49 protein-coding genes and 1 tRNA gene (1 of these 50 running past the window's edge) are annotated in these 57,671 nt (G+C 64.5%); 25 read left to right on the forward strand and 25 right to left on the reverse strand.

The features are described from left to right. Positions 1-3,048 (forward strand): DNA translocase FtsK (locus QM685_RS29455; protein WP_415122083.1); only part of this gene is annotated, 3,048 nt, incomplete at its 5' end. Between the two features lie 148 nt (positions 3,049-3,196). On the opposite strand, the gene QM685_RS29460 is transcribed toward QM685_RS29455, so the two are convergent. Next, positions 3,197-4,369, reverse strand: a complete 1,173-nt coding sequence (locus QM685_RS29460; RefSeq protein ID WP_415122085.1) for a lactonase family protein — start codon at positions 4,367-4,369, stop codon at positions 3,197-3,199. A 450-nt stretch (positions 4,370-4,819) separates the two neighbouring features. On the opposite strand from QM685_RS29460, the gene QM685_RS29465 reads away from it, so the two are divergent. Beyond that, positions 4,820-4,972 carry a DUF3096 domain-containing protein gene (locus QM685_RS29465; protein ID WP_013088853.1) on the forward strand — a complete coding sequence of 51 codons (153 nt, stop codon included), beginning with the start codon at positions 4,820-4,822 and terminating at the stop codon, positions 4,970-4,972. 203 nt (positions 4,973-5,175) lie between these two features. Here the strand turns inward: QM685_RS29465 and QM685_RS29470 are convergent, their stop codons facing one another. Then, positions 5,176-5,421, reverse strand: coding sequence for a hypothetical protein (locus QM685_RS29470; protein WP_415122299.1), 246 nt, complete (start codon positions 5,419-5,421; stop codon positions 5,176-5,178). A gap of 244 nt (positions 5,422-5,665) precedes the next feature. On the opposite strand from QM685_RS29470, the gene QM685_RS29475 reads away from it, so the two are divergent. Both QM685_RS29475 and QM685_RS29480 read left to right on the forward strand, forming a co-directional pair. Next, positions 5,666-7,567 (forward strand): glycoside hydrolase family 15 protein, encoded by a 1,902-nt coding sequence (locus QM685_RS29475; protein WP_415122087.1) that lies wholly within the window; start codon positions 5,666-5,668, stop codon positions 7,565-7,567. Between the two features lie 181 nt (positions 7,568-7,748). Next, positions 7,749-9,035 (forward strand): polyhydroxyalkanoate depolymerase, encoded by a 1,287-nt coding sequence (locus QM685_RS29480; protein ID WP_415122089.1) that lies wholly within the window; start codon positions 7,749-7,751, stop codon positions 9,033-9,035. Positions 9,036-9,174: 139 nt separating this feature from the next. On the opposite strand, the gene QM685_RS29485 is transcribed toward QM685_RS29480, so the two are convergent. Then, complete coding sequence (locus tag QM685_RS29485; protein ID WP_415122090.1) at positions 9,175-9,807, reverse strand: TetR family transcriptional regulator; 633 nt, start codon at positions 9,805-9,807, stop codon at positions 9,175-9,177. Positions 9,808-10,048: 241 nt separating this feature from the next. On the opposite strand from QM685_RS29485, the gene rsxB reads away from it, so the two are divergent. From rsxB to QM685_RS29500, 3 genes are all read left to right on the forward strand, one after another. After that, positions 10,049-10,906: an electron transport complex subunit RsxB gene (gene rsxB / locus QM685_RS29490; protein ID WP_415122091.1), complete on the forward strand. Its 858-nt coding sequence runs from the start codon at positions 10,049-10,051 to the stop codon at positions 10,904-10,906. 85 nt (positions 10,907-10,991) lie between these two features. Continuing rightward, positions 10,992-11,636 (forward strand): endonuclease III, encoded by a 645-nt coding sequence (gene nth / locus QM685_RS29495; RefSeq protein ID WP_415122092.1) that lies wholly within the window; start codon positions 10,992-10,994, stop codon positions 11,634-11,636. Between the two features lie 118 nt (positions 11,637-11,754). Then, positions 11,755-12,189: a DUF1841 family protein gene (locus QM685_RS29500; RefSeq protein WP_415122093.1), complete on the forward strand. Its 435-nt coding sequence runs from the start codon at positions 11,755-11,757 to the stop codon at positions 12,187-12,189. A gap of 169 nt (positions 12,190-12,358) precedes the next feature. On the opposite strand, the gene QM685_RS29505 is transcribed toward QM685_RS29500, so the two are convergent. Both QM685_RS29505 and QM685_RS29510 read right to left on the reverse strand, forming a co-directional pair. Next, positions 12,359-12,742 carry a c-type cytochrome gene (locus QM685_RS29505; protein WP_415122095.1) on the reverse strand — a complete coding sequence of 128 codons (384 nt, stop codon included), beginning with the start codon at positions 12,740-12,742 and terminating at the stop codon, positions 12,359-12,361. 57 nt (positions 12,743-12,799) lie between these two features. Then, positions 12,800-13,168, reverse strand: a complete 369-nt coding sequence (locus QM685_RS29510) for a c-type cytochrome (RefSeq protein WP_415122096.1) — start codon at positions 13,166-13,168, stop codon at positions 12,800-12,802. A gap of 392 nt (positions 13,169-13,560) precedes the next feature. Here QM685_RS29510 and QM685_RS29515 point away from each other — a divergent pair, with 392 nt between their 5' ends. The 5 genes from QM685_RS29515 (at position 13,561) to QM685_RS29535 (ending at position 18,802) form a co-directional block, all read left to right on the forward strand. Next, on the forward strand, positions 13,561-14,403 hold the full coding sequence (locus tag QM685_RS29515; RefSeq protein ID WP_415122097.1) for an AAA family ATPase: 843 nt from the start codon (positions 13,561-13,563) through the stop codon (positions 14,401-14,403). A 23-nt stretch (positions 14,404-14,426) separates the two neighbouring features. Beyond that, positions 14,427-15,602 carry a vWA domain-containing protein gene (locus QM685_RS29520; protein ID WP_415122099.1) on the forward strand — a complete coding sequence of 392 codons (1,176 nt, stop codon included), beginning with the start codon at positions 14,427-14,429 and terminating at the stop codon, positions 15,600-15,602. Positions 15,603-15,672: 70 nt separating this feature from the next. Continuing rightward, positions 15,673-16,905, forward strand: a complete 1,233-nt coding sequence (locus QM685_RS29525) for a benzoate/H(+) symporter BenE family transporter (protein WP_415122100.1) — start codon at positions 15,673-15,675, stop codon at positions 16,903-16,905. A gap of 224 nt (positions 16,906-17,129) precedes the next feature. Next, entirely contained in the window at positions 17,130-18,083 is a 954-nt protein-coding gene (gene tal / locus QM685_RS29530; protein ID WP_415122101.1) for a transaldolase, read from the forward strand. Between the two features lie 299 nt (positions 18,084-18,382). Beyond that, positions 18,383-18,802: a VOC family protein gene (locus QM685_RS29535; RefSeq protein WP_415122102.1), complete on the forward strand. Its 420-nt coding sequence runs from the start codon at positions 18,383-18,385 to the stop codon at positions 18,800-18,802. Positions 18,803-18,872: 70 nt separating this feature from the next. Here the strand turns inward: QM685_RS29535 and QM685_RS29540 are convergent, their stop codons facing one another. The 5 genes from QM685_RS29540 to QM685_RS29560 form a co-directional block, all read right to left on the reverse strand. Continuing rightward, positions 18,873-19,997 carry an FUSC family protein gene (locus tag QM685_RS29540; RefSeq protein WP_415122103.1) on the reverse strand — a complete coding sequence of 375 codons (1,125 nt, stop codon included), beginning with the start codon at positions 19,995-19,997 and terminating at the stop codon, positions 18,873-18,875. A gap of 127 nt (positions 19,998-20,124) precedes the next feature. Beyond that, entirely contained in the window at positions 20,125-21,675 is a 1,551-nt protein-coding gene (gene mctP, locus QM685_RS29545) for a monocarboxylate uptake permease MctP (RefSeq protein WP_415122104.1), read from the reverse strand. Further along, the gene (locus QM685_RS29550; RefSeq protein WP_415122105.1) at positions 21,675-21,914 is read right to left on the reverse strand and encodes a DUF3311 domain-containing protein; all 240 of its coding nucleotides are present in this window, start codon (positions 21,912-21,914) and stop codon (positions 21,675-21,677) included. Before QM685_RS29550 ends, mctP begins: the two co-directional genes overlap by 1 nt. A gap of 397 nt (positions 21,915-22,311) precedes the next feature. Then, complete coding sequence (locus tag QM685_RS29555; protein WP_415122107.1) at positions 22,312-23,247, reverse strand: spermidine synthase; 936 nt, start codon at positions 23,245-23,247, stop codon at positions 22,312-22,314. Between the two features lie 95 nt (positions 23,248-23,342). Then, a complete protein-coding gene (locus QM685_RS29560; protein WP_415122109.1) occupies positions 23,343-24,371 on the reverse strand; it encodes a helix-turn-helix domain-containing protein in 1,029 nt (342 codons plus the stop codon). 223 nt (positions 24,372-24,594) lie between these two features. Here QM685_RS29560 and QM685_RS29565 point away from each other — a divergent pair, with 223 nt between their 5' ends. Beyond that, entirely contained in the window at positions 24,595-26,862 is a 2,268-nt protein-coding gene (locus QM685_RS29565; RefSeq protein WP_415122301.1) for a beta-glucosidase family protein, read from the forward strand. A gap of 79 nt (positions 26,863-26,941) precedes the next feature. On the opposite strand, the gene QM685_RS29570 is transcribed toward QM685_RS29565, so the two are convergent. After that, complete coding sequence (locus QM685_RS29570) at positions 26,942-29,182, reverse strand: NADP-dependent isocitrate dehydrogenase (protein WP_415122111.1); 2,241 nt, start codon at positions 29,180-29,182, stop codon at positions 26,942-26,944. 523 nt (positions 29,183-29,705) lie between these two features. On the opposite strand from QM685_RS29570, the gene QM685_RS29575 reads away from it, so the two are divergent. Both QM685_RS29575 and QM685_RS29580 read left to right on the forward strand, forming a co-directional pair. Next, complete coding sequence (locus tag QM685_RS29575; RefSeq protein ID WP_415122113.1) at positions 29,706-29,984, forward strand: YlcI/YnfO family protein; 279 nt, start codon at positions 29,706-29,708, stop codon at positions 29,982-29,984. Continuing rightward, positions 29,981-30,289 carry a type II toxin-antitoxin system RelE/ParE family toxin gene (locus tag QM685_RS29580; protein ID WP_415122115.1) on the forward strand — a complete coding sequence of 103 codons (309 nt, stop codon included), beginning with the start codon at positions 29,981-29,983 and terminating at the stop codon, positions 30,287-30,289. The genes QM685_RS29575 and QM685_RS29580 overlap by 4 nt, the downstream gene beginning before the upstream one ends. Before the next feature lie 76 nt (positions 30,290-30,365). Here QM685_RS29580 and QM685_RS29585 read toward each other — a convergent pair whose 3' ends face one another. The 4 genes from QM685_RS29585 to QM685_RS29600 all read right to left on the reverse strand — a co-directional run bounded on the left by QM685_RS29585 (position 30,366) and on the right by QM685_RS29600 (position 35,155). Further along, the gene (locus QM685_RS29585) at positions 30,366-30,842 is read right to left on the reverse strand and encodes a DNA-deoxyinosine glycosylase (protein WP_415122117.1); all 477 of its coding nucleotides are present in this window, start codon (positions 30,840-30,842) and stop codon (positions 30,366-30,368) included. Beyond that, positions 30,842-31,540 (reverse strand): chorismate--pyruvate lyase family protein, encoded by a 699-nt coding sequence (locus QM685_RS29590; protein ID WP_415122119.1) that lies wholly within the window; start codon positions 31,538-31,540, stop codon positions 30,842-30,844. Before QM685_RS29590 ends, QM685_RS29585 begins: the two co-directional genes overlap by 1 nt. Before the next feature lie 123 nt (positions 31,541-31,663). Then, positions 31,664-33,562 (reverse strand): molecular chaperone HtpG, encoded by a 1,899-nt coding sequence (gene htpG / locus QM685_RS29595; RefSeq protein ID WP_415122121.1) that lies wholly within the window; start codon positions 33,560-33,562, stop codon positions 31,664-31,666. A gap of 138 nt (positions 33,563-33,700) precedes the next feature. Next, on the reverse strand, positions 33,701-35,155 hold the full coding sequence (locus tag QM685_RS29600) for a PLP-dependent aminotransferase family protein (RefSeq protein WP_415122123.1): 1,455 nt from the start codon (positions 35,153-35,155) through the stop codon (positions 33,701-33,703). Between the two features lie 214 nt (positions 35,156-35,369). On the opposite strand from QM685_RS29600, the gene QM685_RS29605 reads away from it, so the two are divergent. The 4 genes from QM685_RS29605 to QM685_RS29620 all read left to right on the forward strand — a co-directional run bounded on the left by QM685_RS29605 (position 35,370) and on the right by QM685_RS29620 (position 38,969). Continuing rightward, complete coding sequence (locus QM685_RS29605; RefSeq protein WP_415122125.1) at positions 35,370-36,068, forward strand: VOC family protein; 699 nt, start codon at positions 35,370-35,372, stop codon at positions 36,066-36,068. Positions 36,069-36,164: 96 nt separating this feature from the next. After that, positions 36,165-37,361, forward strand: coding sequence for a PLP-dependent aminotransferase family protein (locus QM685_RS29610; protein WP_415122127.1), 1,197 nt, complete (start codon positions 36,165-36,167; stop codon positions 37,359-37,361). Between the two features lie 51 nt (positions 37,362-37,412). Beyond that, a complete protein-coding gene (locus tag QM685_RS29615) occupies positions 37,413-37,877 on the forward strand; it encodes a RidA family protein (RefSeq protein ID WP_415122129.1) in 465 nt (154 codons plus the stop codon). Positions 37,878-38,069: 192 nt separating this feature from the next. Continuing rightward, positions 38,070-38,969, forward strand: coding sequence for a PhzF family phenazine biosynthesis protein (locus QM685_RS29620; protein ID WP_415122303.1), 900 nt, complete (start codon positions 38,070-38,072; stop codon positions 38,967-38,969). Between the two features lie 115 nt (positions 38,970-39,084). Here QM685_RS29620 and QM685_RS29625 read toward each other — a convergent pair whose 3' ends face one another. After that, positions 39,085-39,276 carry a hypothetical protein gene (locus QM685_RS29625; protein WP_415122131.1) on the reverse strand — a complete coding sequence of 64 codons (192 nt, stop codon included), beginning with the start codon at positions 39,274-39,276 and terminating at the stop codon, positions 39,085-39,087. 204 nt (positions 39,277-39,480) lie between these two features. On the opposite strand from QM685_RS29625, the gene QM685_RS29630 reads away from it, so the two are divergent. Together QM685_RS29630 and QM685_RS29635 are read left to right on the forward strand one after the other, a co-directional pair. Beyond that, entirely contained in the window at positions 39,481-41,844 is a 2,364-nt protein-coding gene (locus QM685_RS29630; protein WP_415122133.1) for an EAL domain-containing protein, read from the forward strand. Positions 41,845-41,886: 42 nt separating this feature from the next. Then, positions 41,887-43,098 (forward strand): chromate transporter, encoded by a 1,212-nt coding sequence (locus QM685_RS29635; RefSeq protein ID WP_415122305.1) that lies wholly within the window; start codon positions 41,887-41,889, stop codon positions 43,096-43,098. A gap of 49 nt (positions 43,099-43,147) precedes the next feature. Here QM685_RS29635 and QM685_RS29640 read toward each other — a convergent pair whose 3' ends face one another. From QM685_RS29640 to QM685_RS29660, 5 genes are all read right to left on the reverse strand, one after another. Further along, positions 43,148-43,606 carry a CopD family protein gene (locus QM685_RS29640; RefSeq protein WP_415122135.1) on the reverse strand — a complete coding sequence of 153 codons (459 nt, stop codon included), beginning with the start codon at positions 43,604-43,606 and terminating at the stop codon, positions 43,148-43,150. Between the two features lie 289 nt (positions 43,607-43,895). Further along, positions 43,896-46,220, reverse strand: a complete 2,325-nt coding sequence (gene parC / locus QM685_RS29645; RefSeq protein WP_415122137.1) for a DNA topoisomerase IV subunit A — start codon at positions 46,218-46,220, stop codon at positions 43,896-43,898. Positions 46,221-46,286: 66 nt separating this feature from the next. Then, a complete protein-coding gene (locus QM685_RS29650; protein WP_415122139.1) occupies positions 46,287-48,272 on the reverse strand; it encodes a DNA topoisomerase IV subunit B in 1,986 nt (661 codons plus the stop codon). Positions 48,273-48,697: 425 nt separating this feature from the next. Further along, entirely contained in the window at positions 48,698-50,632 is a 1,935-nt protein-coding gene (locus QM685_RS29655; protein ID WP_415122307.1) for an ATP-binding cassette domain-containing protein, read from the reverse strand. Between the two features lie 186 nt (positions 50,633-50,818). Continuing rightward, positions 50,819-51,220 carry a DUF4399 domain-containing protein gene (locus QM685_RS29660; RefSeq protein WP_415122141.1) on the reverse strand — a complete coding sequence of 134 codons (402 nt, stop codon included), beginning with the start codon at positions 51,218-51,220 and terminating at the stop codon, positions 50,819-50,821. Positions 51,221-51,521: 301 nt separating this feature from the next. On the opposite strand from QM685_RS29660, the gene QM685_RS29665 reads away from it, so the two are divergent. From QM685_RS29665 to QM685_RS29680, 4 genes are all read left to right on the forward strand, one after another. Beyond that, on the forward strand, positions 51,522-51,713 hold the full coding sequence (locus QM685_RS29665; RefSeq protein WP_415122143.1) for a rubredoxin: 192 nt from the start codon (positions 51,522-51,524) through the stop codon (positions 51,711-51,713). 222 nt (positions 51,714-51,935) lie between these two features. Beyond that, positions 51,936-52,010, forward strand: a tRNA-Arg gene (locus tag QM685_RS29670). Positions 52,011-52,178: 168 nt separating this feature from the next. Continuing rightward, complete coding sequence (locus tag QM685_RS29675; RefSeq protein ID WP_415122145.1) at positions 52,179-53,381, forward strand: tyrosine-type recombinase/integrase; 1,203 nt, start codon at positions 52,179-52,181, stop codon at positions 53,379-53,381. A gap of 239 nt (positions 53,382-53,620) precedes the next feature. After that, positions 53,621-54,433 carry a hypothetical protein gene (locus QM685_RS29680; RefSeq protein WP_415122147.1) on the forward strand — a complete coding sequence of 271 codons (813 nt, stop codon included), beginning with the start codon at positions 53,621-53,623 and terminating at the stop codon, positions 54,431-54,433. Here QM685_RS29680 and QM685_RS29685 read toward each other — a convergent pair. The 4 genes from QM685_RS29685 to QM685_RS29700 form a co-directional block, all read right to left on the reverse strand. Beyond that, entirely contained in the window at positions 54,369-54,902 is a 534-nt protein-coding gene (locus QM685_RS29685; protein WP_415122149.1) for a hypothetical protein, read from the reverse strand. The two genes, QM685_RS29680 and QM685_RS29685, sit on opposite strands and share 65 nt — an antisense overlap. Continuing rightward, positions 54,899-55,051 carry a hypothetical protein gene (locus tag QM685_RS29690; protein ID WP_415122151.1) on the reverse strand — a complete coding sequence of 51 codons (153 nt, stop codon included), beginning with the start codon at positions 55,049-55,051 and terminating at the stop codon, positions 54,899-54,901. The genes QM685_RS29685 and QM685_RS29690 overlap by 4 nt, the downstream gene beginning before the upstream one ends. A 9-nt stretch (positions 55,052-55,060) precedes the next feature. Continuing rightward, positions 55,061-56,404: a hypothetical protein gene (locus QM685_RS29695; protein WP_415122153.1), complete on the reverse strand. Its 1,344-nt coding sequence runs from the start codon at positions 56,402-56,404 to the stop codon at positions 55,061-55,063. A 197-nt stretch (positions 56,405-56,601) separates the two neighbouring features. Continuing rightward, positions 56,602-57,671, reverse strand: the 3' portion of a protein-coding gene (locus tag QM685_RS29700) for a hypothetical protein (RefSeq protein WP_415122155.1). Its footprint extends 496 nt past the window's final position; the window shows 1,070 of its 1,566 coding nt (coding positions 497-1,566); its start codon lies off the right edge, out of view — the gene reads right to left on this strand; the stop codon is at positions 56,602-56,604.

A 57,671-nucleotide genomic window follows, 5' to 3' on the forward strand; every position in this document is an offset into this window, starting at 1 on the left:
GTGGCGGCCGGCAAGGATGCCGCGGCGCGTGGCGCCGGCACGGGCTGGCGCGCGGACGCGGGGACGAGTGCGGCACGCGGGACGGTGAAACCGGTCGAACCGGTGTTGCGCACGGGCTCGCCTGTGTCGCCGCGGCCGGCGCCTTCGCTGCAAACGCAGCCGTCCGGTAAAGCGGCGGACAGGACGGGGGCCAACAACGCGAACCCGCCGTTCAAGCCGACCGAGCCGATCGCGCCGATCGCGCCGGCCGGCTGGCTGCGCGCGGCGGAATCGCGCCCGGCCGCGCCGTCGACGGGATCGTCGGGGACAGCGGGCGCGGCGGCTCGCGATGGCGCGGCGCAGGTCGGCCGGCGCGCGGTTGGCGAACAACGCGCTGTCGGCACATTCGGCTCCAGTGCCGCGTTGGCGGCGACGGCCGCCGCCGCATCGGGCGTGTCGGCCAGAGCGGCGCAGGCGATGACGGCCCGTTCCGCGTCCGGCGCAGGCATCGGTGTGACGGCGGGATCGATCGGTGCCGCGGCGCGCGCGAATCGCGCGACGCCGCGTCAACCGTTCCCGGCCGCCACGCGCGCCAGTGGCGTCACGCTGCCGCCGGCGGCGCGCCGGTCGGCGCCGGACTCGACGCGACCAGTGTCGGGCGCGCCAGAAGTCACATCGCCCGCGAGCGTTCAGGACACGCTGCGCAGCATCGCGGAAAACGCCGCGCGCTGGACCGACATGGCCGGCGTGAGCCTCGCGCGCAATCGCGGCGCGCAGGAAGCGAGGATCACCGAGGCGGATGCGGCGACGCCGTTCGAAGTGCGGCGGCCAGAAGGCGAGACGCCGCGTATCGATGAAGCCGGGACGGCTTCGGCGGAGCACGCACGGCAGCCGTTGGTCCAGGGTTTCGAGCAGGCGGCGATGGCGACGGAACAGCCGCGCGCCGATGCGTCTGTCGGGATCGGTAGTGAGCCCGTTGCGCAATGGCCGACCGAGCCGCCCGTCATTCGTGGACCGCTAGCGGACGCGCCCACCGCATTTCAGCGTTTCGCGGCTCATTTGCGGGATGACGCTCCGCGGGAAGACGTATCGGGGTTCGAAAACGACTCGACGCAAGCATCCGCGACCACGCCGGATCAGACTCCGCGCCAGCAGGAATCCACGCCGGCAGTCAAGCCGGCCGTCGCCACAACGCCAACGCAGCCGCCAGCGCCCGTCGCCGAAATCGTCATCGACACAGCGCTCGCGCCTTGGGAGAACAAGCTCGGCGCCGTCGCCGCTCAACCCGTCGCGGGCGAGTCCGCGGCAGAACCCGCCAACGCGTCGGCTTCGTCGACCGGAACGGACGCACCCAACCGCGCCGCGTCGATCCCGGCGCAAAGCGCGGCTTCGAACGTCGTTCGCTTTCCAGGCTTCGCCGCGCCGGCATCGGCATCGGCACCGGCACCGGCAACACTCGCGCCTTCGCCCGCGTCGGACGCAATGGCATCGCCATCGCCAGCTACCCAACCCGCAACCGACCCGCCCTCACCCCTGCGCGGCCACGCACCAGTCAACGGCTTCGAATTCCACGCACCGGCCGCATCGATGGTCGAATTGCCGACGCTCGATCTGCTCGCGCCCTCAGACACCGACATCGAGCCGGTCTCCGAGGAAAAACTCATCGAAACCAGCCAGTTGATCGAGCAGCGCCTGCAGGAATTCAAGGTGCCGGTGACGGTAGTCGGCGCGTCGGCGGGTCCGGTCATCACGCGCTTCGAGGTCGAGCCGGCGCTCGGCGTGCGCGGCAGCCAGATCGTCGGTCTGATGAAGGATCTGTCGCGCGGTCTCGGCCTCACGTCGATCCGCGTGGTCGAGACGATTCCGGGCAAGACCTGCATGGGCCTCGAACTGCCGAACGCGAAGCGTCAGACGATCCGGCTCTCGGAAATCCTCGAAGCGAGCGTCTACCAGAACTCGCCGTCGCAACTGACCCTCGCGATGGGCAAGGACATCACCGGCCATCCGGTCGTCGCCGATCTCGCGAAGGCGCCGCACATGCTGGTCGCCGGCACGACCGGTTCCGGCAAGTCGGTCGCGATCAACGCGATGATCTGCTCGCTGCTGTTCAAGGCGACGCCCGAGGAAGTGCGCCTCATCATGATCGATCCGAAGATGCTGGAGTTGTCGGTGTACGAAGGCATCCCGCACCTGCTCGCGCCGGTCGTCACCGACATGAAGCTCGCGGCCAACGCGCTGAACTGGTGCGTCGGCGAAATGGAGAAGCGCTACCGGCTGATGTCGGCGGTCGGCGTGCGCAACCTCGCGGGCTTCAACCAGAAGATCCGCGACACCGAGGCGAAGGGCAAGAAGCTCGGCAACCCGTTCTCGCTGACACCCGACGCACCCGAGCCGCTCGCGCCGCTGCCGCTGATCGTCGTCGTGATCGACGAACTCGCCGATCTGATGATGGTCGCCGGCAAGAAGATCGAAGAGCTGATCGCGCGGCTCGCGCAGAAAGCGCGCGCGGCCGGCATCCATCTGATTCTGGCGACCCAGCGGCCGTCGGTCGACGTGATCACCGGCCTCATCAAGGCGAACATTCCGACGCGCGTCGCGTTCCAGGTGTCGTCGAAAATCGACTCGCGCACGATCCTCGACCAGATGGGCGCCGAGTCGCTGCTCGGCCAGGGCGACATGCTGTTCCTGCCGCCCGGCACCGGCTATCCGCAGCGGGTGCACGGCGCGTTCGTCGCCGACGAGGAAGTGCATGCGATCGTCGAGTATCTGAAGCAGTTCGGCGAGCCGCAATACGAGGAAGGCATTCTCGACGGCCCGGCCACCGACGGCGGCGCGGCGCAGGACCTGTTCGGCGAGGCGCCGGATGCGGAAGCCGATCCGCTCTACGACGAAGCGGTCGCGTTCGTCGTGCGCACGCGGCGCGCGTCGATCTCGTCGGTGCAGCGGCAGTTGCGCATCGGCTATAACCGCGCGGCGCGTCTGGTCGAGCAGATGGAGACGGCCGGGCTCGTGTCGGCGATGAGCATCAACGGCAGCCGCGAAGTGCTCGCGCCCGGACCGGCGGAGTAGTCGTGCGGTGAATCAACGGACCGTGGGCGCGCGTTGAAGCCATGCATACGCACGCGGCCATGACGAAAAAACGGACCGCCTCACATCGTGAGCGGTCCGTTTTTCATTTCACGCGCGCCTTGCGTCTTCGCATCGTGCGCGCGCTCCGTCACGACGGCGACACCAGCTTGAAATCGACCGGCGAGCCAAGCTCGAAATGCTGCTTCGGCGTCGGGTCGAGCAGGCCGGTGTGCGGATCGCGCCTGAACACGTACACGGTATCGCTCAGTTGATTGCCGACGATCAGCCAGTGGCCGGTCGGATCGATCGCGAATTCGCGCGGCGACTTGCCGAGGCTCGACTGACGGCCGATCTGCTTCAGATGCCCGGTGGCCGGGTCGACCGCGAAGATCACGATCTCGTTCGCGTCGCCGCGATTGGACGCGTACACGAAGCGTCCGTCCGGCGACATATGGATCGCCGCCGCGCCCACCTGCCCCTTGAAGCCCGGCGCCGACAGCGGCAGCGTTTGCACGAGCTTGAGCTTGCCGTCGTGATAATCGAACACGCTGACCGTCGCGGCAAGTTCGCTCGTCAGATACGCATGCCTGCCGTCCGCGCTGAAGATCAGGTGACGCGGACCCGTGCCGGCCTTTTGCTGCGTATAGCCCCAGTCGGTTGCGACGAATGGGCCGGACGCGGGGGCCGGGGCGCCCTGCGGCGTATAGCGGTACGAGTAAAGCTTGTCGGCGCCGAGGTCCTGCGCGAACAGATAGCGGCCATCGGGAGAAAACACCGTCGAGTGAACGTGCGAGTTGTCCTGTCGGCCCTTCACCGGGCCGCCGCCCTCATGGTGCACGGTCAGCACCGATGTGCCGACCTGGCCATCGGCCTGCAGCGGAAACACCGCGAAGCTGCCGCCCGGATCGGGCGCGACGGAATAATTCGCGGTCAGCAGATATTTGCCGTCCGGCGAGATGCTCAGATAGCACGGATCGTTACCATCCGACGACACCTTGTTGAGAAACGTCAGTTGCCCGCTCGCGGCATCGAAGCCGAACGCGCTGATGCCGCCGCGCTGCGTGGCCGGGCCGTTGTCGCCGGGCAGCTCGTTGACGGAATAGACGAAGCGGCGATCGCGGCTCACCACGAGAAACGACGGATTGACCGTCGGCGCGACCGATACCTGCGTCGCGGCGCCCGTCTTCGTGTCGAAGCGGTAGACGTAGATGCCCTCGCTCCTGCCGCCGGTGTAAGTACCGACCAGCATCGTATAGACGCCGTCCGCGGGGACCGGGCCGGAATCTTGCGCATACGCAGTCGAAGCAACAATCGAGACCATGAGCACGAAACCTTTTATTATCGAACGGGCTGCACGCAGAGGCGCACACCGGCTCGTGCGTCGCGCGGCGCGCGGTGCAGCGGGTTGGGCGGCGCGGTCCGCGCCATCATCTGAATGAAAGCCGGGAACAGAAGCAGAAGAACAGACGGAAGCGGGAACGGAAGTCAAAACCTGGCGCACGGCAGCGCGCCCGACGGCACGGCGACTACGAAGCATGGGACCTCCTCGACATCGGTTGTCTGGTGCAAGCGGTTGTAAGCGTGTCTGGTCTGCCGCGCCGCGAATCGATTGTTCCGCGTTGTTATAGTCGAAGCCAGTATAAAAGCGTTACGCCGGATCAGGCAGGGTATCTGCCAGCTGTGTCGCCACCCGCGTGGTCCATGGCGCGACGAAGATGTTTTTCGGTCGTTTTTTCAATCGCGTGTCACGCGTCTCACCTACGGAGTCTTCATGAACGTCACACTCAGCCTGGGCCCGCTCGTTTCGCTGATCGCCGGCATTCTGATCCTCATCATGCCGCGCCTGTTGAATTACATCGTCGCGCTCTATCTGATCATCATCGGCATCATCGGAATCTTCGGCGTGGGGTCGTCGCACCTGTGAGCAATGCGTGACGGGACCGGGCGCGCGGTTTGCGTCCGGTATCGGTTGCCTTTGGCGCGACGGGAAGCTCGCGACGGCACGCGCATGCGGCGGCGTGGCGCAAAAAGGGCGCGGCGCCAACGCAAGCGCGCTGATGAAAACCCGTAACGGAGAAACTGAACGAACGCGCGACGAAGATGCGCCAGAAACCTCAGCGCGCCCGCTCAGCCGTTCGCGAGCTGATCGAGCCGCAGGCGTCCCTGCAACGACAGTGCGCCGACGGCATAATGACCGGCATCTTCCTGATAGCGCCGGAAGCAGGCCCGCTCGGCCAGAAAAGAGGCGGCAGTCAGCATGCCGTTGCGGCTCAGGCCCAGCCGGCCGTGATCGAGAGACAGCAGTGAATCGTCAGCGAGTTCGCTGGCGGCCGAGAGAATCTTGATGCAATCGGATTTCGAAGGGTTCAGCATGGCTTTCGTCCTCGGAAACGGCGTCTGCATGCGCCATGAGCAAGGCCGATTCGCAGCTTGGAGCGTCCCGGATATCGGCATGAAATCTGATTGTATGCACGGATTTGACAATTTACCAACTCGCGTTTTGCCGCACTATGCGATGAACCAAACGGAGCTTATGCAGGTCCGGTAATAACATCCGCGTAAAGCGCGGCTACCCTGGCTGTCAGTCATAACGACACGTTTTTCCGACACGGTTTCCATGCCTGCACTTATCGAAGACTACGCACTCATCGGCGACGGCCATACGGCCGCGCTCGTTTCCCGCGAAGGCTCCGTCGACTGGCTCTGCTGGCCGCGTTTCGACTCCGGCGCCTGCTTCGCCGCGCTGCTCGGCACGCCCGACAACGGCCGCTGGCAGATCGCGCCCGCCACGCTGACCGAAGACACCTCGTCTGCCCCGTCCATCACCATCAAGCGCCGCTATCGCGGCGAAACGCTGATCCTCGAGACCGATTTCGAAACGCCCGAGGGCGCCGTCACGCTGATCGACTTCATGCCGCCCGGCAACGGCTGGTCGGAGATGGTGCGCATCGTCGTCGGCAAACGCGGCACCGTGCGCATGAAGATGGAACTCGTGCTGCGCTTCGACTACGGCTTTTCGATTCCGTGGGTGGACAAGCTCAAGAACGACAGCGGCATCAAGGCGATCGTCGGACCCGACAACGCGGTGCTGCGCACGCCGGTCCAACTGCGCGGCGAGAACATGAAAACCGTCGCCGAATTCACGGTGAGAGAAGGCGAGCGCGTGCCGTTCTCGCTCGCGTACGCGCAGTCGCATCTGCGCATTCCGCCCGCGCGCGATCCGCACACGGCGCTCGCGCGCACCGAGAACCACTGGCTCGAATGGGCAGCGCGCGGCACCGTCGAGGGTCGCTGGGCCGAGCCGATCCGCCGCTCGCTGATTACGCTGCGGGCGCTCGCCTACGAACCGACCGGCGGCATCGTCGCGGCGCCCACCACGTCGCTGCCGGAGCAACTCGGCGGCACCCGCAACTGGGACTACCGCTACTGCTGGCTGCGCGACGCGACCATCACGCTGCTCGCGATGATGCGCGGCGGCTACTACGACGAAGCGCGCGCGTGGCGCAGCTGGCTCGGCCGCGTGATGGCGGGCGCGCCGGATCAGTTGCAGATCATGTACGGCATCGCCGGCGAGCGGCGCCTGCCCGAGTCCGAGATCGACTGGCTGCCGGGCTATCAGGGCGCGAAACCGGTGCGCATCGGCAACAACGCGGTCGGGCAGCGTCAGCTCGACGTCTATGGCGAAGTGATGAACGCGCTGCATCTCGCGCGCGTCGGCGGTCTGCAGGCGGACGGCACCGCGTGGAGCGTGCAGTGCGCGATGCTCACGCACCTCACGACGATCTGGCGCGAGCCCGACGAAGGTATCTGGGAAACGCGCGGCGGCCGCGAGCATTTCACGTTTTCGAAGGTGATGGCGTGGGTCGCGTTCGATCGCGCGATCCGCTCGGCCGAGATGTTCAGGCTCGACGGCCCGCTCGACGAATGGCGCGCGACGCGCGACGCGATTCATGCCGAGGTCTGCGAGAAAGCGTGGAATCCCGAGCTCAACGCGTTCGCGCAGTATTACGGCAGCGACCAGCTCGATGCGAGCGTGCTGCTGCTGCCGATGGTCGGCTTCCTGCAGCCGCAGGATCCGCGCATCAAGGGCACCGTGGCGGCGATCGAGAAAAACCTGATGCACGGCGGCTTCGTGATGCGCTACCGCACCACCGAATATGACGACGGCCTGCCGCCGGGCGAAGGCACGTTTCTCGCGTGCTCGTTCTGGATGGTCGACAACCTCGCGCTGCAGGGCCGCGTCGGCGAAGCGATCGAGATGTACGAACGGCTGCTCGCGCTGTGCAACGACGTCGGCCTGCTGGCGGAGGAATACGACCCGGTCGCGAAACGCCTCGTCGGCAATTTCCCGCAGGCGTTCTCGCACGTGGCGCTCGTGCATACCGGGCTGAACCTGATGAAGCATGAGCAGGAAATGGCGCAGGCGACCGGGCAGCCGCCGCATAACGGCATCCGCGCGATGGAGCTCGAGGTTCAGGCAAGCCCTGATAGCGGCGCAGCAGCATCGCCACTAGCATGATCCAGTGACAGTTTGCGTACCGCGAGCACGCAGATTGTTGCGTTGCACAAAACCACGTTGTTCGATATCATCGATTAGTCTGTTGGCCAACAAGAAAATGTGCCCACAACCAAAATGGCCCGCCGCAACGCCCCCCGCGTGTTTGCGAAGCCCAATGCGAACCGCTTAAAACGGAGCACCTATGCTCTATCAATTGCATGAATTCCAGCGGGCGATGTTGAGCCCCCTCACAGCCTGGGCTCAGGCCGCGTCGAAGTCATTCGCGAATCCCGCCAGTCCGTTAGCCTATGTGCCAGGCGCCACGCGCCTCTCCGCCGGTTACGAGTTGCTCTACCGGCTCGGCAAGGATTACGAGAAGCCTGAGTTCAATATCCATCAGATTGTCAAAGACGGTCACAACATCCCGATCGTCGAGCAGACCATCATCGAGAAGCCGTTCTGCCGCCTGATGCGCTTCAAGCGCTTCGCCGACGATAGCGACGCTGTCAGCCAATTGAAAGACGAGCCGATCGTGCTGGTCTGCGCACCGTTGTCAGGACACCACGCCACGCTGCTGCGCGACACCGTGCGCACGTTGCTGCAAGACCACAAGGTCTACATCACCGACTGGATCGACGCGCGCATGGTACCGCTCGAGGCCGGCGAATTCCATCTGGACGACTACGTCGCGTATATCCAGGAATTCATCCGCCACATCGGCGCGAAGAATCTGCACGTGATCTCCGTGTGCCAGCCGACCGTGCCGGTGCTCGCCGCCATTTCGCTGCTGGCGAGCCGCGGCGAGGACACGCCGCGCACGATGACGATGATGGGCGGCCCGATCGACGCGCGCAAGAGCCCGACCTCGGTCAACTCGCTCGCCACGCAGCACTCGTACGAATGGTTCGAGAACAACGTGATCTTCACGGTGCCGCCGAATTATCCCGGCGTGGGCCGCAAGGTTTATCCGGGCTTCCTGCAGCACACCGGTTTCGTCGCGATGAATCCGGAGCGGCACGCGGCGTCGCACTGGGACTACTACCAGAGCCTGCTGCGCGGCGACGAAGACGACGCCGAAGCGCATCGCCGCTTCTACGACGAGTACAACGCGGTGCTCGACATGGACGCGGACTATTACCTCGACACGATCCGCGTCGTGTTCCAGGAATTCCGCCTGGCCGAAGGCACGTGGGATGTCGCCGGCGAACGGGTGCGGCCGCAGGACATCACGAAGACGGCGCTCTTCACGATCGAGGGCGAACTCGACGACATTTCCGGCGACGGCCAGACCTACGCCGCGCATGATCTGTGCACGGGTATTCCGGCGAAGAACAAGCAGCATTTCACCGCGGAAAAATGCGGCCACTACGGCATTTTCTCGGGACGCCGCTGGCGCACGATCATTTATCCGCAATTGCGCGACTTCATTCTCGAGCACAACAAGGCGGCGAAAACGACGCGGGCGCAAAAAGAGAACGTCGAAGCCTGAACGACTGAACGTCCGGCAGCATTGAAAAAGCCAACGGCCTCCTCGGAGGCCGTTGGCTTTTTTGTTACTTCGTCTTCGTTATTTTCCCGTTGTTTCTTTTATCGCGCTTCTCTTTTTCCGAACACTCCCGCATTCCCCGCTATTTTCTCAACAGATACGCGAGCAGCAGTTCGGTATTCATCTGGATCACTTCGCTGCGTTCGGTGGGGCTGCTGAAATCGCGGCCGAGCGTCGCCTCGAGCGTGAAACGGTTCGACACGATGTAGTAGCCCATGCCCGACAGCGCCACGTAGAAGCGCAACGGATCGACATTCGCGCGAAACAGCCCGGCGCGCTGGCCGCGTTCGAGAATGCCGCCGAGCGTCGCGACGATCGGCGAGATCATTTCGCGGATTCGCGTCGACTTCTGCATATAGCGTGCTTCGTGCAGGTTCTCGTTGTTGACGAGCCGCAGCAACTCGGGATGATCGCGGTAATAGTCCCAAACGAAATGCGCGAGACGCGTCACGGCCTCGACCGGCGCCACACCGTTCAGTTCGAGCGTGCGTTCCGCTTCGTTGAGCGCGCTGAACGCGTGCTCGAGTACCGCGGTGAATAGCTGCTCCTTGCTACCGAAGTAGTAATAGAGCATTCGTTCATTGGTTTCCGCCCGACGGGCAATCTGGTCGACGCGCGCGCCGAACAGCCCGCCACCTGCAAACTCTTCGGCTGCCGCAAGTAGAATACGGCGCCGCGTGCCTTCAGGATCTCTTTTGATTTTCGGCTGATTCATGGTGGCATCGTCTTCGTGAGCCGCGTTATCCGGATCGCGCCGCCGGCCTCTCCTCGAGCCTCGTACTGGCGGCGTTGAACGGGCGCGTCGTGATTGGGAAACACACCCTTTTCTTGCGGTCTTTCGAAAAAAGCGCTTCGATTATGGCACATGGATTGCGAATGGCAATCGGGGAAATCGGCGATAATGTGCTATTTAGTTCAGGCCGTGCGACCGCCCGGCAAGCCCCCACGCCGTAACCGTGACAGACGTCAAAACACTTGCGGATCGCATCGAAGATCTGCTGCCCCAAACGCAATGCACGAAGTGCGGTTATCCCGCATGCCGTCCCTATGCCGAAGCCGTCGCCAGCGGCGCGGCCAGCTACAACCAGTGCCCGCCCGGCGGCGCCGAGGGCATCGCGCGCCTCGCCGCGCTGCTCGGCAAACCGGTCATCCCGCTCAATTCCGCCAATGGCGTCGAACGCGCGCGTCCGCTGGCGGTTATCGACGAACAGTTGTGCATCGGCTGCACGCTGTGCATGCAGGCCTGCCCCGTCGACGCGATAGTTGGCGCACCGAAACAGATGCACACGGTAATCGCCGGGCTGTGCACCGGCTGCGACCTGTGCGTGCCGCCCTGCCCGGTCGACTGCATCGCCACGCCGGCCGTCACGGGTGACGCGACCGGCTGGGCCGCATGGAGCCAAAGCCAGGCCGACGCGGCGCGCCTGCGCCATGACCGGCGCGTCGCACGTCTCGCGCGCGAGCGCGATGCCGCGGAAGCGCGTGCTGCGGTGCGGCGAGCCGCCGGTGCGACGTCGCATGGCGCCGAACCGGCATCGGCATCAACGGCGGCACCCGCCGCTCCCGCCACGGACGACGCCGAAGCGAAGAAACGCGCGATCATTCAGGCCGCGCTCGAACGCGCTCGCAAGAAAAAGGAAGAAATGGCCGCGAAAGGGCTGGGTCCGCTGAACACCGAAAACGTCAGCGCCGCCGTGCAGGCGCAGATCGACGCCGCCGAAGCGCGCCGCCGCCGTCTCGACCTCGGCAACGCCGACAGCGACGACAAGCGCGGCACCGGCCAGCCGTCCGGTGCGCCGAACAACCCACGCTAGCCGCCGTACCTGCCCGCTAAACTTAGCCCACGTCAGCCAGCTCAACCCAACGCCACATTCACCTCCACGCACCGACACGCTCAGCATGAACGCGAACAAACGCCGCGCCATCTACGAAACGCTTCAGAGCCTGAATCCGCATCCGACCACCGAGCTCGAATACACGACGCCGTTCGAGCTGCTGATTGCCGTGCTGCTGTCGGCGCAGGCGACCGACGTGTCGGTCAACAAGGCAATGCGCAAGATGTTCCCGGTCGCGAACACGCCACAGAAGGTCCTGGATCTCGGCGAGGAAGGCGTCGCGAGCTACATCAAGACGATCGGCCTGTACCGCACCAAGGCGAAGAACGTGATCGCGACCTGCCGCATCCTGCTCGACCAGTACGGCGGCGAGGTGCCCGAGGACCGCGAAGCGCTGGAAAGCCTGCCGGGCGTCGGGCGTAAAACGGCCAACGTGATCCTCAACACGGCGTTCGGCCATCCGACCATCGCGGTGGATACGCACATCTTCCGCGTGGCCAACCGCACCGGGCTCGCCCCCGGCAAGGACGTGCGCGCGGTCGAGGCGGCGCTCGAAAAATTCACGCCCCCCGAGTTCAGGCAGGATGCGCACCACTGGCTGATCCTGCATGGGCGCTACGTGTGCAAGGCGCGCAGGCCCGAATGCTGGCATTGCGCGATCGAGCCGCTGTGCGAATTCCGGCCGAAGACGCCGCCGCCCGATCTCTGAGCGGCCCGGGCGCCGGCGGCCCATGCCGCCGCGGCGTAAAATATCGGCTTGCGCGCGCCGCGCACGTCCTCATTGCCGCGCCTCACGCACACCCCACTCCCCAAGCACCGGTTCCACGATGTTCAATCCCAGCCGCGACGAAGTCCGCCTCTTTTTCACCGAGACCTGGCGCAAGCAGCGTCAGGGCGAGATTCTGACGCCGCTGGAGGCGATCGCCGCGGACTGGATCGTCGAACATCCGGAATATCACGCCGATCTCGCCGACGCTCCGGCCGCCCAGGCGCAGGACTATTCGCCGGAACGCGGCCAGACCAACCCGTTCCTGCATCTGTCGATGCATCTGGCGATCTCCGAACAGTTGTCGATCGACCAGCCGCCCGGCATCCGCGCGGCGCACGACCGGCTTGCCGCGCGTCTCGGCTCGACCCACGAAGCGCAGCACGCAATCATGGATTGCCTTGGCGAAACCATCTGGGAAGCGCAGCGCACCGGCACGCCGCCGGACACGGACGCGTATCTGCAACGCATAGAGCGGCGCGCGACGCGCGACTGAGCGACTGAGAAACGCGCCGGCGAACGCGCTTCCCCGCGCCGGGGCATCCGGCTGACCGCCCAGGACAGAACGCCCCAAAACAAAAAACCCCGCGCGAGGCGGGGTGTTTTGTTTCAGGCTTCGATCGTGCAATGATCCGGCAAGCGCCGCGAAAACAGCGCGAAAACCCTTACTTCTTCTGCACGAGATCGCCGTCCAGCGATTCCACATAGGCGCCGATGTCTTTCATGTCGCCTGGCGACAGGCTTTGCACCTGCGCCTGCATGATCGCGTTGTTGCGGCCGAAATGCGGATTGCCCGTACCCATCTGGTACTGACGCAGCGCCCAGTAGATATAGTCGGAGTGCTGGCCGGCCAGCTTCGGATACTCCGGGCTCACCGGCTTGTTGAGGTTGGCGCCGTGGCAGGCCGCGCAATTGTGGCTGTCGACGAGGACCTTGCCTTTGCCGGCGTCGGCTGCGTGCGCGGCATTCGCCGCAAGCAGACCGATCGCTGCCGCCGACGCGCATGCAGCCTTGAACACCGTGTGGAGTGCCTGTTGGGGCTTAATCATGAAATCTCCTATCCCGCGAATTTAATTGGCTGGGTGGCCGACGCCGATCGACGCCGATCACTTGTCGGGATTGTTTTTCGAATCGGCGGTTTGCGCGGCGTAGTACGCGGCGATGTCGGCAATGTCCTGATCCGACAGCGACACCGCGATCGCATGCATCGTGTCGAAGTGGCGATCGCCCTTCTTGTACGCATGCAGCGCGTTTTCGATGTACGCCCGATTCTGGCCGCCCAGCTTCGGCACGCGGAAAACCTCCGGATAAGCGGTGCGGTAGTCAGGGATGCCATGGCAGCCGATACACATCGCGACCTTGTCCTGGCCCGCCTTCGCGTTGCCTACGACATCCGCTGCCTGCGCACTGGCCGCATATCCCACGAGCCCCGACAGCGCTGCGATCACGACGTGTTTGCCGACGAATTTATTCATAGATGTACCTGGCTTGAGGGGAAACGGGCGCCCGGAAAGGCGGCGGTCCGCGCCGTTCTTCTTGTAGGGTAGCCACGCAGGCCAAAAAAATCGGGCTCATTGTACCGCGACGCCGCGCCGAACGTCCACCCGACGCGGGGGCGGCGAACTACCCGCCCGCGCCCGCCTGGACGGGCGCCGCGCCCGCGCGCCCGGACCGCCCGGACGCGTGAAACCGGCGCCTGCTCCACGAGCCTGGCCGCACCACAGCCGCACCATAGCCGAACCACGCCGGACCACGGCGCGGGATCCCGGCGGGAGCAGAGCGCGGCTGACACCATACGCGAGCCGGTTTCAGGCCAACAGGCCTTCTGACTTATACTGGGTTTTTTCCCCGAAAAGAGCATCTCGCCATGCGTTTCGAAGGTTCATCGCAGTACGTCGCCACCGACGACCTCAAGCTCGCGGTCAACGCCGCGATGACGCTCAGGCGTCCGCTTCTGATCAAGGGCGAACCCGGCACCGGCAAGACCATGCTCGCCGAGGAAGTCGCCGCCGCGCTCGGCATGCCGCTCCTGCAGTGGCACATCAAGTCGACCACGAAAGCCCAGCAGGGTCTGTACGAATACGACGCGGTATCGCGCCTGCGCGATTCGCAGCTCGGCGACGAGCGCGTAAAGGACATCCGCAATTACATCGTCAAGGGCGTGCTGTGGCAGGCGTTCGAATCGGAGCAGCAGACCGTGCTGCTGATCGACGAGATCGACAAGGCCGACATCGAATTCCCGAACGACCTGTTGCGCGAACTCGACCGCATGGAGTTCTACGTGTACGAGACGCGCGAACTGATCCGCGCGAAACATCGTCCGCTCGTGATCATCACGTCGAACAACGAAAAAGAGCTCCCCGACGCGTTCCTGCGCCGGTGCTTTTTCCATTACATAAGGTTTCCGGATCCGCAGACGATGCAGCAGATCGTCGACGTGCATTACCCCGGCATCAGGAAAGAGCTGCTCGCCGCGGCGCTGCAGAGCTTTTTCGAACTGCGCAACGTCGCGGGGCTGAAAAAGAAGCCGTCCACGTCGGAACTGCTCGACTGGCTCAAGCTGCTGCTCGCCGAGGACATTCCGCCCGAAGCGCTGCGCTCGGCCGACCAGAAGCAGATCGTGCCGCCGCTGCATGGCGCGCTGCTGAAGAACGAGCAGGACGTGAGCCTGTTCGAGCGGCTGCTGTTCATGAATCGCAATAACCGTTGAACGGGCGCCGCAAGGAACCCAGCATGCTGATCGACTTCTTCTACTCGCTGCGCGCCGCCAGACTGCCGGTGTCGGTGAAGGAATACCTGACGCTGCTCGAAGCGCTCAAGGCCAACGTGATCGCGCCGTCGCTCGACGAGTTCTACTACCTCGCGCGCATCACGCTCGTGAAGGACGAGCAGTACTTCGACAGGTTCGACCAGGCGTTCGGCGCGTATTTCAACGGCGTCGCGCAAACCTCGGAGCTCGCGTTCGACATCCCGCTCGACTGGCTGAAGAAGAAGCTGCAACGCGATCTGTCGCCGGAAGAAAAGGCCCGGATCGAAGCGATGGGCGGCCTCGACAAGCTGATGGCGCGCCTCAAGGAACTGTTCGACGAACAGAAAGAGCGCCACGAAGGCGGCAGCAAATGGATCGGCACGGGCGGCACGTCGCCGTTCGGCAACGGCGGCTATAACCCGGAGGGCGTGCGCATCGGCGGCGACGCGGCCGGCAATCGCACGGCCGTCAAGGTATGGGAAGCGCGCGCGTATCGCGACTACGACGACCAGATCGAAATCGGCACGCGCAACATCAAGGTCGCGCTGCGGCGGCTGCGCCGCTTCGCGCGCGAAGGCGCGGCCGAAGAGCTCGACCTGCCCGACACGATCCGCAGCACGGCCGCGAACGCCGGCTGGCTCGACATCAGGATGGTGCCGGAGCGGCATAACAACGTGAAAGTGCTGATGCTGCTCGACGTCGGCGGTTCGATGGACGATCACGTGAAGCGCACCGAGGAGCTGTTCTCCGCCGCCAAGGCCGAATTCAAGCATCTCGAGTTCTATTACTTCCACAACTGCGTATACGACTTCCTGTGGAAAAACAATCGCCGCCGCCATGCCGAGCGCACGCCGACATGGGACGTGCTGCACAAGTTCACGCCCGACTACAAGCTGATTTTCGTCGGCGACGCGACGATGAGCCCCTACGAAGTGCTGCAGCCGGGCGGCTCGGTCGAGTACAACAATGCCGAGGCCGGCGCGGTGTGGCTGCGCCGGCTCGCCGATCATTTTCCGCACTTCGCGTGGCTCAATCCCGAGCCGGAAGCGCTGTGGCCGTACCGGCAATCCGTCAGCGCGATTCGCGAAGTGCTGGGGCACCGCATGTATCCGCTCACGCTCGCGGGGCTCGAGACGGCCATGCGCATGCTGAGCAAGTAACCGCCCGCCGTTCGGACATCCACGTCTGCACGCTTTGACTTCCACAACAAGAAAGCAAGAAAGCATCCGCATGAGTTCGCCCCCGTCGCCCCAGTTGTCCCCCGCCGCCGCGCCTTCCGGGCGTTTCAGTCCGCTCGCCGATACCTCGCTATCGACGATCGTCGCGGGCTTCGTCGCGATGATGACGGGCTACACCAGTTCGCTGGTGCTGATGTTCCAGGCGGGCCAGGCCGCGCATCTGAGCGATGCGCAGATTTCGTCGTGGATCTGGGCGCTGTCGATCGGCATGGGCGTGTGCACGATCGGCCTGTCGCTGCGCTTTCGCGCGCCGATCGTGATCGCGTGGTCGACGCCGGGCGCGGCGTTGCTCGTCACGTCGCTGCCGCATGTCGGGTATGGGCAGGCGATCGGCGCATTCATCGTGTGCGCGGCGCTGCTCACGCTGGTCGGCCTGACCGGCTGGTTCGACTCGCTGATGAAGAAGATTCCGGCCGGCATCGCGTCGGCGTTGCTCGCGGGCATCCTGTTCGAGATCGGCATCGAGATTTTCCGCGCCGCACAGTTCCAGACCGCGCTCGTGCTGACGATGTTCTTCACCTACCTGATCGTCAAGCGGTTCGCGCCGCGCTACGCGATCGTCACGACGCTCGCGGCCGGCACGGCCGCCGCCGGCGTGCTCGGGCTGCTCGATTTCAGCCGCTTTCACGTCGCGCTCGCGCATCCGGTGTTCACGATGCCGGCGTTCTCGGCCGCGGCGATCGTCAGCATCGGCATTCCGCTGTTCGTCGTCGCGATGGCCTCGCAGAACGTGCCCGGTATCGCGGTGCTGCGCGCGGACGGCTACACGACGCCGTCGGCGCCGCTGATCGCGACGACCGGCCTCGCGTCGCTGCTGCTCGCGCCGTTCGGCTCGCACGGCATCAATCTTGCGGCGATCACGGCGGCGATCTGCACCGGTCCCGAAGCGCACGAAGATCCCGGCAAGCGTTACATGGCGGCGGTCTGGGGCGGCATTTTTTATCTGATCGCGGGGGTGTTCGGCGCGACGATCGCCGCGCTGTTCGCCGCGTTCCCGAAGGCGCTGGTGGTTTCCGTCGCCGCGCTCGCGCTGTTCGGCTCGATCATGAGCGGGCTCGCCAACGCGATGCAGGACGTGCGGCAACGCGAGGCCGCGCTCGTCACGTTCATGGTGACCGCCTCCGGACTCACGCTGCTGTCGATCGGCTCGGCGTTCTGGGGCCTGGTCGCGGGCGTGGTGACGCAACTGGTGCTGAGCGCGCGCCAGCGGACAAAACCCGCGTGAACGGATCGCCGCGCCGCGCGGTTCATACCCGCGTTTCATACCTTCGCGAACGATCCGCCATAGAATAGAAGTATCCGGCGGCGGGTTCCGGCAACTTCGCGGAACCCGCCGCGGCTTGCCCCGCGGCCGCCGGCGCCGGCCGGTTCCACTGACTGGTCCGGTCGGCGCGGCGGCAACCTCATTTCCCCTGAACCACGGCGCACACGCGCCCTGAAGGCCCGAACATGACAACCGCACTCGATCAACTGAAGCAATACACCACCGTGGTGGCCGACACCGGCGACTTCCAGCAGCTCGCGCAATACAAGCCGCGGGACGCGACCACCAATCCGTCGCTGATTCTGAAGGCCGTGCAGAAAGACGATTACCGGCCGCTGCTCGAAAAGACCGTGAAGGCGCATGCGTCGAAGCCGGTCGGGGCGATCATCGATCAGTTGCTGATCGCGTTCGGCACCGAAATCCTCAAGATCATTCCGGGACGCGTATCGACCGAAGTCGACGCGCGCCTGTCGTTCGACATCGAAGGCTCGATCGCGAAGGGCCGCGAGCTGATCGCGCTGTACAAGGAGCACGGCATCGAGCGCGAGCGCGTGCTGATCAAGCTCGCGTCGACGTGGGAAGGCGTGCGCGCGGCCGAAGTGCTGCAGAAGGAAGGCATCCGCTGCAACATGACGCTGCTGTTCTCGCTCGCGCAAGCCGCGGCCTGCGCGGAAGCCGGTGCGCAACTGATCTCGCCGTTCGTCGGCCGTATCTACGACTGGTACAAGAAAAGCGCCGGCAGCGCGTGGGACGAAGCGAAAGACGGCGGCGCCAACGATCCGGGCGTCAAGTCGGTGCGCCGCATCTACGCGTACTACAAGAAGTTCGGCTACAAGACCGAGGTGATGGGCGCGAGCTTCCGCACGACTTCGCAGATTCTCGAACTGGCCGGCTGCGATCTGCTGACGATCAGCCCGGAACTGCTGCAGAAGCTGCAAGACAACACCGACAGGATCGAGCGCAAGCTGTCGCCGCAGATGTCGGGCGACACGGACATCGAGCGCGTGCCGGTCGATGAAAAGTCGTTCCGCTTCCTCGTCAACGACGACGCGATGGCGACCGAGAAGCTCGCCGAAGGTATCCGCACGTTTGCCGCGGACGCCGTGAAGCTGGAAAAGCTGATCGACGCGCTGCGCTGAGGCGTTGAAGGCGCCGGGCGTCGCTTGCGGGTGGCCGCGTAACCTGTTGATCCACGCACCATCGGCTCGATAACGCAGCACGGAGGCGACCCTGAATCTTGCGATTCAGGGTCGCTCGCCGTTTACAGCCCGCACGCGCCCGCCACGGGTGCCGAACCCACACCGGGCGCGCATCCTACGACATAACGTCACAATCCACGCGCGACACGCGACTACAATCGACTCCACACCCTTGCCGCCGCTGGGACGCCGGAGAACGACGGCGCCGAACCCGCGCGCGGCCTTTTCAGGAGACGATCATGAACCTTCAGCCCTACGTGTTTTTCAATGGCCGCTGCGAGGAAGCGCTCGACTACTACACCGAAAAACTCGGCGCGCAGGTGACCTTCAAGATGCTGTTCAAGGAAGCGCCGCCGGACCCGAACAACCCGCCGCGCCCCGAACTCGCGGACAAGATCATGCACGCGAGCGTGCAGTTGGGTTCCAGTACGTGGATGGCCTCCGACGGCAATTGCGACCCCGCGGCAGGTCCGTTCAACGGCTTCGCGCTGTCGCTGACCGTCGAAGACAGCGCGTCGGCGGAAAAATGCTTCAACGCGCTGGCCGACGGCGGCAAGGTCGCGATGCCATTCGGGCAGACTTTCTGGAGCAAGGGCTTCGGGATGGTGGTGGACCGCTTCGGCCTGACGTGGATGGTCTCGCTGCCGCCGCAGGACTGACGCGCGAGGACGGCCGAAGACGGAGCCGGCAGCCGGGGGGCAAGGCCAACCGCGCAGGAAGCGAAGCCGCCTACGCGCCGCGCAAACGCCGCCCCTGCCGCTCGATATTCCAGTTCGGCTCGGTCTCGAGCAGGAGCGCGCGCAGCCGGTCCACCTGTTCCGCGAGCCGCTGACCGAGCCAGTAAGGCCCCTGCCACTCGGGCGGCAACGCGGCTGCCGTGCTGTCGTGTCCCCGCGCGAGCGGCGCCGCGGCCGGAATGCCGAGCCGCGTCGGGCGGCCGAAGCGCAGCGCGCGCGCCGTCGACAGCAGAATCCCGCGCACGGCGCGCACCTCGGCGCCGCAATGCGCGGCGTAGGCCGTGCGCGCTGCCGCATCGGAGTCCATCAACGGCCCGGTCGCGAGCAGTTCGATCGCGCTGAGCACCGAGCGATGCAACCGCTGGATCTCCTCGAGCTTCGCCTGCGGCACGTCGATTTCCTTCGCGACCGACGGCATCAGCGAGCGCAACTGCACGAGCCGTTTGTTGATCCGCAGGAAGCGCTTGACCTGCTCTTCCTCGGCCAACGTCTCGCCGTCGAGCAGCCGCGCGTAGATCCCCGCGCATTCGCGCAGATTGGCGGCGATCCCATAGCGCCAGGAGTACGTCGCGTGCAGCGGAAACGCGAACGAAAACGCCAGCGCGATCACGATGCCGATCAGCACGTTCAGGGTGCGCCACAGGCCGGTGTCGATCAGATTGTCGCCGTGGCCCGCGACGATGCACATCGTGATCGCCGTCAGCAGCCCGATATAGCCGGACGAGCCGATCGCGAACCACGCGCAGATCGCCGCGACGATCGCCATCAGCACATAGGTGAGCGGCAGCGAGCCGATGAGGTTCTGCTGCACGATCAGCACGAGGCCGATCCCCGCGCCGAGCAGCGTGCCGGCCGCGCGATCGGCCGCCTTCTTGCGGATATTGCCGTGATGCTGCAAGCCGCCGATCACGACCAGCAGCGTGACCGACGCCCAGATGCCATGCGGAATATGGATGCCGGAAGTCGCGAGAATCGACACGATCATCGCGAGACCGACGCGCAGGCTGTGCAGCACCTTCGCGTGCCGGTAGCGGTAATACGGCGACGTGACCGCGCGCACCATCCGGCTGAGCGCCGCGCGGCGTGGGATCACGGTAGGAGTATCGGCAGCAGCCATGGCGGCGCGCGACGAACGCGTGAAGGGACGGTTCCGCTATCCTGCCCTGGAGTGCGCACCAAATACAAACGCCCGCGAACTTTCGTCCGCGGGCGCCGTATTTTCAAAGTGTAAAACGGCTCCGGAATCAGCTTTCGACGACGTCCAGATAGTCTTCCGGACGCGTGCGGTCCTCGGCATGCTGCATGCCGATCGCGCGCACGATCAGGCTCACGACGACCGACACCACGAGGTTCACGATCAGCGACCACACCGCCGCGTAGCCCGGAATCGCCATGCCGAACAGGTGGATCGTGAAGATCGAGCCGGCCAGTTTCAGCGAGATCGCCATCCACGTGCCGGTGGCGATGCCGGCCGCCCAGCCGATCAGCAGGCCGCGGTAGTCGAGCACGCGCGTGTAGAGGCCGAGCACGATCGCCGGCAGCGTCTGGATGATCCAGATGCCGCCGAGGAGTTGCAACTGGATCGCGTACGTGAGCGGCAGGCCGAGAATGAACGCGACCGCGCCGACCTTGACGATCAGCGAGACCAGCTTCGCGACGTTGGTCTCCTGCTCGTGCGTCATGTTGCGGTTGATGAACTCCTTGTGCACGTTGCGCGTGTACAGGTTCGCCGCCGCGATCGACATGATCGCCGCCGGCACCAGCGCGCCGATACCGATCGCCGCGAACGCGACGCCGACGAACCACGACGGGAAGAAGTGCAGGAACAGCGCCGGCACCGCGAAGTTCGGGCCGAAAGCCTTGAAGTACGGCACGAATTCCGGCATGTCCTTCACGCCGGCCGCGAGCGCCATGAAGCCAAGCAGCGCGAGCAGGCCGAGCACCAGCGAGTAAGCCGGCAGAAGCGCCATGTTGCGGCGGATCGTGTTGCCCGACTTCGACGACAGCACCGCGGTGATCGAGTGCGGATACAGGAACAGCGCGAGCGCCGAGCCCACCGCCAGGGTCGCATACGCGCTATAGCCGTTCAGGCTCGACACGTCCGGCGCCTTCAAGAGCAGCTTGGCCGGCGGCACCGCGCCGAAAATGTGGCCGAAGCCGCCCAGTTGCGGCGGAATCACGATGATCGCGGCGAAGATCGTCACGTAGATCAGGATGTCCTTGACCACCGCGATCATCGCCGGCGCGCGCAGGCCCGACGTGTACGTGTAGGCCGCGAGGATCGCGAACGCGATGATCAGCGGCAGGTCGCCGACGAAGCCCGTCGTGTCGAAGCCGAGCGCGCCGATCACCACTTCGATACCGACCAGTTGCAGCGCGATGTACGGCATCGTCGCGACGATGCCGGTCACCGCGATCGCGAGCGCGAGCATGCGGCTGCCGTAGCGCGCCGACACGAAGTCCGCCGAGGTCACGTAGCCGTGACGCTTGGCGATGCTCCACAGCTTCGGGAACACGACGAACGCGAACGGATAGATCAGGATCGTGTAAGGCAGCGCGAAGAAACCGGTCGCGCCCGCGCCGAACACGAGCGCCGGCACCGCGATGAACGTGTAGGCGGTGTACAGGTCGCCGCCGAGCAGGAACCACGTGACGATCGTGCCGAAGCGCCGGCCGCCCAGGCCCCACTCTTCCAGATGGGCGAGATCGCCGCGCCGCCAGTGGGCCGCGACGAAGCCGAGAATCGTAACGCCGATGAAAAACAGAACGAAGACGAACGTTGCAATGGGGTTCATTATTGTGCGCCCCCATTCGAACGACCCGTATAGCGGGATTTGGTCTTGTAGTAGACGAACGCGGTGATGACCGCGCTGATCAGCACCCACAGAAGCTGATACCAGTAAAAGAACGGGAAATCGAACAGTTGCGGCTCGACCCGGTTGTAGAACGGCACCCAGATCATCGCGATCCAGGGCAGCAGCAATAGCCATAGCCAGTGCTTGCTGGCTTTCTTCACGTCGGCGTCGTGAGCCATGACGTCTCCTCTTCCTATTTTGAATTTATCTGCCCGTGGTCGACGGGAGTGGAACTCGCGGCGGGTGGTCGACCCGCGGATAGCCACGGGCACCCCGAAAGCTTCGAAAGAGTATAGGAGCCGCGAACGCCCGGTCAAGCAGGGACGACCCGAGGCGCAACAAGCCGGGGCAACGCGGTGGGGGTGCCGATGAGGCGGTGCGGGTGGAATCGGAGATGTCGCGGACAGAAGCCGCCGCCCCGGATAGACGTCCGGCAGACGCCCGGCGTACCCGCTGAAGGGGCGACCCGAAGCGGCGGGCCGGGTCTGCCGGTGCACCGGCCCGGCCGCCCCGCCTCTGTTCGCCGACGATGCGTCAGTCAACCCAGCGCCTGCGCGAACCTGATGGCGGCGAGCGTCAGATCGTGAACGACGCGCCCGTCTGTCCCGTCGATTCCCGCAGCCCCTTGAGCCACTTGCGCGCCGGCAAGCCGAGCTGCGCTTCGATCAGTTTCGCGCGCGCGTCGAGCGCGGCAAACGGCACGTCGAACGCCGGGCCCGAGAATGCGATCGCGATGCGGTTGCCGTCGTGCACTTCCGGCAGCGCGACCACGCGGCCGTCGAATGCTTCGTTCAGGCGCTTCATGTTGCGCACGAAGCTCGGATGATCGCCGAACAGATTCACCGTGACGACGCCCGCATCGGTCAGACACGCGCGCGCCGCGCGATAGAAGCCGACGCTGTCGAGCACCGGACCGCGCGCGGTCGCGTCATAGATGTCGATCTGCAGCGCGCCGATCGTGCCGTGATTCGCGCGGTCGTTGACGAAGTCCCACGCGTCGGTTTCGTGGATGGTCAGACGCGCGTCGTCGCGCGGCAGCTCGAACATCGTGCGCGCGGCCACGACGACCGCCGGGTTCACCTCGACGGCCTCGACCTTCGCGCGCTTCAGGAAGCGATGCGCGAAGCGGGTCAGCGACGCCGCGCCGAGCCCGAGCTGCACGATGCGCTTCGGCGTCTCGAGGAACAGCAGCCAGGCCATCATCTGCTGCGCGTATTCGAGTTCGATGTGATCGGGCTTACGCAGACGCATCGCGCCTTGCACCCATTCAGTGCCGAAATGCAGGTAGCGCACGCCGCCCTCTTCGGAGAACGTCACCGGCGCGAAACGCGGCTTGCGCGGCGTTTCGATTTGCGGCGCGTCGTGCAGGTCGCGGTCGGCCGCGCGGTTATCGTGGCGCGCGGTCTTACGAATGGCTTTGCGCGTCATCTTTTGCTTACCGCCGATGGCGTCGGCGTCCCGGTTGCGGAAAGCGCGCGCCTCGGCCGAAGCGCGCTTGATCAGTGTCGTCATGTGAGGATGTCGCGCTCCAGGCGCAATTTTTGGTCGAACGAGAGCATAGCATTCAGCGCACCTGCCGGAGACGATCCGCGCACGGTGCGCTGGAGCTACAGCCCACCGCTCCGATACCGCCCCCGATAACGCGCGGGCGGAGCCCCGCACGCGCGAGAAAAGAATCGAGTGAAGGCCGTCGTCGACGCGAAACCGACCCGTTCGCTGATCTCGCTGATCGACATCGGCGTGGATGCGAGCAGCGTCCGCGCTTCGTCGATACGCGTTTGCATCAGCACTTCGCTGAAGGTTTTCTGCTCGGCCGCGAGCTTTCGCTGCAGCGTCCAGCGCGTCAGCGACAGCCGCTCGCAGACGATCGACTGCAAGCTCTTCGGCGCGAGCGCGTCCGCCTGCTCGCGCAGCACGTCGCGCAGACACCGCTCGACCGTCGGAGAAAAGCGCCCCCGCTCGCGAATCCGCCGCAGCATCTCATGCGCGGCATGCAGGTGAATCTTCGAGAGCGGCGCGTTGTAGACCTCGAACGCGCAATCCAGCGCCGACGACTGCAACACCATCCGGTTGCACGCCTGATCGAGTTCGACCCGCGCGCCCAGGGCGCCGCCCAGCGCCGCGACGGCCCCCGGCCGCGCGCCGGTAATGCCCGCGTCGCGCACGCGCAGTCTTTCATCGTAGAGCTTCGCGACGCTCGCGATCAGCGCGAAATTGCCAAGCGCGCTCGATGCATCGCGGCCTTCGCCTTCCACCACATACTCGAAGGCGATCTGATCGCCGTGTTCCTGCATGACGAGCCAGTCGACATTGCCGATCAGGTCGCGATACGCGACGTAATTGCGCAATGCATCGCGCAGCGTCGGGCAGTTGCAGAGCACCCCGGCCAGCTCCGGAAAATACAGCAGACACTGCGACACATCGCCGTCGGGTGCGCCTTGCGGCATGCTGCGCTCCGCGAGCCTGAGCATCGCGACGTGCCTGTCGCCGGAAACGCGCGCGTCCGCCGCGGCGATATCGGCCGCGTCGATGCCGATGTCGTGTGCGACTTTCGCGGGATCGAGACCCTGGCGCTCCGCTGCGTCGAGCAATCCGCGATAGATACGTGCTGATACGGTCTTCTGGCGCAACTCCACTGTGCCTCCTCCGGTTGAACCCTGTCCGCGGGTTTTCCTGAGCCCTCATCGGTCAATTGCTGCACCCGTCGGTCAAGCGCGTTTTGGACGCATCCCTAGAATTTCTTACGGCGTAATACCGCCAGCGCCAAGCGTAACAGGACACGTCGCGTGCCGGTAGCCCGCGAGATAAAGCGATGCGACACACAACCCCTCACACAGAATGACAACACGGAGCGAGATGATGACAAGGAAACTGACGATTCCCTTTGCCGTAACCGCGATCGCCTGCGGCGTCGCGCTGGTGCTCGCCGCCTGCGGCAACGGCAGCGACGTCAGTTCACCGCCGTTGCCGACCGATCCCGATGCGCGTGCCGATGCGCGCGCCGCCGCGCTCGTCGGGCAAATGACGACCGCCGAAAAGATCCAGCTCGTGCACGGCGTGGGCATCCCGAACGCGGGTCTCGGCGGCCCGTATCCGGCCGGCGTCAACGGCGCCGGCTATATCCCCGGCATTGCGCGACTCGGCATTCCGGGTCTGGCGATGGCCGATTCGGCCGGCGGCGTCAACGTCGCGAATTCGAATGCGACGGCCTTGCCCGCGCCGGTGGCGCTCGCGGCAAGCTGGGACCCGAATCTGGCGAACGAGTACGGCGCGCGCATCGCGACCGAGCTGCGCGTGCTGGGTTACGGCGAAGGCCTCGGCGGGGGCGTGAACCTCGCGCGCGAACCGCGCGACGGCCGCACCTTCGAGTACATGGGCGAAGACCCGGTGCTGAGCGGCACGATGAGCGCCGCGCGCACGATCGGTACGCAGGCGCAAAAGGTCATCGCGACCATCAAGCACTACGCGATGAACGATCAGGAGACGAACCGGATGACCAGCAACTCGGTAGTCGACGAACGCACGATGCGCGAAACCGAACTGCTCGCGTTCGAGATCGGCGTCACCCAAGGCTCGCCCGGCAACGTGATGTGTTCGTACAACCTGGTGAATGGCGTGTATGCGTGCGAAAACCCCTATCTGCTGACCACGGTGCTGAAGAACGAGTGGGGCTTCAAGGGCGTCGTGCAGTCCGACTGGACCGCCACGCATAGCACGGTGGCTTCCGCGCTGGCCGGCCTGGACGAGGAAGAGCCCGGCGATATCGGCGGCGGCGGGTCGATTGCGGGCTTTACGATCACGTCGTACTTCAACGCGGCGCTCGCGAATGCCGTCAATGCCGGCAACGTGCCGATGTCGCGGCTCAACGACATGGTGCAGCGCAAGCTTCGCACGATGATCCGCTACGGCGTGTTCGATGCGCCGCCGACACCCGGCGGCGCCGTCGATCAGACCGCGGGCAATGCGCTCGCGCTGCAGGTCGCGCAGCAATCGTCGGTATTGTTGAAGAACGCGGTGGCCAGCGGCGATAGTCAGCCGGTGCTGCCGCTGAACGCGGCGGGGCTCTCGTCGATCGTCGTGATCGGCGGTCATGCCGATGCGGGCGTGCTGTCGGGCGGCGGTTCGGGCGCCGTGCCGGCGGCCGCGGGCAATGCGGTGTCCGGTTGCGTGTCGCCCTCTGCGCTGCTGAGCACTTGCGCGACGTGGTACAAGTCCGCGCCGCTCGATGCGATCAAGGCCAAGGCGCCCAACGCAAGCGTGACGTTCGTCGATGGCACGGACCCGGCAGCCGCGGCCACCGCCGCCGCGAAGGCGGACGTGGCAATCGTGTTCGCGACGCAATGGGAAACCGAGGGCGCGGATCTGCCGAGCCTGAGCCTGCCGGACAATAAGACCGACAGCTACAACCAGAGCTACGATCAGAACGCGCTGATTACCGCGGTCGCGGCGCAGGCGAAACGCGTGATCGTCGTGCTCGAGAACGGCAGCCCGGTGCTGATGCCGTGGCTCGGCAACGTGCACGGCGTGCTCGAAGCATGGTATCCGGGCGTGCAGGGCGGACAGGCGATTGCCGATCTGCTGTTCGGCGACGTGAACCCGTCGGGCAAGCTGCCGATCACGTTCCCGGTGCAGGATGCGGATCTTCCGCAGCAGACGATCTCCGCGACCGATACCACCGTCAACTACAGCGAAGGGCTCCTGATGGGCTATCGCTGGTACGACGGCAAGCAGATCGCGCCGTTGTTTCCGTTCGGGTACGGCCTGTCCTACACGAGCTATGCGTACTCGGGCCTCGATGCCCAGGTCGATGCGAGCGGCAACGTGACCGTGACCTTCACCGTGAAAAATACCGGCTCGCGCGCAGGCGCGGAAATCGCCGAACTCTATGCGGCGCTGCCGGGTGGTTTGGGGGAACCGCCGAAACGCCTCGTCGGCTGGCAAAAGGTTGCGCTGCAAGCAGGACAGTCGCAGCAGGTCAGCCTCTCGATCGCGCCGAAGCTGCTTTCCACGTGGGATGCGACCAACCATGCGTGGAAGCTCAATGGCGGGGTCTATCAGTTGATAGCGGGGGCTTCTTCGCGCGATCCGAATGCGTTGACGACATCGGTGACAATCGCGGGGCATTGAGCGAAGGGCGCTGTTGCGCCCCGTCAAGCTACAGCGGCGAGCCGCCCGCGCCCGGCGGGCGGCTCCGCTTCATTTCACCCTACTCCGCTCGCACCGCCGCGAGCGCCTCGTTGAGCGTGCGGCTCGGACGCATCACCGCATCGAGCTTGTCGAAGTCGGGCTTGTAATAGCCGCCGATGTCGGCCGGCTTGCCCTGCACGGATGCCAGCTCCGCGAGAATCGTCTGCTCGTTGGCGGTCAGTTGCGTCGCGAGCGGCGCGAAGCGCGCGGCCAGTTCCGCGTCGTCCGTCTGCGCGGCCAGCTCCTGCGCCCAGTACATCGCGAGATAGAACTGGCTGCCGCGATTGTCCAGCTCGCCGGTCTTCGGGCTCGGGCTGCGGTTGTTGTCGAGCAGCTTGCCGGTGGCGGTATCGAGCGTCTTCGCGAGAATCTTGGCCCTGTTGTTGCCGGTCTTGATGCCCAGTTCCTCGAGCGACACCGCGAGCGCGAGGAATTCGCCGAGCGAGTCCCAACGCAGATGGTTTTCTTCCACGAGCTGCTTCACGTGCTTCGGCGCCGAGCCACCCGCGCCGGTCTCGTACATCCCGCCGCCCGCCATCAGCGGCACGATCGACAGCATTTTCGCGCTCGTGCCCAGCTCCATGATCGGGAACAGGTCCGTCAGGTAATCGCGCAGGATGTTGCCGGTGACCGAGATCGTATCGAGCCCGCGCACGACGCGCTCGAGCGTGTAGCGCATCGCGCGCACCTGCGACATGATCTGGATGTCGAGGCCGGTGGTGTCGTAATCCTTCAGGTAGGTCTCGACTTTCCTGATGAGCTCCGCTTCGTGCGGGCGATACGGGTCGAGCCAGAACACGGCCGGCGTGCCCGAATTGCGCACGCGCGTCACGGCCAGCTTGACCCAGTCGCGGATCGCCGCGTCCTTGACCTGGCACATGCGCCAGATGTCGCCTTCCTCGACGTTCTGCGTGAGCAGCACCTCGCCCGTCGCCAGATCGACGATGCGCGCCTCGCCGTCTTCCGGCACTTCGAAGGTCTTGTCGTGCGAGCCGTATTCTTCCGCTTTCTGCGCCATCAGCCCCACGTTCGGCACGGTGCCCATCGTGACCGGATCGAAGTTGCCGTTGGTCTTGCAAAAGTTGATGATCTCCTGGTAGATGCGCGCGAACGTGCTCTCCGGAATCACGGCCTTGGTGTCCTTCGGACGGCCGTCGGCGCCCCACATCTTGCCGCCGATACGGATCATCGCCGGCATCGACGCGTCGACGATCACGTCGTTCGGCGCATGCAGGTTCGAGATGCCCTTGGCCGAGTCGACCATCGCCAGTTCCGGACGGTGCTCGTGGCACGCATGCAGATCGCGGATCACTTCCTCGCGCTTCGATTCCGGCAACGTCTCGAGCTTCTCGTACAGATTGACGAGGCCGTTGTTGACGTTCACGCCGAGCTCCTCGAACAGCTTGCCGTGCTTCGCGAACGCGTCCTTGTAGAAAACCTTCACCGCGTGACCGAAGACGATCGGGTGCGACACCTTCATCATCGTCGCCTTCACGTGCAGCGACAACATCATGCCGGTCTTGCGCGCGTCTTCCATCTGCTCTTCGTAGAACGCGAGCAACGCCTTCTTGCTCATGAACATGCTGTCGATGATCTCGCCGTCCTGCAGCGCGACCTTCGGCTTCAGCACGATGGTCTTGCCGCTCTTCGTGACGAGTTCCATCTTCACGTCGCGTGCGTGATCGAGCGTCATCGACTTTTCGCCGTGATAGAAGTCGCCGTGGCGCATATGCGCGACGTGCGTGCGCGACGCCATGCTCCATTCACCCATGCTGTGCGGATGCTTGCGCGCGTAATTCTTCACCGCGGCGGGCGCGCGGCGGTCCGAGTTGCCTTCGCGCAGCACCGGGTTCACCGCGCTGCCGAGACACTTCGAATAGCGCTGGCGGATCGCCTTCTCTTCGTCGGTCTTCGGATCTTCCGGATAGTCGGGCACCTTGTAGCCCTTCGCCTGCAATTCCTTGATCGCGCTCATCAACTGCGGCACCGATGCGCTGATGTTCGGCAGCTTGATGATGTTGGTGTCGGGAAGCAGGGTCAGGCGGCCCAGTTCCGCGAGGTTGTCGGGCACACGCTGCGCGTCGGTCAGGAACTCGGGGAACTCGCCGAGAATCCGGCCCGCGACCGAAATATCGCTGGTGTCGACCCGAATGCCCGCCGGCGCCGTGAAGGCCCGGATGATCGGCAGAAACGCGCTGGTCGCGAGCAGCGGGGCCTCGTCGGTGAGGGTGTAGATGATGGTCGGTTTCTGGGTCGTCATTGCTGGGCTCTGGGCAGGCAGTTGGAAGACATCTCGCATGCGTCATCCGGGCAGGATGCACACACGTCGACCGGGATTCGGACGACACGGAGGACAGAACCGCCGCGCGTCAATGGCGCCGCCGCCGGGCCGGGGTTCACAAAAGCGGAACGGGATGGCGAACACGACGGCCTGCTTCGCGCAGCGGGTAGCACGACCGGATTCTGCCTCATTTTCGGGGGCGTGGAAAAGCGGGGGTTGTGCGGCGCGGGGGAAGCGGTGTGGAGAGGGGGTGGGTGTTGATGTCAGGTGAGGCGCACGCGGCGGCCGGTCTGATGATTGCGTTCGCCGATGCTTCGGAATGTGAACGAACGTGCGGTATGGAAACGTTGTCAGGTGGATGGCGTTTGTGGTTGAGCGGGTCGGGAACGTTTTCAGACGTTATTTGGTAAGCGAGGGGTACTCACGCTATCGAACAGACGGCTTGCATCTGGATGGCCGCGGGCGGATAATGCATCGCAATTGCGATGCTTCGAGAGACGTGATGAAATCCGCTACCTTCCCATCCATCCGGGTCGAACCGGAACTGCGCGATGCTGCCGAAAGCGTCCTCCGCGACGGAGAAACGCTATCGGGTTTCGTCGAACAATCGATCCGCGAGGGCGTTGAACGGCGTCTCAATGAAAGTGAATTCATTGCCCGTGGCATCACGTCGCGTGAAGAGGCACGGCGTACCGGTGACTATCTGCCCTCGTCCGAAGTGCTGGAGAGACTCGGGCGGCGACTCGACGTCCTTCGCAAAACCAAGCGGAAGTCTCGATGACGTACGAGGTTCGATTCACGCGTAAGGCTTCAGATGATCTGGACCGTCTTTATGGATTTATTGTCGATCGCGACGATGCCGACGTCGAATTCGCTGCCCGCGCGCTTGTGGCCATTACCGCCGGAATCTCCACTTTGGAGTCGTCGCCGTTCACTTGCCGAAAAGCACATCCATCAATGCCGTTTCTGCGGGAACTGATCATTCCGTTCGGCGCATCGGGATATGTTGCCCTGTTCGAGATCGACGATGATCGGACTGTAACGATCCTTGCGGTGCGCCATCAGCGGGAAAGCGATTACCACTGAGCAGGAATAGATCCGGTAATCGGTCGCGCGAGCCTCGCGTCAGCCCACGCATCGCATCACGCTGCGCCGTCTGTCGTCAGGCAAGAATCTCCCGCCAGCACGACAGTTTCTGCTCGAACCGCAGCATGGCATTCGCCGGGCTCGACGAAGGCAACACGAGCGTTTCATACCCCGCCGCCCCAATCACTTCCGCAAACCGCCCCGCCGTCTTGCCATTGAAGCAAACCTTCTTCAGCAACGGCGCGTGCTCTCGCAACGACGCGAAGTCATTCGGTTGTGCGTTACGGATTGCCGAATCGAGACTGCCTTCGCGATGGCAGGCATCGAGCACGTCCCAGATGCCGATGCCGTGGGATAACACGCGCGTGAGGCGTTGTTCGTAAGGGAGTTCGTGGAGCGAGAGTTCTTCGAGCACCGCGCCCAGAAGCCGCCAGAACTGATTGCGCGGATGCGCGTAATACTGCGTCGCGGCCAACGACGCCTCACCGGGAAAACTCCCCAGAATCAACGTATGAGTATCAGCCGCGACCACGGGTGGAAAACCGCGCAACATCAGCGGCTCCGGACGTCAGAAGTGCGCGGCGCGACATGCGCGCGCGACGCGGTGTGCTCGAGCGGACGGCCGTGCTCACGGATGCGCGCATGCGCGACGTGATCAGCATTTGCGCCCGCACCCGAACCTCCCGCCCCGCTCGAGGAAACCAGATGGCTCCACAACGCCGGCAACATGCATTCGGTGACCATCAACGGCTCCCCATGCCGCTCGAACACCGAGCGGCGCGCGACGAGAACATGCGGAGCGACCCCATCAATTTCACGCACCGCCAGCCGATACAACGGATGCCGCTCCCCCACCCTGCGGCTCACCAGCGACGATCGCGCGACACTGCTATCGCTATACAGCAGCTCCGCAAGCGGCCGCGTGCGCAACCGTCGCGTGGCCTGCCAGACGCCGACGCTCGCCGCGCGCGGCGTTACGCTGTGCGCGGCGACGAATGGCACACCGTCCACCGACAGCACCACTTCCCGCACCCACACCGGCGCGCGCGGCGCGAGTCCGAGCGCGGCCACTTCGTCCGGCCACGGCAGCGCGACGGCTTCGCGCGTCACGCGCACCGCGACCGCGCCGAGCACGCGCAAGTGCGCGGTCAGCGAACCACCGCGAGTCAGCCAGTCTTTCTGGGCAGCACTGAAGCTGGGTAAGGAGGCAACGCGCCAGTGGGCGTCGGCGGGATCGAAACGGCTAGGCATGGTGTCGGATTATAACGGCGCGGTTGGTCAGGATTTCGTGACCATAGGCCACCGTCTTCCCACCAGGCGCAAAAAAACGCGCTGCCGAAGCAGCGCATTTCCCGATCAAACTCAAACCCCAGCTCAACCCGCCCGCGACAGCAACAACGCATTGGTCCGCTTCACGAAGCTCGCTGGATCCTCGAGCGAACCGCCTTCCGCCAGCAACGCCTGATCGAACAGCAGATGGCACCAGTCGTCGAAATTCGCGCTGTCCGCGTGCAGGCCCTTCACCAGCGCGTGCTCCGGATTCACTTCGAGAATCGGATGGAACTCCGGCGCCTGCTGGCCCGCCGCCTTCAGCATGCGTTGCAGGTAGCCGCTCATTTCGCCGTCGTCGGCGACGAGACACGACGGCGAATCGGTCAGGCGGAACGTCAGACGCACGTCCTTCGCTTTGTCCTTCAGCGCTTCCTTCATCTTCTCGACGAGCGGCTTGAACTCTTCGCCGATCTTCTCCTGCGCCTGCTTCTCCTCGTCGTTCAGCGCGCCCAGATCGAGATCGCCGCGCGCGACGCTCTGCAACGGCTTACCGTCGAATTCGTTGAGGAACGACAGCATCCACTCATCGACGCGATCGGTCAGCAGCAGCACTTCGACGCCCTTCTTGCGGAACACCTCCAGATGCGGGCTGTTCGACGCGGCCTGCCACGTGTCGGCGGTCACGTAGTAGATCTTCGTCTGCTCGGGCTTCATGCGCGCGACGTAGTCCGCCAGCGAAACAGTCTGCTCGGCCGTGCCCGTATGCGTCGACGCAAAACGCACGAGCTTCGCGATCCGCTCGCGATTGGCAAAGTCTTCGCCGATGCCTTCCTTCAGCACCTGGCCGAATTCCTTCCAGAAGCCCGCGTACTTTTCCTTGTCGGCATCGTTGTCGGCGTTCGCGAGTTCTTCGAGCATCGACAGCGCGCGCTTCGTCACGCCTTCGCGAATCGCCTTCACATCGCGGCTTTCCTGCAGGATTTCACGCGATACGTTCAGCGGCAGATCGGCCGAATCGACCACGCCCTTCACGAAACGCAGATACGCGGGCAGCAACTGCTCGGCGTCGTCCATGATGAACACGCGCTTCACATACAGCTTCAGGCCGCCGCGCTGCTCGCGGTTCCACAGGTCGAACGGCGCGTGCGCCGGCACATACAGCAACTGCGTGTATTCGCTGCGGCCTTCGACGCGGTTGTGGGTCCACGTGAGCGGATCCTGATGATCGTGCGAGATGTGCTGGTAGAACTGCTTGTACTGATCTTCGGTGATGTCGTTCTTCGCGCGGGTCCACAGCGCGCTGGCCTGGTTGACGGTCTCGTCCTCGTCCTTCGTGACCATCTCGCTCTTTTCCGCGTCCCACTCTTCCTTCTTCATCAGGATCGGCAGCGCGACGTGGTCCGAGTACTTCTGGATGATCGACTTCAGGCGATACGACGACAGCAGCTCGTCCTCATCGGCACGCAGATGCAGCGTGATCGTCGTGCCGCGCGCGGCGCGCTCGATCTGCTCGACCGCGAAATCGCCCTCGCCCGTGCTTTCCCAGCGCACGCCTTCCGAAGCCGGCAAGCCGGCGCGGCGCGTTTCGACCGTGATTTTGTCCGCGACGATGAAGCCCGAGTAGAAGCCCACGCCGAACTGGCCGATCAGCGCCGCGTCCTTCTGCTGGTCGCCCGACAGCTTGCCGAAGAATTCCTTGGTGCCCGAGCGCGCGATCGTGCCGAGGTGCGAAACCGTTTCGTCGCGGCTCATGCCGATGCCGTTGTCGTCGATCGTGACGGTGCGCGCGGCCTTGTCGTACGACACGCGGATCCGCAGGTTCGGATCGTTCTCGTACAGCGCGCTGTTTTCGATCGCCTCGAAGCGCAGCTTGTCGGCCGCGTCGGACGCGTTCGAGATCAGCTCGCGCAGAAAGATTTCCTTGTTGCTGTACAGCGAATGGATCATCAGTTGCAGAAGCTGCTTCACTTCTGCCTGAAAGCTCATGGTTTCTTGTGCCACGGTCGGATTCCTCTCTGTTCTCTCTGTTGCGAATAGGTTCGGACGGCCTCGAAGCGGAGTTCGGGCCGGGCTCCGGCCTGGCTTGAAAGCCGGGCTGTGCCGGATCGTCCGCGCAAATGGGGACGCTCCGGCGCGGTTTCAAGAGGCGCGCCGCGCGACGCCGTCGAGATAGCGGGTGAAAAACGCCGGTAGTTCCGGATCGCCGCAGTTGGCGATGTTGAAGCGCATCCACGTGCTCGGCGACTGCTGTGGCGAAAAGAGACCGCCGGGCGTCAGCAGATAGCCGGCTTCGTGCCCGGCCGCGGCGAGCGCGCCGGCATCGACGCCGGTGTCGGCCCACAGGAACATGCCGGCGGTCGGCGTCAGGAACAGCTTCATGCCGGTCTTCTCGATCATCCGCACGGCCTTTTCGCGCACGCCGTCGAGCCGCGCGCGCAGGCGCTCGACGTGCCGCCGGTAATGGCCCTCGGTCAGGATCTTGTAGATCACGCGCTCGTTGAGTTCGGGGCTCGTCATGCCGACCAGCATCTTCTGGTTGCTGACCACCATCGCGACTTCCGGCGCGCACGCGATGAAGCCGACCCGCAGATTCGGCGCGAGCGTCTTCGAGAAGCTGCCGAGATAAATCACGCGCTTCAACTGATCGAGGCTCGCGAGCCGCGTGCCCGGATAGCCCGGCGGGCACAGGTCGCCGTAGATATCGTCCTCGACGACGATGAAGTCGTACGCCTCGGCCAGACGCAGGATGCGGAACGCCTGCGCGGCGGAGAGCGACGTGCCGGTCGGGTTCTGCAGCACCGAGTTGATCACCAGCATTTTCGGTCGCCATTCCTGCACGAGTGCTTCCAGCGCATCGAGATCCGGGCCGTCCGGCGTGTACGGCATGCCGACGAGCCGCGCGCCCTGCGCGGCGAAGCAGCCGAACATCTGGAACCACGCCGGATCGCCGACGATCACCGCATCGCCCGGCTTCACGTAGATGCGCGAAATCAGGTCGATCGCCTGCGTGATGCCCGACACCATCACGATCTGTTCCGGCGACGCGCCGATCTCCAGCTCTTCCAGCCGCGTCTGCAATTGCTGGCGCAGCGGCAGAAAACCCTGCGCGGTGCCGATGCCGAGCATCTGCGCGCCGCTTTGCCGGCCGAGCGTGCGCAGCGCGTTGGTGATCAGGTCGCCGTCGAGCCAGCGGGCCGGCAGATAACCGAGACCGGGGCTGCGCTCGGGCCGCGCGCCGGTATGCAGCATGTTGCGCAGCAGCCAGACGACGTCGATATTGACCGGCGCGGGCAGCGTCTCGGCGCGCGGCCGCAGCTCGGTGACCGCCGCGCCGCCGTGGCGCTCGCGCACGTAGAAGCCGGAGCCGCGCCGCGACTCCAGAAAGCCCTGCGCGACCAGCCGCTCGTACGCCTCGACCACCGTGAAACGCGACACGCCCTTGTCGAGCGCAAGCTTGCGGATCGACGGCATGCGCATGCCGGGGCGGAATACGCGCTCCTCGATGCGGCGGCGCGCCCACTGGACGAGCTGTTCGACCAGCGTCAGCGACGCGGTGTCGTGCGGGGCGGGAATCTGGGCAAGCGGGACGGACATGACGGGCTCCAACTGTACCGAACAGTATCGCGTCGATTGTACCGTTACTGTGCAGGTCTTGATCGTTACATTGAATGCCGGGCCTTGGTCCGCCAACCGCCCGCATGGCCCGCCGATCCGGCAAACGGTTATGCTTACGACCCCGGGCAGCGCAGCCTTTAAGCGGCGTGGCGCGCACCGGCTTCCGCGCAGAAACCGTTTCCACCGATCCGCCATGACAGTTCCGATCGCTCATTCGCTCAGTCTCGATCACCTGGTGATTTCCGCCCGCACCCTCGAGGAAGGCGTCCAGTACGTCGCCGACACGCTCGGCGTCGCGCCGGCCGGCGGCGGCGCGCATCCGCTGATGCGCACCCACAACCGCCTGCTGGGGCTGTGGGGTGGCGTCTATCTGGAAGTGATCGCGATCGATCCGCTCGCACCCGCCGCGGCCGACGGCAAGACAGCGCGCCCGCGCCTGTTCGCGCTCGACGACCCGGCCACCCACGCGCGGCTCGAAAACGGCCCGTATCTGTCGCATTGGGTGGCGCGCGTCGAGCGGCCGAAGCGTCTCGCGACGTGGCAAGCGCAGTATCCACAACGGATCGCGCCCATAGTGGCGATGACGCGCGGCGATTTCACGTGGGGCCTGTCGGTGCCCGACGACGGATCGTTCCCCGCCTGGCAAGGCGCCGGCGACGGCGTGCTGCCGTCGCTGATCCAGTGGGACTCGCCGCGCCATCCGTCGGCCGTGCTGGCGCCGGCGAACCTCGCGCTGAAGGCGCTGAGGGCCGTGCATCCGCGGGCGGACGTGATCGGCGAGCAACTGCGCTGGCTCGGCGCCGCGCATCTGGTCGACGTGCAGCCGGGCGACGGCGCCGCGGCACTCGTCGCCGAATTTGAAACACCCGAGGGTCCGCGGACCCTCGCATAAGCAGCGCGCGAGTTGAGCGCCGACATCGCCAACCCGTGCAGACTCGCGCGATAATCGAAATTTTGACCGGTTCCAGAAATACCAGCAGAGGAGATCATGGACCAAAGCGACCTGAAAGCCCCGACGTGGCAATTGTCCGAACGCGCACGCAAGCTCACGAGCTCGGCGATCCGCGAGATCCTGAAGGTCACGGAACGGCCCGAGGTCATTTCGTTCGCCGGCGGCCTGCCCTCGCCGGCCACCTTCCCGGCCGAGCGCATGCGCGAAGCCGCCGACCGCATTCTGCGCGACACGCCGGCCGCGGCGTTGCAGTACAGCGCGACCGAAGGCTATGCGCCGCTGCGCGAATGGATCGCGCAACGCTATTCGGTCAACGGCGCTCGGATCCGTGCGTCGCAGGTGCTGATCACGACCGGCTCGCAACAGGCGCTCGATCTGCTCGGCAAGGTGCTCGTGTGTCCGGATAGCCCGGTGCTGGTCGAAACGCCGACCTATCTCGGCGCGCTGCAATCGTTCTCGATGTACGAGCCGCGCTACGTGCAGGTGCCGACCGACGACCAGGGCCTGATTCCCGAAGGCCTGACGCCCGAACTGACGAAGGACGCGCGCCTGCTGTACGCCCAGCCGAATTTCCAGAATCCGACCGGCCGCCGCCTGCCGGTCGAGCGCCGCCGCGCGCTCGCCGAATTCGCGAAGACCGCGCCGTTCCCGGTAATCGAGGACGATCCGTACGGCGCGCTCGACTACGCGGGCGAACCGCTGCCGACGATGCTGTCGATGGCGCCGGATCACATCGTCCATCTCGGCTCGTTCTCGAAGGTGCTCGCGCCGGGCCTGCGGGTCGGCTACATCATCGCGCCCGAAGAGCTGATCTTCAAACTCGTGCAGGCCAAGCAGGCCACCGATCTGCACACGCCGAGCTTCACGCAGCGCATCGTGCACGAAGTGGTCAAAGACGGTTTCCTCGACACGCACGTGCCGACCATTCGCGAGCTGTATCGCAACCAGTGCGAAGCGATGCTGAACGCGCTCCAGCGCTACATGCCCGCAGGCGTGAGCTGGAACCGTCCGGAAGGCGGCATGTTCATCTGGGTCGATCTGCCCGCGCGGATCGACAGCATGAAGCTGCTCGAGGAAGCGGTCGCGCGCAACGTCGCGTTCGTGCCGGGCGGTCCGTTCTTCGCGAACGAAGCGCGGCACAACACGCTGCGTCTGTCGTTCGTCACCGTGCCACCGGCTAGAATCGACGAAGGCGTGGCGCGTCTCGCCGAACTGGTTCGCGCGAAGATCTGACCGGCGCGCGCCGCCCGCACTAACGCACTATCACCGAATCGAGGTCTCAACATGGCTCAATCGAATGTGTATGACAAGCTCAAGGAACTCGGCATCGAACTGCCGGCGGCAGGCGCGCCGGCAGCGGCCTATGTGATGAGCGCGCAAAGCGGCAACACGGTGTACCTGTCGGGCCACATCGCGAAGAAGGACGGCAAGGTGTGGGTCGGCAAGCTCGGCGCGACGATGGGCACCGACGAAGGCAAGGCCGCGGCGCGCTCGATCGCGATCGATCTGCTCGCCACCCTGCATGCGCACGTGGGCGATCTGAACCGCGTCACGCGCATCGTCAAGCTGATGAGCCTCGTCAACTCGACGCTCGAATTCACCGAACAGCATCTGGTCACGAACGGCGCGTCCGAACTGGTCGCCGACGTGTTCGGCGAACGCGGCAAGCATGCGCGCTCGGCGTTCGGCGTCGCGCAGATCCCGCTCGGCGCGTGCGTCGAGATCGAGCTGATCGCCGAGGTCGAATAAGCCGGTCAGTAACGAGCCGGCGTGGGCCGGTCATTCGCACGGAATTCACGCCGCGTCATCCATCGAGCGCGCCGCCCGGACCCACCCCGGCGGCGCGTTCTGCTTACGACAACGGTGGATCGCCGGCACGCACGCGGATAGAATCCGCGAAGCCCGTCAACGCCTTGCACGTCTGTCCCGCCAATCATGTCGATGCCCGCTCACACCGTCCGCTTCAAACAGGTCGACGTGTTTACGTCGACGCCGTTCAAAGGCAATCCGCTGGCCGTCGTATTCGATGCCGATGCACTCGATACCGCGCAGATGCAGGCCATTGCGCGCTGGACCAATCTCTCCGAGACCACGTTTTTGCTGAAGCCGGACGATGCGGCCGCCGACTATCGCGTGCGCATCTTCACGCCGGGCGGCGAACTGCCGTTCGCGGGCCATCCGACGCTCGGCACCGCGCATGCGCTGCTCGAAAGCGGCTACCCGCCGAAGCAGGCCGGCAAGCTGATCCAGCAATGCGGCATCGGTCTCGTCGAACTCGAAGCGCTCGACAGCGCCGACGGCACGCATAACGCATGGGCATTCGCCGCGCCGCCCGCGCGCGTCACGCCGCTGGCCGCGGATCATTACGAAGCGCTGTCTACGGCGTTACGTTGTCATGCGATCGATTTCAGCGCGGCGCCCTGCGCGGTCGACAACGGTGCGCCGTGGCTCGTCGTGCGTGTCGATTCGGCGCGCGCCTGTCTCGAACTCGAACCCGATGCCGCGGCACTCGCCGAACTCGTGCAGTCGGTCGACACGCATGGCCTCGCCGTCTATGGCCCGCACGACGCCGCTGGCCCCGCGACGTTTGAAATCCGCTGCCTGATGGCCGGCGGCGGTTTCGGCGTCGGCGAAGACCCGGTGACGGGCAGCGCCAATGCCGCGCTCGCGAGTCTGCTGAACGCCCAGCAACGGCGTCCCGGCGCGCGCTACACGGTACGTCAGGGTACGGTGCTGGGGCGCGCGGGCGACGTGTCGGTTCACTACGACGACGCGCGCGGCAAGATCTGGATCGGCGGGCCAACGGTAACGATCATCGACGGCACGTGTCGGCTCGCGTAGCCGGCGTGGCGGGCGTCGTGAGGCAGGATGCGTTGCGAGGCGAGCGCACCGTTCGAGGTGGTTCTGGCCACTGGAATCCGACGCCGCGTCCTGCCGCATCCAACCACAAAAAGCCTTATTGCGTTGCGTCGGCATTCAGGGGTTTATGCTCGTCGAATCGCGAGAGCCTTGCTGGAAACCGCGCTTTAGCAGGCGCCGTACCCGATGAAATAATCAAGAAATCACCGATAAATTGCCGCATAAAAATAGCCCGGCCGGCCTCGGATTCAACGCGACCGGGCACCCGGCCCGCCAGCGTATACCCCATGCCCGGACTCTTCCTTAATCCAGTGGCATTCAGTAATATCGAAACATATACGATGACCTATGGACGGTCAGGCACGGCGCCACGCCCTCTCCTCCTGCGCAGCAGCTTCGGCACCACCTTGGTCACCATGCAGCGATCCATGAAATCAGCGCAGTCGATGCCCGTGCTTTTGCAACCGGCCCGCCTCCAGCAACGGGCCGCACGATGAGCCAATCCCGTTTCTCCGACCTGCGCGAAACGAGGCCGCGCCGCGACTCGCTGATCACGCGCCGGCGGGCGTTGCTGGTCATTCCCGCGCTCGGCGTGCTGGTGCTGATTCTGCTGTGGGCGGTGATTTTCGCGCGTCTGTCGGTCGAGAAAGAAGCGACCTATCGCGAAGCGATGGCCTCCTCCGCCATTCTTTCGGCGGCACTCGAGCAGCACACGATCAAGGCCATTCACCAGGTCGACCAGATCACCCGCTTCGTCAAATACGAGTTTGAAAAAACACCGAATCATTTCGATCTCGCGAGCACGGTCGAAAAAGGTGTCGTGCAAAGCGAAACGCTCGTGCAGGTCTCGCTGATCGACGAACACGGCAAGCTGATCGCCAATACGGCCGAACTCAACCCGAAGCACATCGATCTGTCCGACCGCGAGCACTTCAAGGTCCACGAGCACGAGAACGACGATCAGCTCTACATCAGCAAGCCGGTGCTCGGCCGCGTGTCGGGTCACTGGACCCTGCAGATGACGCGCCGTCTCAATCATCCGGACGGCTCGTTCGCGGGCGTCGTGGTGGTCTCCGAAGACCCGAGCTATTTCACGTCGGACTTCTACAACAACGCGGCAATCGGCCGCGAAGGCGTGATCGCGGTGATCTCCGACAACGGCACCGTGCTCGCGCGGCGCACCGGCAACGTCGACCAGGCAAGCGGCACGTTCACCGCGAGCGGCACGTATCCGACCTCGGAGCACGTGTCGGGCACCTACGTCGATTCGATCGACAACGTCACGCGCATCGTGTCGTACCGGCATATCGACGGCTATCCGCTCGGCGTGCTCGTCGGTCTTTCGCAAGCCGAGGAATTCGCCGACTACAACCACACGCGCAACGTCTATCTGTTGATGGCGGCCTTCATTTCGCTCGCGATGCTGAGCTTCTTCGCGGTCGCGACCGGGCTGATCGGCAAGCTGCTCGGCCGCGAACGCGAGATGACGCACCTCGTCGAATACGATCTGCTGACCGGCCTGCGCAACCGCTATGCGACGCTGCAGGCGCTGCGCCACGACGTCTCGCTGCCGTTCAATCTCGGCCGCCTCGCGATCCTCTTTATCGATCTCGACAACTTCAAGACCGTCAACGACACGCTCGGCCACAACGCCGGCGACATCGTGCTGCAGATGACCGCCTCGCGCCTCGCCGCCGCGGTCGGCGACGGCGGCGCGCTCTCCCGCATCGGCGGCGACGAGTTCGTCGTCGTGATTAAAGGCGACGACGTCGAGAAGCGCGCGGTCACGCTCGCCGAAGCCGCCAGCGCGGCCTTCTCGAAACCGTTCGAAGTGCGCGGCAGCTCGTTCGTGCTGCATGCGAGCATCGGCATCGCGCTGTATTCGGTCGCGAACGAAAGCGAGATCGATCTGCTGAAGAAGGCCGACCTCGCGATGTACAGCGCGAAAGATGCCGGCAAGAACTGCTATCAGTTCTATTCGCCGCATCTGTCGCATCGCGCGGACCATCTGATGAAGTGGGAGCAGCAACTGCGCGTCGCGCTCGCCGAAGGACAGTTGTTCCTCGCGTATCAGCCGAAGATCGATCTGACGCTTCGCTGCATTACCGGCTTCGAGGCGCTAGTGCGCTGGAACCATCCGCAGCACGGTCTGATTCCGGCCAACGAATTCATTCCGGTCGCGGAATCGACCGGGCTCATCGTGCCGATCGGCGACTTCGTGATCGAAACCGCGTGCCGCCAGCTCGCGCTGTGGCAGCAGCAGGGCTACGACACCCTGTCGCTCGCGGTGAACATTTCGGCGGTGCAGTTCTGGCGCGGCGATCTGTTCGAAACGATCTCGCACGCGATCGAGGAAACCGGCATCTCGGCGCGCCGCCTCGAACTCGAGATCACCGAGACGACGATGATGGAATATCCCGAACTCGTCTCCGAAAAGATCTTCGCGTTGAAGCGTCTCGGCGTGCGTATCGCACTCGACGATTTCGGCACCGGCTATTCGTCGCTCTCGTATCTGAACCGCTTCTCCGTGGATACGCTGAAGGTAGACCGCTCGTTCGTCCAGGCGATTCCGGGCGACCGCAGCGTCTGCGTGATGGTCACCGCGATCGTCAACCTCGCGCGCTCGCTCGGGCTCACGGTGGTGGTCGAAGGCACGGAAACCGAGGAACAGATTGCGTGGCTGGCCGCGCTCGGCCATATCGAGGCACAGGGCTTCCTGTTTTCGCGTCCGGTGCCGGTCGAGGCGATCCCGGCACTGCTCGAACGCTTCGGGGTATGCGGCGTGAGCAACGCCGGCGGACGCCGCGCCGCGCAGGAAAGCGACAGCACGAGCAGCATGTCCAGCACTAACAACTAGGAACCAGGGATGAGCGCCCGCGTACCGGGTGCCCACGGCGCCATGCAGACCATCACCAGCGAGGATGCGGCCGGACATGGGCAACGGGAACCGTTATGGACACTGTTCCGGGTCGTGCTCGGCCTGTCGGCGCTGTCGTGGGGTGGCCTCGCGCTGATGGCGCAGCTCGAGCATCACTACGTCGAACGCGAAGGACGCCTCTCGCGAGTCGCGTTCTCGGATCTGATCGCATTGGCATGGATGGTGCCGGGGCCGGTCGGCTGCAACGTCGCCGTGCAACTCGGCCACGTGTTGCGCGGACGCGCCGGCGCGTGGGTCGCGGGCGTCGCGAGCGTGCTGCCCTTCTTCATGCTGATGACACTGTTCGCGATCTTTTACCGCACGCCGCTCGTGCACGCAGTCGCGTCGCAAACGTTGCTGCATCACTTCAGCGTCGTGCTCGCGACGCTGATCGCGGTCACCTGGTACAAGCAGACGCGCGCGCTCGTGCGCGGCAAGCTCGAATGGAGCGCGGCGGTGCTCGGCTGCATCGCGCTCTTCTATGCGCACAGCGCCGCCGCGTATGTGGTGATGCTCGGCGCGGCCTTCGGCGCCGGCTGGTTCGCGAGCCCGGAGCGCGACACGCGCCTCACCGTGTCGCTCGAACGCGGCGACTATCGGCTGCTGGCCGCGCTCGGCGTGCTGCTCGTGCTGTTCGCGCTGCCGCTGCCGCCGCGCTATGAGCTCGCGCTGCTGTGGCCGCGCCTCGCGGGCGCGGGGATGACGCTGTTCGGCGGCGGCTTCTCCGCGTTGCCGGTATTGAAGACCTTGTTCGTGACGCCGGCGATCGGCGTATCGGACAACGACTTCACGCTCGCGTTTTCGCTGTCGCCGCTGTCGCCTGGACCGCTATTGAATGTGGTGCCGTTCTTCGGCTACCTGGTGGACGGCTGGGCCGGCGCGCTGATTGCGACACTGGCGCTGTTCGTGCCGTCGGGATGCCTCGTCGTGCTCGCGCAGCGGCATCTGCGTCAGTTGAAGGCGAACCCGCGCTTCGAGCACGGCATGCGAATTCTGCGCGCGGTCACGACCGCGTTTCTCGCGGTCGCGGTGCTGCGCATTGCCGCGCATGTCCCGCTAAAGCCGGTCTATCTGCTGACCGCGCTGTTCTCGGGGACGTGCTTCGCGAAGCTGAAGGTGCCGGTGTATGTGGTGTATGGGACGGTGGCCGCGGTGTGCGGCTTGTGGCTTTTTGCGCATGGCGCATCGGCGTGACGCCGCGGGTCATACCGCGCCCTCGAAGCCCTCGACGCCTTGAGCCGAGTCAGAACCCGCGCGACAGCACCGCGACGCCGATCGTCACGACGCCCAGCACGATATTGATCATCACGAGGCGCCGGATCGTGCCGACCGCCCGCGCGCCATCGGGCCACTTCTGCGCCTGCACCGCACGGCGGATGCGGGGAAACACCGCGAAGCGGATGTGGCCGAAGATCAGCATCATCACGATGCCGAGGCCGGCCATCGCATGCAGAGGCCAGCTCGCGTGGCCGCCGCCGAATTGCATCAACAGGAACCCGCCGCTGATCAGGATCACGAGTACCGAGGCGCCGACCCAGTTGAAGAAGCGGCCGAACACCGACTCCCACAGCGGCAGACGCAATTGCGGCGAGAGATCGCCAAGCGCCGGACGCAGGCAGAAATGCGCGAATACCATCCCGCCGACCCACACCGCCACCCCCAGCAGATGCAGAAACAGCGCGACCTCGATAGCCTTGTTCATGTAGTTTTCCTCTCCCGACGACGCCATGCCGCTTCGCACGGTTGATCCGGGCAGCGGCGGCTACTGAGCGCGTTCGACCATGCGTGCTGTATGCAGTTCCGGATGCCCATGGTTGTTGCGTCGTATTTTGTCGTTGTTATCGCGGCAACCCTGCCACCGCGACGCCACCGCTCTCCGTTTGCTTTCTACAGACTTCGTGCGACAGACAACTTGCAACAGCTTTTTTGCGATAAACGGCGAACGCCCCGCATGCTAGCAGGTGCACGCCGTTTATCAGTGTCAAACTTTGTTAAACGGGCAGCACCGGACGCATGCTGTCGAGCTTCAGCTTGCTCTCGGGCGAGCGTCCCTTGCGCGCGCGCTTGCCGACATGCGGCGCGAGCGCGGCGCCGCTCAGCTTCTCTTCATCGACACGGCCACCGCGACGCGTGCCGATCAGCATCACGCCGGCGGCGTTGATCGCGAGTGCCTGCACGAGCGTCTCGTTGTCGTCGAGCGCCATCAGCGTGACGCCGCGTCCGCCGCCCGACAGCGTCTTCATCTCGTCGAGACCGAACACGAGCAGACGCCCGCCCGACGACAGACACGCAACCTGCGTCGCGTCCGGCAGCATCGGCATCGGCGCGAGCGGCGCGGCGCCCGCGTCGATCGTCATGAACGACTTGCCGGCCTTCACGCGGCTCACCATGTCGCCGACCTTCGCGATAAAGCCGAAGCCGTTGCTCGACGCGAGCAGCAGCGCCTGTTCCGCCGACGCCGCGTAGTAATGCATCAGATGGCTGCCCGATTCGAGCTCGATCAGCGACGTGACCGGCACGCCGTCGCCTCGTCCGCCCGGCAGCATCGCAACCGCGACCGAGTAGACACGGCCATTGCTGCCCCACGCGATCAGCGTGTCCGGCGTGCGGCACTGGAACGCCGCGTACAGCCCGTCGCCGGCCTTGAAGCTGAAGCCGGCCGTCTCGAGCCCGTGGCCCTTCAGCGCGCGCACCCAGCCCTTCTGCGATACCACGACCGTGACCGGTTCGTCGACCACGCGCGCTTCGAACGTCGCGCGCTTTTCCTGCTGGATCAGCGTGCGGCGCTCGTCGCCGTACTGTTTCGCGTCGGCTTCGATTTCCTTGATGAGGTGACGCTTCATCGCCGATTCGCTGCCGAGCAGTTCTTCGAGCTTCGCCTTCTCGTCGCGCAGCTCGGCCAGTTCCTTCTCGATCTTGATCTTCTCGAGCCGCGCCAACTGACGCAGCCGGATTTCGAGGATGTCTTCGGCCTGGCGGTCGGACAGCCCGAACGCGGCCATCAGCGCGACCTTCGGCTCGTCCGATTCGCGGATGATGCGGATGACTTCGTCGATATTCAGGAAGACGATCATCCGGCCTTCGAGAATATGGATCCGGTCGTCGACCTTCGACAGCCGATGCCGCGTGCGCCGCGTGACCGTCGCGAAACGGAACGCGATCCACTCGTGCAGGATTTCGCTCAAGCCCTTCTGACGCGGCCGGCCGTCGCCGCCGACCATCACCATGTTCAGCGGCGCGTTCGATTCGAGGCTCGTATGCGCGAGCAGCGTATTGACGAACTCGGTCTGATCGATGCGGCTCGACTTCGGCTCGAACACCAGACGCACCGGCGCATCCTTGCCGGATTCGTCGCGCACCGCGTCGACGAGCGCGAGCAGCGTCTGCTTGGTCTGCAACTGCTCGGGCGTAAGCGCCTTCTTGCCGAGCTTGATCTTCGGGTTGGTCTGTTCCTCGATTTCCTCGAGCACCTTCTGCGCGGCCGTGTTCGGCGGCAGCTCGGTGATGACCAGTTGCCACTGGCCGCGCGCGAGGTCTTCGATCTTCCAGCGCGCGCGCACTTTGAGACTGCCGCGGCCGGTTTCGTACGCGGCGGCGATTTCCGACTCGCTCGAAATGATCTGGCCGCCGCCCGGGAAGTCCGGTCCCGGCACATGCTGCATCAGTTCCGCATGCGACAGCTTCGGATTGCGGATCAGCGCGACCGCCGCGCCCGCGACTTCGCGCAGGTTATGTGACGGAATTTCCGTCGCGAGACCGACCGCGATGCCCGACGCGCCGTTCAACAGCACGAACGGCAAGCGCGCCGGCAGCACCTTCGGCTCCTCGAACGAGCCGTCGTAGTTCGGCATGAAATCGACCGTGCCCTGGTCGATTTCGCTGAGCAACAGCTTCGCGATCGGCGTCAGCCGCGCTTCGGTGTAGCGCATCGCCGCCGCGCCGTCGCCGTCGCGCGAGCCGAAGTTGCCCTGGCCGTCGATCAGCGGATAGCGCATCGAGAAGTCCTGCGCGAGACGCACCAGCGCGTCGTACGCGGACTGGTCGCCGTGCGGGTGATACTTGCCGAGCACGTCGCCGACCACGCGCGCCGACTTGACCGGCTTCGCATTGTCGCCGAGGCCCATCTCGTTCATCGCGAACAGGATGCGGCGCTGTACCGGCTTCTGGCCGTCGCACACGTCCGGCAGCGCGCGGCCCTTGACCACGCTGACCGCGTACTCGAGATACGCGCGCTCCGCGTAGTTGCCGAGCGTCAGATAGTCGCCCTCTGGAGGCGGCGGCTCGTTGAAAAGGTCGAGAGTGTTATCGTCGTCCATCTAGATTCCGTGTCCGTGTTTCGCTTGAAGTTGCGTATGCGGCGGTAAAGCTGACGCGCGACGCGCTCAGATATCCGCTTCCACTTCGTTGCCCTTCTCTTCGAGCCAGGTGCGGCGCGACGCCGCTTCGCCCTTGCCCATCAGCATCGTCATGCGCGCGACGGTCGCGTCATAGTCGAGTTCGCCGAGCGCGACCGGTTGCAGGCGGCGCGTGTCGGGATTCATCGTCGTATCCCACAATTGCTCCGCGCTCATTTCGCCGAGACCCTTGAAGCGGCTGATCGACCACTGGTTTTCGCGCACGCCGTCCTTGCGCAGCTTGTCGAGAATCGCTTCGAGTTCGCCTTCGTCGAGCGCGTAGAGCTTCTGCGCCGGCTTCTTGCCGCGCGCGGGCGCGTCGACGCGAAACAGTGGCGGCCGCGCGACGCATACGTGGCCGCGCTCGATCAGCTGCGGGAAATGCTTGAAGAACAGCGTGAGCAGCAGCACCTGGATGTGCGAGCCGTCGACGTCCGCGTCCGACAGGATGCAGATCTTGCCGTAGCGCAGATTCGACAGATCGACCTTGTCGTCCGGATTGTGCGGATCGACGCCGATCGCCACCGAGATGTCGTGCACCTCGTTGTTCGCGAACAGACGGTCGCGCTCGGTTTCCCACGTGTTCAGCACCTTGCCGCGCAGCGGCAGGATCGCCTGATATTCCTTGTCGCGGCCCATCTTCGCGGAGCCGCCCGCCGAGTCGCCCTCGACGAGGAACAGCTCGTTGCGGCCGATTTCCGTCGATTCGCAATCGGTCAGCTTGCCCGGCAGCACGGCGACGCCCGAACTCTTGCGCTTTTCGACCTTCTGCCCGGCGCGCGTGCGCGCCTGCGCCTGCTTGATGACGAGATCGGCGAGCTTCTTGCCGTGCTCGACGTGCTGGTTGAGCCACAGTTCGAGCGCCGGCCGCGCGAACGACGACACCAGCTTCACCGCATCGCGGCTATTCAGGCGCTCCTTGATCTGCCCCTGGAACTGCGGATCGAGCACCTTCGCCGACAGCACGAACGACACGCGCGCGAACACGTCCTCGGCGAGCAGCTTGACGCCCTTCGGCTGCAGGTTGTGCAGCTCGACGAAGTTCTTGACCGCCTGATAGAGCCCGTCGCGCAGACCCGATTCGTGCGTGCCGCCCGCGGGCGTCGGAATCAGGTTCACGTACGACTCGCGCGTGAGCGGACCTTCCTCGCTCCACGCGACGACCCATGCGGCGCCCTCGCCCTCGGCGAACGTCTCCTCGCTCGAACGCGAGCTTTCCGCGTAGCGCTCGCCCTCGAACAGCGGAATCAGCAGGTCGCTGCCGTTCATCCCTTCGAGCAGATAGCCGCGCAGGCCGTCCTCGTATTTCCAGCTTTGCTGCTCGCCGGTTTTCTCGTTGACCAGCGTGACTTCGACGCCCGGCAGCAGCACCGCTTTCGAGCGCAGCAGGCGCTGCAGCTCGCCGAGCGGCAGGTTCGGGGAATCGAAGTATTTCGGATCGGCCCATGCGGTCACGCGCGTGCCGGATTTCTTGTCGCCCTTCGCGGCGGCGCGCACGGCGAGCGGTTTCGCGACGGCGCCGTGGGCGAAGCTCAGTTCGGCGACTTTGCCGTCGCGCCACACGGTGACGTCGAGCCGCGTGGACAGCGCGTTCGTGACCGACACGCCGACGCCGTGCAGGCCGCCCGAGAACGTGTAGGCGCCACCGGCGGCCTTGTCGAACTTGCCGCCCGCGTGCAGGCGCGTGAAAACGATCTCGACCACCGGCACGCCCTCTTCGGGGTGCAGGCCGAACGGAATGCCGCGGCCGTCGTCCTCGACCGACACCGAATGGTCCGTGTGCAGTGTGACCGTGATTTGCCGTCCGTAGCCGCCGAGGGCTTCGTCCGACGCGTTGTCGATGACTTCCTGAATGATGTGCAGCGGATTCTCGGTGCGGGTGTACATGCCGGGCCGTTGCTTGACCGGCTCCAGACCCTTCAACACCTTAATCGACGCTTCGCTATACGCGGCGTTCGGCTTTTTCGTAGACATGATTGACTCGGTGCGTCGGTTCATCGTTGTCCACAGGTCCTGTGGACAGGGCCGTGGACAATGCGTTGAGTTTTCAAAAAAAGCGAAACGAAACAACGGGGTTAGGCGGGGTGCCCGCGATGCGGGCAAGCTGTTTTGTCGCGCGGCTTCCCACTGGCGCGCCCGATGGCCGGACAAGGCCGGAGAATCCGCCGGGGGAAGCCTTGTTCGCGGGGTATTGTACTGATTTCAATCACGGCGGCAATTGACGGCGCGCGGAATTGGCCGTCCGGACAAGGCGCGGCGGGCGGCGGGCGCACGGCGGGCGGCGGGCGCCTGCTGTTTGCCCGTTTATGTTTCTCTTTGTGCCGTCGCGCAAACCGCGCCATGTTGTGCCGATGTTCGCCGATGCCGTGCCGCTACCGTACCGCTGTGCTGCGGCTTACTTACTTGCCGCGGTTTTCCAACTCGTCCCAGCGCTCCAGCGCGACCATCAGCTCCTCGTCGATCTCGGCGTAGCGTTCGGTCAAACGCGCGCCCTCGCGCGCATCCCTGGCGAACACCGAACCTTCTTCGAGCTGCGCGCCGATCGCTTTCTGCTCGGCTTCGAGCCCGGCAATCTTCTGCGGCAGCGCCTCGAGCTCGCGCTGCTCCTTGAACGACAGCTTCGCCGTGCGCTGCGTATTGCGGCCCGCGGCACTTTCCTTCGGAGCCGTTTCTTTCGGCGCTTCCTTGCTCGCCCCTTTCTGCGCTTCAAGCGCCAGTTGCTCCGAGCGGTCGCGCTGCGTCTGCCAGTCCGTGAAGCCGCCGACGTATTCGCGCCACTTGCCGTCGCCTTCCGATGCGATCACCGAGGTCACGACGTTATCGAGAAACGCGCGATCGTGGCTGACGAGCAGCACCGTGCCGTCGTAGTCGATCAGCAGTTCTTCGAGCAGTTCGAGCGTCGGAATGTCGAGGTCGTTGGTCGGTTCGTCGAGCACCAGCACGTTGGCCGGGCGCGCGAACAGCCGCGCGAGCAGCAGCCGGTTGCGCTCGCCGCCCGACAACGACTTGACCGGCGAACGCGCGCGCTCCGGCGAGAACAGGAAGTCGCCGAGATAGCTCATCACGTGCTTCTTCTGGCCGTTGATTTCGACCCACTCGCTGCCGGGGCTGATCGTGTCGGCGAGGCTCTTTTCCAGATCGAGCTGCGCGCGCATCTGGTCGAAATAGGCGACCTGCAGATTCGTGCCGATCCGCACGTTGCCCTCGTCCGGCGCGAGTTCGCCGAGGATCAGCTTCAGCAGCGTGGTCTTGCCCGCGCCGTTCGGACCGATGAAGCCGATCTTGTCGCCGCGCATCACGGTCGTCGTGAAGCGGTCGACCACCGTGCGCGAGCCGTAGCGCTTCGTCACGTCGGTCAGTTCCGCGACGATCTTGCCGGACTTCTCGCCCTGGCCGACGTCGAGCTTCACGTTGCCCTGCACGTTGCGGCGCTCGGCGCGCTCGTTGCGCATCTGCACGAGCCGCGCGATGCGGCCGACGCTGCGCGTGCGGCGCGCCTCGACGCCCTTCCTGATCCACACTTCTTCCTGCGCGAGCAACTTGTCGAACTTCTCGTTTTCGATGCGCTCGACTTCGAGTTGCTGCGCCTTGCGCGTCTGATACGCGGAGAAATTGCCCGGATACGACAGCAGCCGCCCGCGATCGAGTTCGACGATGCGCGTCGCGACGCGGTCGAGAAACGCGCGATCGTGCGTGATGAACAGCAGCCCCGCGCGCAGCGACACCAGCAGCTCTTCGAGCCAGCGGATGCCGTCGAAGTCGAGATGGTTGGTCGGCTCGTCGAGCAGCAGCACGTCCGGCTGCACGACGAGCGCGCGCGCAAGCGCGGCGCGCTTTTGCATGCCGCCCGACAGCGAGCCGATGCGCACCTCGCCGTTCAGGCCGATCTGCTGCAGCGTGGTGGCGACGCGCGTGCTCCAGTTCCACGCGTCGGCGGCATCCAGCGACGATTGCAGCGTGTTCATGCGCGCGAGCAGCGCGTCGTGCTCCGCGCCTTCGGGCGTGTCGGCGAGCTGATGCGCGACCGCGTCGTATTCGTCGAGCAGCGCGCGCGCCTCGGTGAGACCGGCGGCGACCGCGTCGAACACGGTGTCGTCGGCATCGAACTCGGGCTCCTGCGGCACGTAGACGGTGCTCAGATTCTGCTGCCGGGTGACGAGGCCGTCGTCGGGCCTGGCGAGATCGGCGACGATCTTCAGCAGCGACGACTTACCCGCGCCGTTGCGGCCGATCAGCCCGACGCGCTCGCCCGCTTCGAGCGAGAAATCCGCGTGGTCGAGCAACGCGACGTGACCGAACGCCAGTTGGGCGCCGGTAATGGTGTAAAGCGACATGGGAATGGGAGAAGACAGCGATGAGTCGGAACCGCTCATTGTACCGGGCGGGGCGACGACGGCGGGGATGAACCGGTTACGGACCGGGTATGGACTGCGTGAGTGCTGCGCCCAGAAAGCACGCGTGACGCAGCCGGTGCGAGCGGACGACGTGTGCGTCCGCCCGGCGCGTCAGAACGGCTTATTTCACTTCACGTGAACCGTGATCGTCTTGCTCATTTCCGGCCCATACGACCGATGCGCGCCGTCGCCGAATTGCAGCGTCAGCGTGTGGTCGCCCGGCGGCAGCGTCAGATCGGTTTCGGTCTGGCCCTTGCCGAAGTGCAGCGATTTGTCGGTCGCGGGGATCACCTCGCCCTTCGGCAGCGGCTTGCCGTCGATCAGCAGATGATGATGCCCGGTGCCCTCCGTCATCGTGCCGGCGGGCGCGATCTTCATGCCGTCGAGGCCGAACACGACATGCACCGGATTGCTGACGGTGGCGCCGTCGGCCGGTTGCACGAAGTACACGTCCGCGGCCTGCGCCACGCCGGATACGGCAATGAGTCCCGCCGCCGCCACTCCCGCCAACCACTTGCTTTTAAACATCGTTTTCTCCTTTCAGGAACAAAATCGGGCACGCGATGCCGCTGGCGCGCTCGCCTGAGGCCGATGTCGCACGGTCTGCGAAGCGCGCGGCGCACCAGTCTAACTAAATAGCTGCGGATCAAGCATACACGCTGTGTGTGACGATACCGCCCAGTGGGCCCGGCGACGTCCCGGACGCGTTGCGGCGACGACGCATCGGTCGTCCGGCGCCGAGTTGACGAATTCCGGTAATATTGCGGGTCGCCGCGCTGCCCCAAAAAGGGGCGGACCAAGCCGGCCGTTGGATTGAAGAGAGAGTGTCGTGAGTGAAGTAATCGAAGTGACTGAATACAAGAGCTGGGTCTGCCTGATTTGCGGCTGGATCTACAACGAGGAAGAAGGCCTGCCCGACGAAGGCATCGCGGCGGGCACGCGCTTCGCCGACATCCCGGAAGACTGGCGCTGCCCGCTGTGCGACGTGGGCAAGGCGGAGTTCGCGGTGGTGGAGTTTTGAGGCGGTTTTGCTGAGATGACTTGACGGAACGGGCGCGGTTTGGCGCACGTCGCGAGGTGACTAGGTTGGTCGTACGGCCCGGCAGGCGATGTTTGCCGGGCCGTTTGCTTTTGTGGGGATAGGCGCGCCGCCCTCCTTTTGCCGTGGCGGGTTTGATATACTCTGCGCTCGCTGGCGAATCCGGGCTCGACGAGTCTTCGTGGATTTGTCCGGTTTGGTCCTCTCCCTGTAGTTCAATGGATAGAACAAGTGCCTCCTAAGCGCTAGATGCAGGTTCGATTCCTGCCAGGGGGACCAGATAGCTTCCCAGCGTCACCCAAGATTGCCCAGAAAAGCCCCGTATGCCTTGCGCTGCGGGGCTTTTTGCTGCCATCATTGCCCACGTTTGCCCAATACAAACCAGATTCTTTGGGGGTATCGGTGGGGTTATCGCCGAATACCCCCAAAGTCGATACCCCCAAAGTCATGCCCAAGCAAATTGCACCGCTGACGGAGCTCCAGGTCCGCAAAGCCAAGCCAACCGAACAGCCTTACCGCCTTGCTGATGGTAAGGGACTTTACCTTCAGGTGATGCCGAACGGCTCGCGCTACTGGCGGATGAAGTACCGGTTTGACGGGAAGGAGAAGCTCGCCTCGTTCGGCGTCTACCCTGAAGTCAGCCTCGCTGACGCCAGAAAGGCATGCTTGGCCGCCCGGCAACTATTGACCGAGGGTACTGATCCGTCCGAGAAGAAAAAGGAAGTGAGGCGCGCGCGAGCGCTGGAAGCCGTGTCCACCTTCGAAGCGGTGGCGCGCGAGTGGTTCGAGTCACAGAAAGGGGGCTGGACCGAGGTCTACGCGGGCAAGGTGATCGGCTCACTCGAGGTCGACGTGTTCCCGAAGCTCGGAACGAAGCCGATCAAGGACATCGAAGCGCCGCACATGCTGGAGATCCTGCGGGCAGTCGAGGCTCGCGGCGTCCGAGAGACCGCCAAGCGCATCCTGCAGCGGTCGCGCGCGGTGTTCCAGTACGGGATCATGACCGGCCGGTGCTCGCGCAACCCCGCGGCTGACATCGATCCCGAGACCGTGTTGAAAAAAAGCTCGGGCGTAAAGCATATGGCACGCGTCAAGCCGGTGGAGATTCCGCAGCTCATGAAGGACATCGCCGGCTATCAGGGCGACATTGTGACCCGGCTGGCGCTTCAGTTCATGGCGTTCACGTTCGTGCGGACCACCGAGTTGATCAAGGCCGAATGGACCGAGATCGATGAGAAGGCGTCGGAGTGGAGAATCCCTGCCGAGCGCATGAAGATGCGCGACCCGCACATCGTGCCGCTATCTAAACAGGCTCTGGACGTCCTGAGCGAACTCAAAAAACTGAACGGCGCCGAGAAGTATGTGTTCCACAGCGTGCAGGGACGAAGCCGAGGCCCGATCTCGAATAACACCATGCTGTTTGCCCTTTATCGCATGGGCTACAAGTCGCGCATGACCGGTCACGGCTTCCGCGGTTTGGCTGCGACCGTGTTGCGCGAGCTCGGCTATAGCCGCGATGTGGTAGATCGGCAGCTCGCACACGCCGAGCGCAATCAGGTGACGGCGGCATACGTCCACGCCGAGTACCTGCCGGAGCGCAGGAAAATGATGCAGCATTGGGCCGATTATCTGATCGCTGCTGCAGCGTAAGCCTTCCGCAATTGAGGCAAATCGACCAGTCCGCGATCTACCAACTGGTCCCCGACCGACGTAGACAGGACGACCATGAAAACGATCGCAACTCTCCTTACTTTAGTAGTCCTCTCCGCCTGTGGCGGCAGTTCCGACACCCCGCCCGCACCGAAATTTGTGCCTTCCATCGGCCCACAGTTGCGCCCCTGCGAAACGACCGGCCCGACCGCTGCGGCGTGCCCGGCTTCCGGTCCCTGATGAAGCTCTACGTCACACACGACATCGCCGCCTCCATCCGCAAAGCGTATGCGGATTTCACGCACGTGCTTGTGAATCGCGGCTACACGACGATCAAGCCGGTCTTTTTCCGTAGCGGGAAGATCGCCGACCTGCCGGTCTATCAGTGGGCCTCGTGGGACAAGTCGACAGACGCTCAACTGAAACGCTGGCGCGAAAGCGGGGGCGTGCTGCTCGATCGCTACACATTTTCCGACAGGGCCGGCACGGCTGACGTGCTCGTCTTCGTCGAATGCCCGCTGACCATGAAACGCATCGTGCAGTCCGCGATCAATACGGCCGAATATACCGTGCTGCCCGTGCCACATACCTGGGCGATTCACCGGGAATGCATCGATCTGCGCACGCCGCCACCAGAAACTCTGCAAAAACTATGGAATATCTGTCGCGGTGCGCGGCTTACCGATATTGAACTTGCAGATATCTCGGGAATCCCGAGACAGCAGGTCATGTATATGCGTAAAAGCCTGAAACCTGTCGAAGAATGGCAGATCAAGCCGCGACTTGCTCCTGAATTCGCGGGATTCTTAGATGCATGGGAATGGGTTGATGGTGGTCGCATTGCCGGCAAAAAGGATGTGCGCACGGCTGGACATCGATCTGCAATCAAGGAAATGGCACGGCTTGGCCATATTGTCCTCGAAAAGTATCAGCAATACCCGGATAAGGAGCCCGATTGGGCTGTTCTTGAGAGGAAACGATCTCGAGCTATTGCGGATCTGGCCGAAGTTCAATTACTGGTTGAATCACTTCCCGACCATCTTCAAACGTGATTGTGGTCTGCCGGACCTGTTTTATACGCGGCGCGTTCTGATGATAAAGCTGATTCAATTCCGACAACGCATGTTCGATCTCACGATCGCTTGCAGCTACTGGCGCGCCGCCACGCAGCGAGATAGCTGCCTGTAGCTTGACCTTCGCCATCGCCGCGCTATCCTTGTGATCCATCGTGGCAAGACCGTGTAACTCTTCCAGGCCGACAACACGATATGCGCGCGTCAGGTCCGCGAGTTGGGTCTCGAACTGTTCAACGCTCATGCGTGAATACGACGGGTCGACCTTGACCTTTTCGATCGCCGCGGCAAACTGTTGAAGTTCCAAGGATGCGCGGATATATCGGTCGAGTTCCTGAGCGGTGCAGTCAAGCCCGCAGGCGGAAAGGAAGATGTCTCCCTTCGTCTGCGTGAGCGCATCCTTGATGGACTGCTCGGAGATCAGGCCGGCTCGAAAGGAGCGTTTCATTTCCGCTTGCGCTCCGGCAGGCGCTTCACAGGCTTACCGTGTTGCGCGTTGACGAATTCCTTGCCGACCTTTTTCGGGATGCCCAGTTTCGAGCGCCCTTCGGCTGCTGCGTGCATCGCACGGTTCTGCGCTTTCGATTTCATCGGCATGACGTTCTCCTAATAGCTCAGGCCTTTGGCGTAGCCCATGCGTTGCAGATCGGGCAACTGCTTCTTCAACCGCCCGACGCCGATGTCCGTGCGGTAGAACGGGCTGTTGGGGATCTTCACCTTCCTGATCGCGCTGTACGCGGACCGACGCGCTCCTGTGATCGTCTCGCCTGTGCCGGTGGCGATCAGCACGTAATCGCCCGCCGTGACCGGCCCCGGCAGATCGACGACTTTGCCGTTCACTTCGCGCGGCGCACTGCCCATCATGACTTCGGAAAAGTGTAGGTGCTCCATGTCCTCGGCGCCATAGATCGGGATGCCGCATAGCTCCTTGTTTGTGATCTTCGAGTACGGGAAGTCGGGCAGCGCCATCAGCACGGAAATGCAGACATCGTTCATGCGGATACGCAGCGTGTCCTTGCCCTGCAGCTTGTCGGCCATCCATTGCGCCGGGTCGCCCTCGATCAGCGCGGTGAGGTTGTGCCTGATCGGCCAGCCGTCGCGCATAGTCCATTCGAGCGGGAATGGTCCTTTGCCGTCAGCCGGGATCATGCAGTTCACATCGACATAGCCGACATAGCCGATCCGGTGCAGATGCTCCGTAGCGGGCTTGAGCACTTCGTCGGCCAGCTTCGAGCTTGTCACGACGCGCACTGTCGTGCCCATTTCCCCGGTATTCACGCCGAGGTCACCGTTCATAAGCTTCTTGTTTTCCCAGTTCTCGACCCAGCCCCTAGACCAGCCATCCGGGCCGAAAAAGCCGCCCACCGCCATCTCGATACCGTCGATCTTCTCCTGCAGGATGAAGCCATCCTTGCGCGCCGCCGCTCGGTATTTATCGATTTTCTTCCAGCGGCTGAGCATGTACACCATGTCGGCCGCGCTGTTGGCCACATACGACATTGCGCGCTCACCGTCGCCGGAAGGTTTGGAAACGAACGGTTTGCCTTCCTTTTTCACGTACGCTATAGCCGAGTCATAGTCATGGAAGGTTTTGCCCGGAATGATGCGCATGCCGCATTCTTCCATGACTTTCTGCCCGGCTTCACGGTCGAGTTCCCATTCGACGGCCGCCAGGTTGCAGCCGTAGATCGGGTAGCCAATGCGCCGGTAGGGTTCAAGCATTTCGAGGTAGCTGACGTTATCCGGTGTATAGATCAGGTCGGCCCAGCCGAGCCATTTGCGGCGCAATTCGTCATAGTCGCGGATCTTCGGCACGAATCCCTCACCGGCGTGGCGGTCCGTGCCGTCCGGCCGCGGTTTGTCGTACCACTGGCAATCGTGTCCATACGCCTGGCAGCGCATCAGCCAGTCGAGGCAGTTCGAACCAACATCGATCGCTAGAATTCTCACAGGAGACTCGCCATGTGGATTATCGCGCTATTTTTCGCCGTGTATTTTGCCCTCGCTATCGCTGGGGCACTCGTTGTTCCTGCTTTTCTGCTTTACGCATTCGTCGCCTAGCCACTGGCCAGCGCACTGAAGCTATGCCTTGTGCTCTGGATTCTGTCGATACCTGTTGCATTCATGTCTGAAGCTAAAAAGCACGGTCATTGAGGCGGTCTCTCGATCAGCATGTTCGTGACGCTGGGACTAAGACGGTTGTATGCGGCTGCCACCGGTGCAGTGAGCGCAGCCGTCCCCCCCGCAGCGATCGTGCCGACCGGGTGTGTGAGCAGGTTCTGCATCAGCGCACGCTCAGCAGTACCACTCGAGGGCCGTTCCTTCAGGAAGCGCTGCCCGATGTCCGCCAATGTGCCGAGGTCTCCGGCCGCGCCGCGTGCCATCGCCGTGCGTCCGGCCTGGTTGCGCGTCACCGCGCCGAGAAGGGCGGACGGCGCAATATCCCCGGTGGGCGACTTCGCGACGAGCGGTTCTAGCGTTTTGCCGACCGCGTACTGGCGGCGCGCGGTGTTGTAGCGTGCGAGCTCTTCGGCGTTGAGCTGCGAGACGAACTGATCCTGCAGATCGTCCTGCAAGTTGGAAAGTGCGTGCCGGAGGTCGCCGTTCTGCGTGTTGCGGATCTGGTTGTTGAGCCGGGTGTTAATGCGACGGAAAGCCTCGCCGGGCAGCACACCGCCTTGCGATCTATCCGTGATTTCGTCAGCGTAACCTCGCACAACGCGCTCAACATCCCCCGTCTGATAGCGCTGCGCCTCAGCCACGTGACCAGCGAGCCGGTTAACGAGATCCTCATCGAATGGCACGTCGTGGCCGCCGGCAATCTCACCGATCGTTTCACCTGCACGCGTCATCTGGCGATTGAACACCTGCCGCGTGAGCCTGTTTCCTTCACCGCCCAGCAGATACACGAGCTGGTGGTTGAACATGTCCTGGTTGTGCTCCCGGACGGTCTGCCCGACGAACGGATTGTCCTGCGCGAGCTCACCGGCCTGTCGGGCATACTTGTTCCCGTAAACCATATCCGGCGTGAGCCGAAACCCCAGTCCGTGAGCTTGCCGCGCGAGCTGCAACGTGCCCGGATCGACGTCGGGCAGCGTATTTGCCGCGGCACGAGCTGCGCCGCGCCCGACGGCATTTGCACCAGCGCGCGCAGCTCCCATCGCGCCTTCGCCAGTCGCGAGCACGCCGCGCGGCACTTCAGGGATTCGGGCCAGCA

This window comes from Paraburkholderia sp. (assembly GCF_047605525.1).
Lineage (GTDB): Bacteria > Pseudomonadota > Gammaproteobacteria > Burkholderiales > Burkholderiaceae > Paraburkholderia.

Coding starts and splice junctions, on each gene's coding strand:
- QM685_RS29480 (WP_415122089.1), top strand. CDS start 7,749: ATGCTCTATCAATTGCATGAATTCCAGCGGGCGATGTTGAGCCCCCTC.
- QM685_RS29475 (WP_415122087.1), top strand. CDS start 5,666: ATGCCTGCACTTATCGAAGACTACGCACTCATCGGCGACGGCCATACG.
- QM685_RS29505 (WP_415122095.1), bottom strand. CDS start 12,742: ATGATTAAGCCCCAACAGGCACTCCACACGGTGTTCAAGGCTGCATGC.
- QM685_RS29575 (WP_415122113.1), top strand. CDS start 29,706: ATGAAATCCGCTACCTTCCCATCCATCCGGGTCGAACCGGAACTGCGC.
- nth (WP_415122092.1), top strand. CDS start 10,992: ATGAACGCGAACAAACGCCGCGCCATCTACGAAACGCTTCAGAGCCTG.
- QM685_RS29660 (WP_415122141.1), bottom strand. CDS start 51,220: ATGTTTAAAAGCAAGTGGTTGGCGGGAGTGGCGGCGGCGGGACTCATT.
- QM685_RS29680 (WP_415122147.1), top strand. CDS start 53,621: ATGAAGCTCTACGTCACACACGACATCGCCGCCTCCATCCGCAAAGCG.
- QM685_RS29515 (WP_415122097.1), top strand. CDS start 13,561: ATGCGTTTCGAAGGTTCATCGCAGTACGTCGCCACCGACGACCTCAAG.
- QM685_RS29685 (WP_415122149.1), bottom strand. CDS start 54,902: ATGAAACGCTCCTTTCGAGCCGGCCTGATCTCCGAGCAGTCCATCAAG.
- QM685_RS29640 (WP_415122135.1), bottom strand. CDS start 43,606: ATGAACAAGGCTATCGAGGTCGCGCTGTTTCTGCATCTGCTGGGGGTG.
- QM685_RS29600 (WP_415122123.1), bottom strand. CDS start 35,155: ATGTCCGTCCCGCTTGCCCAGATTCCCGCCCCGCACGACACCGCGTCG.
- QM685_RS29620 (WP_415122303.1), top strand. CDS start 38,070: ATGCCCGCTCACACCGTCCGCTTCAAACAGGTCGACGTGTTTACGTCG.
- QM685_RS29500 (WP_415122093.1), top strand. CDS start 11,755: ATGTTCAATCCCAGCCGCGACGAAGTCCGCCTCTTTTTCACCGAGACC.
- QM685_RS29635 (WP_415122305.1), top strand. CDS start 41,887: ATGCAGACCATCACCAGCGAGGATGCGGCCGGACATGGGCAACGGGAA.
- QM685_RS29565 (WP_415122301.1), top strand. CDS start 24,595: ATGACAAGGAAACTGACGATTCCCTTTGCCGTAACCGCGATCGCCTGC.
- QM685_RS29510 (WP_415122096.1), bottom strand. CDS start 13,168: ATGAATAAATTCGTCGGCAAACACGTCGTGATCGCAGCGCTGTCGGGG.
- QM685_RS29650 (WP_415122139.1), bottom strand. CDS start 48,272: ATGTCTACGAAAAAGCCGAACGCCGCGTATAGCGAAGCGTCGATTAAG.
- QM685_RS29460 (WP_415122085.1), bottom strand. CDS start 4,369: ATGGTCTCGATTGTTGCTTCGACTGCGTATGCGCAAGATTCCGGCCCG.
- QM685_RS29610 (WP_415122127.1), top strand. CDS start 36,165: ATGGACCAAAGCGACCTGAAAGCCCCGACGTGGCAATTGTCCGAACGC.
- QM685_RS29585 (WP_415122117.1), bottom strand. CDS start 30,842: ATGTTGCGCGGTTTTCCACCCGTGGTCGCGGCTGATACTCATACGTTG.
- QM685_RS29555 (WP_415122107.1), bottom strand. CDS start 23,247: ATGACGACACTGATCAAGCGCGCTTCGGCCGAGGCGCGCGCTTTCCGC.
- QM685_RS29630 (WP_415122133.1), top strand. CDS start 39,481: ATGAGCCAATCCCGTTTCTCCGACCTGCGCGAAACGAGGCCGCGCCGC.
- QM685_RS29465 (WP_013088853.1), top strand. CDS start 4,820: ATGAACGTCACACTCAGCCTGGGCCCGCTCGTTTCGCTGATCGCCGGC.
- QM685_RS29540 (WP_415122103.1), bottom strand. CDS start 19,997: ATGGCTGCTGCCGATACTCCTACCGTGATCCCACGCCGCGCGGCGCTC.
- tal (WP_415122101.1), top strand. CDS start 17,130: ATGACAACCGCACTCGATCAACTGAAGCAATACACCACCGTGGTGGCC.
- QM685_RS29580 (WP_415122115.1), top strand. CDS start 29,981: ATGACGTACGAGGTTCGATTCACGCGTAAGGCTTCAGATGATCTGGAC.
- QM685_RS29570 (WP_415122111.1), bottom strand. CDS start 29,182: ATGACGACCCAGAAACCGACCATCATCTACACCCTCACCGACGAGGCC.
- QM685_RS29690 (WP_415122151.1), bottom strand. CDS start 55,051: ATGCCGATGAAATCGAAAGCGCAGAACCGTGCGATGCACGCAGCAGCC.
- QM685_RS29525 (WP_415122100.1), top strand. CDS start 15,673: ATGAGTTCGCCCCCGTCGCCCCAGTTGTCCCCCGCCGCCGCGCCTTCC.
- QM685_RS29535 (WP_415122102.1), top strand. CDS start 18,383: ATGAACCTTCAGCCCTACGTGTTTTTCAATGGCCGCTGCGAGGAAGCG.
- QM685_RS29675 (WP_415122145.1), top strand. CDS start 52,179: ATGCCCAAGCAAATTGCACCGCTGACGGAGCTCCAGGTCCGCAAAGCC.
- QM685_RS29625 (WP_415122131.1), bottom strand. CDS start 39,276: ATGGGGTATACGCTGGCGGGCCGGGTGCCCGGTCGCGTTGAATCCGAG.
- mctP (WP_415122104.1), bottom strand. CDS start 21,675: ATGAACCCCATTGCAACGTTCGTCTTCGTTCTGTTTTTCATCGGCGTT.
- parC (WP_415122137.1), bottom strand. CDS start 46,220: ATGGACGACGATAACACTCTCGACCTTTTCAACGAGCCGCCGCCTCCA.
- QM685_RS29520 (WP_415122099.1), top strand. CDS start 14,427: ATGCTGATCGACTTCTTCTACTCGCTGCGCGCCGCCAGACTGCCGGTG.
- QM685_RS29655 (WP_415122307.1), bottom strand. CDS start 50,632: ATGTCGCTTTACACCATTACCGGCGCCCAACTGGCGTTCGGTCACGTC.
- QM685_RS29590 (WP_415122119.1), bottom strand. CDS start 31,540: ATGCCTAGCCGTTTCGATCCCGCCGACGCCCACTGGCGCGTTGCCTCC.
- QM685_RS29605 (WP_415122125.1), top strand. CDS start 35,370: ATGACAGTTCCGATCGCTCATTCGCTCAGTCTCGATCACCTGGTGATT.
- QM685_RS29550 (WP_415122105.1), bottom strand. CDS start 21,914: ATGGCTCACGACGCCGACGTGAAGAAAGCCAGCAAGCACTGGCTATGG.
- QM685_RS29615 (WP_415122129.1), top strand. CDS start 37,413: ATGGCTCAATCGAATGTGTATGACAAGCTCAAGGAACTCGGCATCGAA.
- QM685_RS29485 (WP_415122090.1), bottom strand. CDS start 9,807: ATGAATCAGCCGAAAATCAAAAGAGATCCTGAAGGCACGCGGCGCCGT.
- QM685_RS29470 (WP_415122299.1), bottom strand. CDS start 5,421: ATGCTGAACCCTTCGAAATCCGATTGCATCAAGATTCTCTCGGCCGCC.